Raw genomic sequence first — 57,671 nt, 5'->3', positions numbered from 1 at the left:
CAGTGGGCGTGGGCATCGGGGTATGCGGCGGCGCAGTTCGTCTGACCCGCCCCCTGCATTAAAAATATTTTTGGTTCGATGTGACAGCCCCATTGCGCTGTCGTCTTATCTGGCTCAAGTTAGCGAATCACGAGCCAGGCACCGCCACTTCATGTCATCGAAAAGCTTTCAGCATTCCTTGCGTCGCCTGTGGGCACTGGACAAGTTCAGTTACAGCGTACGGGTATTTGTCGCCCTGACCGGCAGCATGGCTTTTTGCTGGTATCAGGATGAGATGTCGCTGCTGATCCCGCTGTTTCTGGGGATTATCGCCAGCGCCCTGTCTGAAACCGATGACAGCTGGCAAGGCCGCCTCAATGCCCTGCTGGTGACACTGGTGTGTTTCACCGCCTCGGCCCTGAGTGTCGAGCTGCTTTTCCCCTACCCCTGGCTGATGGTCTGCGCGCTTGCCCTGGCCAGCTTTGGCCTGACCATGCTCGGGGCATTGGGCGAACGCTACGGGGCAATTGCCTCGGCCACACTGATCCTGGCTGTATACACCATGATCGGCGTGGACCAGCGCGGCGGTGAAGTCACCAATTTCTGGCATGAACCCTTGCTGCTGGTGGCCGGTGCGGCCTGGTACGGGATACTGTCGGTGCTGTGGCAGGCGCTGTTCTCCAATCAGCCGGTGCAACAGAGCCTGGCGCGGCTGTTCTGGGAGTTGGGGCTGTACCTGAAGATCAAGTCGGCGCTGTTCGAGCCGATCCGCAAGCTGGACGTGGAAGCGGGCCGGTTGGAACTGGCCCGGCAAAACGGCCGGGTGGTGGCGGCACTGAACACCGCCAAGGAAATCATCCTGCATCGGGTCGGCAACACCCGGCCAGGCTCCAAACTCAGTCGCTACCTCAAGCTGTATTTCCTCGCACAAGATATCCACGAGCGTGCCAGTTCTTCGCACTACCCGTACAACGCCCTGGCCGACGCCTTCTTCCACAGTGACGTGATGTTCCGCTGCCAACGCCTGCTGCGCCAGCAGGGTGTGGCCTGTCAGCGCCTGTCGGAGTCGATCAAGCTGCGCCAGCCATTCGTCTATGACGACAGTTTTGCCGAGGCCCTGGGCGACCTGCACGCCTCCCTCGAACACTTGCGCATCCAGAGCAACCCGGCCTGGCGCGGGCTGTTGCGTTCACTGCGCGCACTGGCCGCCAACCTCGGTACCCTCGATCGCCTGCTGAGCGATGCAAGCAACCCCGACACCCTGGCCGATGCCACCGACAGCAGCCTGCTGGACCGTTCGCCGCGTAACCTCAAGGATGTCTGGTCACGCCTGCGCCAGCATCTGACACCCACCTCGCTGATCTTCCGCCACGCCTTGCGCCTGCCTCTGGCACTGAGCATCGGTTTCGCGATGGTGCACTGGATTCACCCAAGCCAGGGCTACTGGATCATCCTCACCACGCTGTTCGTGTGCCAGCCAAGCTACGGCGCCACGCGGCGCAAGTTCAGCCAGCGGATTATCGGTACCGCCATCGGTCTGGCCGTGGGCTGGGCCCTGTTCGATCTATTTCCCAACCCGCTGGTGCAGTCGATGTTTGCCGTGGTGGCCGGGGTGGTGTTCTTTATCAACCGCACCACGCGCTACACCCTGAGCACGGCGGCCATCACGCTGATGATTCTGTTTTGCTTCAACCAGGTGGGCGACGGCTATGGGCTGTTCCTGCCGCGCCTGTTCGACACTCTGGTGGGTAGCGTGATCGCGGCGGCGGCAGTATTCCTGTTCCTGCCGGACTGGCAGGGCCGTCGCCTCAATCAGGTACTGGCCAATACCCTGAGCTGCAACAGCCAGTATCTGCGCCAGATCATGCAGCAATACGCGCAGGGTAAAAGCGACAGCCTGGCCTACCGACTGGCACGGCGTAACGCCCACAACGCTGATGCCGCGCTGTCGACCACCCTGGCCAATATGCTGATGGAGCCCGGGCACTTCCGTAAGGATGCCGATATGGGCTTCCGTTTCCTGGTCATGTCCCACACCTTGCTCAGCTACTTGTCTGGTCTGGGCGCTCACCGCGACACCCAACTGCCCGCCGAAGTGCGCGAACAGTTGATTGAAGGTGCCGGGAGCAAGATTGCCGAGAGCATCGAGCAGATTGCCCAGGGCCTGGCCACCAAGCAGGCCGTTGCAGTGCAAAGTGACGAGGAAGAGGCCCTGGCCGGCGAGCTTGAACAAATGCCGGACGAAATCGATGAAAACCAGAGGCTGGTACAAACCCAACTGGCACTGATTTGCCGCCAGCTCGGGCCGCTGCGCACCCTGGCCGCACATTTGGTCAAGACACCTTAGGCCTTGGCGCCAGTCGGCATCGCGCCTACTATCGGGGGCATGAACTCGCCAACAAGGACAAGAACGTGACCACCGACTGGCTCTGCAAACACCACAACGACCTGGGCAAAGAACAGCTCTACGCCATTCTCGAATTACGCTCCAAAGTATTTGTCGCCGAGCAGAAATGCGCCTATCAGGACGTCGACGGGCAAGACCTGACGGGCGATACGCTGCATGTGATGGGCTGGCAAGACGACCAGCTAGTGGCTTATGCCCGCATCCTCGACCCCGAGTCCCAGGGCGGTGACGTAGTCATTGGTCGCGTAATCGTTGCCGTCGAGGGGCGCGGGCAAAAGCTCGGGCATGCCCTGCTTGAACAGGCCCTGGAAAACATCGAAGACTACTGGCCGGGACAACCCGTGTTCCTGTCTGCCCAGGCACACCTGCAGCCCTTCTATGAGCAACACGGGTTCAGCACCCAGGGCGAGGTCTACCTTGAAGACAACATACCGCACATCGGCATGCGCCTGATTTCTCAGGGGTAACCCAGCACCTGTTTGATCTGCACCAGATGCCCGCCGACCCAGGCTTTATCCACCGGACCCCAGCTGCGGATCAAATAGCGTCCGGCATGGTTACGGGCGCCGTCCTGCTGTTCAAACTCGCAGATGATGTCCAGATCCGCCAGGGCCGCAATGGTGTCCTGCGCGGTACGGCGCGGCATGCCGGTCACCTCGGTGAGTGCCGGTACGCTGCTGGCGGTCTGGCTGTCGATCAACCAAGCCACATACAGGCGCCGATAAAAACTGCTTTTGGTTTTACTGACTTCCATACAAAACTCCACTCAGGTGCCACGAGAAACCTGTAGTCGCTGCCGCAGGCTGCGATAAGGGCCGCAGGACCTTCGATTGTTATTCCAAAATATGGGAGGCTCTGCGCACCCCATCGCAGCCTCGTACCTCGACAGCGACTACAAGTCACGCCACGTCAGGTAAACGCGCAGATCAAACTCCAGCTGGTGATAACCCGGCAACATGTGCTCGCACAATTTGTAAAACGCCTTGTTGTGGTCTGACTCTTTCAAATGAGCCAGCTCGTGGACCACGATCATCTTCAGAAACTCGGGCGCCGCGTCCTTGAACAACGACGCTACGCGCAACTCTTTCTTGGCCTTGAGCTTGCCACCCTGGACCCGCGAAATAGCCGTGTGCAAACCCAGCGCGCGGTGGGTCAGGTCTAGCCGGTTATCAAACAGCACCTTGTCAAAGGACGGTGCATTACGCAGGTACTCCTGTTTGAGTTCCTGCGCGTAGGCATACAGGGCCTTGTCACTCTGCACCGCGTGACGCTGTGGATAACGTTCGTTCAGGTAATTGCCCAACTGGTCGCGCTCAATCAATTGGCGCACCTGCTCTTGCAAGGTCTGGGGGTAAGCCTGGAGATATTTCAGAACGGTCATGGGCGCCAACGCACAGCGTAAAAGTTCGCCAGTGTAGCGAATTCGATCCCCAGGCGCCCATGTCAGACTTTTACGCCGCCAAAAGGCAGACGTTTCCGAGAAAACACGAGACTCATAAGCGCTGCTTGCGACCCTTAAAGTCACAGGGCTATCTTCACCAGTCGCCGATGATCCCCGTGGAAGAGACATGAAAAAGACGACGCCCGATGATCCCAAAGCCCGTCACACCCCCCGTGATGATCATCAGCATGATGAGGCCACCCGGCGTATTCTCGATACCCTGCTTCAGGCACCGCCTGTTTGCCTGGACAACCTCAAGCCCACCTGTGCACAAAGGGCAGGCAAGAGCTCAGCTTTTGCCGTGCTACCTGATATCCGGGCAATCGAGGCGCTGTGCCATGTGTCGCTGATGCTCAAAAGTGCAGAAGAGGTCTCGGATGAAATCACTGCATATGCCAGCGGCATAGAACGTGGGCTTGTGTGGTCACTGGTGCATTCGGTGGAGATGTCCCGCTCGCTGGTCGATGCCCTGCTCAGGGCAAATGGCGTGGACCCTGAGCAGCTTAAAGCACAACCGTCCCGCTAACCCTGCACAGTGCAGGCTGGCCAGGGGCGCTCGAACAGCACAAACAAAAACGCCCCGATCAGATCGGGGCGTTTGTTTGTCGGGCCGGATTAAGCGGCAATCGACAGTTTGAGCTTGTTCATCGCGCTTTTTTCTAGCTGACGAATCCGCTCTGCAGACACGTTGTACTTCTGTGCCAAGTCGTGCAGCGTGGCTTTTTCTTCAGCCAACCAGCGCTGATACAGAATGTCACGGCTGCGGTCGTCCAGCACTTCCAGCGCTTCGTGCAGGTTGCTGGTGGAGTTATCGGTCCAGTCAGCATCTTCCAGTTGGCGCGCCGGGTCGTACCGGTGGTCTTCCAGGTAGTTGGCTGGCGACTGGAACGCACTGTCGTCGTCAGCTTCGGCTGCCGGGTCGAACGCCATGTCATGACCGGTCAGGCGGCTTTCCATCTCGCGCACTTCGCGAGGCTCTACACCGAGGCTTTCAGCCACACGATGAACTTCGTCGTTGTTCAGCCAGGCCAGACGTTTTTTCTGGCTGCGCAGGTTGAAGAACAGTTTGCGCTGAGCCTTGGTGGTCGCAACTTTCACGATCCGCCAGTTACGCAGGATGAACTCGTGGATCTCTGCCTTGATCCAGTGCACCGCGAAAGACACCAGACGTACACCCATTTCAGGGTTGAAGCGTTTGACCGCCTTCATCAGGCCGACGTTGCCTTCCTGGATCAGGTCAGCCTGAGCCAGGCCATAACCCGAATAACTACGGGCAATGTGTACAACAAAACGCAGGTGGGCGAGCACCATCTGCCGAGCCGCCCCCAAATCCTGCTCATAGTAGAGACTCTCGGCCAGTTCACGCTCCTGCTCCGGTGTCAGCAATGGGATGCTGTTCACCGTATTGACATAGGCCTCTAGGTTCGCACCAGGGACCAACGCATACGCAGGTTGCAAAGAAGTGGTCATACGAAAAAACCTCCGTCTCACATAACTCGTGCAGTTCAGCACTGCGAAAGTTGACCGGAAACCTGGAAAAAAGTTCCCAAAAAAAGCTGAAAAGGTCAACAGGTGTAAAGACACTACTTGGGCGAAAGCTCACGTAAGTGACGCGCTACTGCAATCCATGCACCGATATACCCTAACAGCACCGCGCCAAGCAAGAGAGACAGACCATCGGCTACCGGCACACCCGCCAGGGCAAAATTGCTGCCGTACAAGCCAGCCAATCCCACCACTGCGTCGTTGAGCCAGTTCAGGCCGAACGCCAACACGCCCCAGGACAATACTCCCGCACCAAAACCATAAAGCGCACCCATATAAAGAAAGGGCCTGCGCACATAGCTGTCAGTACCACCGACCAGCTTGATGACTTCGATTTCGATACGACGGTTTTCGATATGCAAACGAATCGTATTACCGATAACCAACAGCAAAGCCGATACCAGCAACACAGTCAAGCCAAACACAAAACGGTCACCCAATTTCAGGATGGCCGCCAAGCGCTCGACCCAGACTAGATCAAGTTGCGCCTGTTGCACTTTTGGCAACTGCGCAAGGCGCTCGCGAAGGGCCTCCAGGGTGGCTTTATCGACCTCGGCCGGGGTGACCAGCACCACGCCAGGCAACGGGTTGTCGGGTAGCTCTTTAAGCGCTTCGCCCAGCCCTGACTGCTGCTGGAACTCTTCAAGGGCTTTTTCACGGCTGATAAATTCAGCGTCAGCGACCCCTGCCATACCTTTTATCTGATCGCTGAGATTTTCACCCTGCTCGCTGCTGGCATCCATCTGCAGATACAGCGAAATCTGTGCCGCACGCTGCCAGGAACCTCCCAGGCGCTCGACGTTGTTAAGCAACAACGACAGGCCCATAGGCAGGCTCAAGGCAACCGCCATCACCAGGCAGGTGAAAAAACTGCCAATCGGCTGTTTGCCAAGGCGCTTGAGGCTGTCGAGCAAACTCGCACGGTGGGCCTCAACCCAGGCGTGAAACAACATGGCAAAGGTCGGGCCATCGTCATCATCGTGTTTTTTCTTCGGTGGCTGCGGGTCGGCAGCCTTGGGCGCTACGCGTTCGGACACTTTGGGGCTGCGGGTGGCACTCATTGCGCGGCCTCCCCGTCACCGATCAGGCGCCCGCGCTGCAAGGTCAGCATGCGATGGCGCATACGTGCGATCAGTGCCAGGTCATGGCTGGCAATCAGTACGCTGGTGCCCAAACGGTTGATGTCTTCAAATACGCCCATGATTTCCGCCGCCAGACGCGGGTCGAGGTTACCGGTGGGTTCATCGGCCAGCAGCAATGCCGGGCGATGCACGATAGCGCGGGCAATGCCGACGCGCTGTTGCTGACCTGTGGACAAGTCACCCGGGTACAGATCGGTCTTGTCCGACAGCGCTACGCGCTCCAGCGCCGAATCGACACGCTTGGCGACTTCAGCCTTGGACAGCCCGAGGATTTGCAACGGCAAGGCGACGTTGTTGAACACCGTGCGATCAAACAGCAACTGGTGATTCTGGAAAACCACACCGATCTGACGACGCAAAAAAGGGATCTGCGCGTTGCTGATCTGGCCCAGGTCCTGCCCTGCCAACAGCAATTTGCCGCTGGTCGGGCGTTCCATCGCCAGCAACAGGCGCAACAGCGTGCTTTTGCCTGCGCCGGAGTGGCCGGTCACAAAGAGGAATTCGCCTCGACGGACCCGAAAGCTCAGCTCGTGCAGGCCCACGTGTCCATTTGGATAGCGCTTACCGACCTGCTCGAAACGAATCATGGACGCTCCCGCTCCGCAAACAGAGCCTGGACAAAGGGTTCGGACTCAAAATCACGCAAATCATCGATGCCTTCACCCACACCGATATAGCGGATCGGGATGTTGAATTGCTTGGCCAGGGCGAAAATCACTCCGCCTTTGGCCGTACCATCCAGCTTGGTCAGCGCCAGGCCTGTGAGGGCAACGGTCTGATCAAATTGCTTGGTCTGGCTGATGGCGTTCTGCCCGGTACCGGCATCCAGCACCAGCAGCACTTCGTGAGGAGCGTCTTCGTCGAGTTTGCCCATGACCCGGCGAACTTTCTTGAGCTCTTCCATCAGGTTGTCTTTGGTGTGCAGGCGACCGGCGGTATCCGCGATCAGAACATCGATACCTCGGGCCTTGGCAGCTTGCACGGCATCAAAAATCACCGACGCAGAATCTGCACCCGTGTGCTGGGCAATCACCGGGATATGGTTGCGTTCGCCCCACACCTGCAACTGCTCAACGGCAGCGGCGCGGAAGGTATCACCGGCCGCCAGCATGACTTTCTTGCCTTCAAGCTGCAGTTTTTTCGCGAGCTTGCCAATGGTGGTGGTTTTACCCGCACCGTTGACGCCCACCACCAAAATCACGAATGGCTTGTTTTTCGACTCGATTTTCAGCGGCTGTTCAACCGGCTTGAGCATGGCCGCCAGCTCTTCCTGCAGCGACTTGTACAGTGCGTCGGCATCGGTCAGTTGCTTGCGGGCGACTTTCTGCGTCAGGTTCTTGATGATCACCGAGGTCGCTTCAACACCTACGTCCGCAGTCAGCAGACGGGTTTCGATCTCTTCGAGCAGATCGTCATCAATGGCTTTTTTGCCCAGGAACAGGCTGGCCATACCTTCGCCGATGCTGGCACTGGTCTTGGACAGGCCTTGCTTGAGACGGGCGAAAAAGCCGGTTTTAGCCTCGGGAGCCGCAACCGGGGCGGGAGCCGGGGCCTCGACCACCGGGGCAGGCGCAGCCACCACAGGCTCAGGGGCGGGTACGACCACAGGTGCGACGACGGCAACTGGCTCTGGCTCTGGCTCTGGCTCTGGCTCTGGCTCTGGCTCAACAACAGTTTCGATCGTTTCCGGCACTGCAACCACGGGCTCAGGCTCAGGCTCAGGGATCGGCGGCACGATATGCGGTGCTTGCACATCCTCGACCAGCGCTACCGGCTCTTCGGCAACGGGCAACGGCGGCCAGGGGGCAGGCTCGGCGGCAATATGCGGTTCAGGGGCCGGCTCAACAACGGGCTCGACGCTCACTACAACCACTTCAGGCACAGCCTCGACGACCACCGGGGTGGCCTCAATCAGCGGCTCGGGGGCGACTTCGGGCGCAGGCGCGGGCTGTTCCACGACGGTTTCCTGCGGCTTTCTGCGCAGCCATCCGAACAGGCCTTTTTTCTCGCCAGCCGCAGCTGGGTTCTTCTTGTCGTCGTTGGAACCAAACATGGAGGACGGCTATCTCATCGTAGCGGCGCGCCACTGTGGCGCCCCGGCAAATAATATTCGGTGTGAAACAGACTGTAATTTTTTCAGCTTGTTCGCACGCAACTGTGTTCAGAGGGTAAAACACACCTCGTAAACTTCGTCTTAACTCGGGTCTGTCACGGGAAAGTCGGCAAAAATGCGAAATTTACCGGTATACATCCACACTTCCAAGCGGGCTTCTATACTGCCAGATCAAACGTCGTCTGATCGTCAAAGGCCTGATAGGCGTGGCCGCCAGTAAAACGGATCAGTATCCTAGCACCTCCTCACCTGCAGACGCTAAGGCCGAGCAGGTAGCCCAACAGGTTAAAAAATCAATGAATCTAGCCCGCCGCGCTGCTGGCCTGTTGCTCAGCACAGTTTTACTTCCGCTTTCGGCCCTGGCGGCCGAACCGCAGCCTACCCACGAGTTCCGCCTGGACAATGGCCTGAAAGTCATTGTGCGCGAAGATCATCGCGCCCCCGTGGTGGTCTCCCAGGTCTGGTACAAAGTAGGTTCCAGCTACGAAACACCCGGCAAGACCGGCCTGTCCCACGCCCTTGAGCATATGATGTTCAAGGGCAGCAACAAGGTTGGCCCCGGCGAAGCCTCGTTGATCCTGCGCGACCTTGGCGCCCAGGAAAACGCCTTCACCAGCGACGACTACACCGCCTATTATCAGGTACTGGCCCGCGACCGTCTGGGCGTGGCTTTTGAACTTGAGGCCGATCGCATGGCCAGCCTTCGCTTGCCGCCTGAAGAGTTCAAGCGCGAGATCGAAGTCATCAAGGAAGAGCGCCGCCTGCGTACCGACGACCAGCCCATGAGCAAAGCCTATGAGCTGTTCAGCGCAATGGCCTTCCCCTCCAGTGGCTACCACACCCCGACTATCGGCTGGATGGTGGACCTGGAGCGCATGAGCGTTGGCGAACTGCGCGCATGGTACGAAGAGTGGTACGCCCCCAACAACGCCACTTTGGTGGTGGTGGGTGATGTCACCCCGGACGAAGTCAAAGCCTTGGCCCAGCGCTATTTTGGCCCGGTTGCCAAGCGCGATATCCCTGTCGCCAAAATCCCGCTGGAACTGCCTGCCCCTGGCGAGCGTCTGCTCAAGATCCATGTGCAAACCCAACTGCCGAGCCTGATGCTGGGCTTCAACGTGCCAAGCATTGCCACGGCCAAAGACCCTGTCACCGCCAATGCCCTGCGCCTGATTTCCGCGCTGCTGGATGGCGGTTACAGCGCACGCATGCCAACGCAACTGGAACGTGGTGAAGAACTGGTCTCCGGCGCATCGTCCAGCTACAACGCGTTCACCCGTGGCGACAGCCTGTTCATGCTTTCGGCTATGCCCAACAGCCAGAAGAAAATCACCATGGCCCAGGCCGATGCCGGCTTGTGGCGCTTGCTCGACGATTTGAAAAAGACCCCGCCTACCCCTGAGGAGCTGGAACGCGTGCGCGCCCAAGTGATCGCCGGCCTGGTTTACGAGCGCGACTCGATCACCAGTCAGGCCACTTCGATCGGCCAACTGGAAACCGTCGGCCTGTCCTGGAAACTGATGGACTCGGAGCTGGCTGATCTGCAAAAGGTCACCCCGGCCGATATCCAGCAAGCCGCCCGCACCTATTTCACTCGCGACCGTCTGAGCGTTGCGCACGTACTGCCCGAGGAGAAAACCCATGAGTGAGCGTAAAGCCCCCCGCTTCGCCCTGCTCGGTCTGAGCGCCGCCATCCTGGTCGGTGCACTCGGCTACTTTTTAACCAACCCTGAGCAATCTGTTGCCAGCCAGGCGCTGGACCAGGCCAAGAGCGAGCACAAGCTCCAGTCCCTGGCCGAACTGGACGGCAAGGCTCCAAGCCACCGTGCATTGAACGTGCAAACCTGGAAAACCGCCGAAGGCTCGAAAGTACTGTTCGTCGAAGCCCGACAACTGCCGATGTTCGACTTGCGCCTGACCTTCGCCGCCGGCAGCAGCCAGGACGAAAACACCCCCGGCCTGGCCCTGCTGACCAACGCCATGCTCAACGAAGGTGTCGCGGGTAAGGATGTAGGTGCCATCGCCCAGGGCTTTGAAGGCCTGGGCGCGGACTTCGGCAATGGCGCTTATCGCGACATGGCCGTGGCCTCGCTGCGCAGCCTGAGCGATGTGGATAAACGCACACCGGCGCTCAACCTGTTTGCCGAGGTGGTAGGCAAGCCGACCTTCCCGGCCGACTCGCTGGCACGGATCAAAAACCAGTTGCTGGCCAGCTTCGAGTTCCAGAAACAGAACCCCGGCAAACTGGCCAGCGACGAACTGTTCAAGCGCCTGTACGGCAACCACCCGTATGCACACGCCAGTGATGGCAATGCTCAAAGCATCGCCTCGATCACCATTGACCAGCTCAAGGCCTTCCACAACAAGGCCTACACCGCAGGCAACGCCGTGATCGCGATCGTTGGCGACCTGTCCCGTGCTGAAGCCGAGGCCATTGCAGCCCAGGTGTCCGCCGCGCTGCCCAAAGGCCCGGCAGTGGCCAAGACCGTGCAGCCGAGCGAGCCCAAGTCGGGTGAAACCCACATCGAGTTCCCGTCAAAGCAGACCCACCTGCTGCTGTCGCAACTGGGCATCGACCGTGACGACCCCGACTATGCCGCATTGGCGCTGGGCAACAGCATCCTTGGCGGTGGCGGTTTCGGTACCCGCTTGATGACTGAAGTCCGTGAAAAACGCGGCCTGACCTACGGTGTGTACTCCGGCTTCAGCCCGATGCAGGCTCGCGGCCCGTTCATGATCAACCTGCAAACCCGTGCCGAACTGAGCGAAGGGACGCTCAAACTGGTGCAAGACATTTTGGCCGACTACCTGAAAAATGGTCCGACGCAAAAAGAACTCGACGATGCCAAGCGTGAACTGGCTGGCAGCTTCCCGCTGTCCACTGCCAGCAACGCCGCCATCGTCGGCCAACTTGGCGCAATGGGCTTTTATGATTTGCCCCTGGATTACCTGGAAACCTTCATGCAGAAGTCCCAGGACCTGACCACCGAACAGGTCAAGGACGCCATGAACAAGCACCTGAGCGCCGACAAAATGGTCGTAGTGACCGCCGGCCCAACCGTGCCGCAAAAACCACTGCCACCTCCTACCGACAAACCTTCAGAGCAACCTCTTGGGGTTCCGGAGCATTAATGGCAAAGCCAAAAAACACATCGCACTCGGGTGCGGGACAGTTACGCATCATTGGCGGGGAATGGCGCAGCCGCAAGCTGGACTTCCCCCATGTAGAGGGCCTGCGCCCTACGCCCGATCGCGTGCGTGAAACCCTGTTCAACTGGTTGGCTCCGCACATCGGCGGCGCCAGGGTACTGGACGTCTTCGCCGGCAGCGGCGCGCTGTTCCTTGAGGCCATGTCCCGTGGCGCAGCCAAGGGCGTGGCACTGGACAGCAACCGCGATGCGATTTCCAACATCCGCGAGAACATGGGCATCCTGCGCTGCACCGTCGGCGAAGTGCAGCAAACTGACGCCTTGCGTTATCTGGACGCCACGCCGAACGAAACCTTTGACGTGGTCTTCCTCGACCCGCCGTTCAACAAGGACCTGCTCAAGCCTGCCTGTGATTTGCTCGAACAGCGCGGCTGGCTGACCGAAGACGCCTGGGTCTACACCGAAAGCGAGTTGCGTCCGTCCGAACTGGGTTTACCTGCCAACTGGCGCCTGCACCGCGAGCAAAAAGCGGGGGGCGTGAACTACGCCCTGTGGCAACGCGAAGCAACACAAGCCTGACGAACATGTAGTCGCTGCCGCAGGCTGCGATCGAGACCGAGGGGGTCGCTTTTTCAAAAGCGAAGGTCTTTCGGTCCTTATCGCAGCCTGCGGCAGCGACTACAGATTTGTATGGCGCAACATATCTATGTACCGCCCGCCTCCCCCCTCCCAAGCCCAATCTGTTCTGACGATCAATAGTCAGGACACCCACCATGAAACGCCCACTTGCCGGGCTGGCTCTCGGCTTTATGTTGCAACCGCTGATGGCCCTGGCCAGCAGCGAAGCCACGACCCAGCAGTTCACCCTGGATAACGGCCTCAAGGTCATCATTCACGAAGACCACCGCGCCGCCGTAGTCCATTCGCAGCTCTGGTACCGGGTCGGCTCGAACTATGAGCCACCAGGCCAGTCCGGGTTGTCCCACGCCCTTGAACATATGATTTTCAAAGGCAGCAGCAAACTCTGCGCGATGGAATCCGATCATATATTTCAGAGCCTTGGCATCACGGACAATGCAGCCACACAAAGTGACGCCACCATTTTCTTTCAGACTGTGCCCCCCCACGCGCTGGCGGTTGCACTTGAAGTGATGGCAGACCAGATGAGTACTGCACTTCTGCCTGCCGCTCATTGGGAGGGAGAGCGCGAAATCATCAAAAACGAACGCATCGAAAACATCGACAACAACCCGCAACAACGCGCACTTGAGCTATCTCGCAGCATGGCATTCCCTGCCAGTGCCTCAGGCAGCCCGGTCATCGGCTGGATGCACGACCTTGAACGCATGCACATTGATGAGCTCAAGCACTGGTATCAAAGCTGGTATGCGCCCAATAACGCCACGCTGATCATCGTCGGAGATGTCGATGCAGAGCAGGTCAAGGCGCTGGCAACACGTTACTTCGGCCCGATTGACCGCCGCGACTTGCCTGCGATCAAACCCCCGCTCGAACTGCCGGCTGCGGGTGAGCGCACCATCATCCAGTACATCGAGCATCAAACACCCGGTTTGACCATGATGTTCAATGTGCCCAGTTTAAGTACCCAAACCGATTTGCGTACGGCCCCGGCACTGGAACTGCTCAGCGAGTTGCTCGGTGGCGGTGACAGCTCCGCACTCAAGAGCAGATTGTTGCGCACAGAAGAGCTTCTGGTTGCTGTTGACTCGCACTACAGCGGTATTAGCCGTGGTGATGAAGTGCTCAGTATTTCCGCCATCCTCAACCTTGAAAAACTCAGGCCGCTAACTGAGGTTCAAGAGCGGATCCTGGCCGTGATCGACTCGTTGAAACACACGCCCCCTTCAACCGTCGACCTTGAGCGCGCACGTACGCGGATCATTGCCCGTCATGTTTTCAGCCGTGATGACCTGCAAAATCTGGCCCTGTATTTCGGCGAACTGGACATCGCCGGGCTGTCGTCGGAGCAGGACGACCATCGCATGCAGATCCTCAAAGCAATCACTCCCGAAGATATCCAGTACACGGCTAAAACCTTCCTGACCCGTGACCGCCTGACCGTCAGTCATGTACTGCCCAAGGAGACTCGCCATGAATAAGCCACATTATTTCGCCGCCGGGCGCTCCTTGTACGTCACCCTGCTACTGCTCATCCTTGTTGCCGGCAGCGGACAAACCCGTGCAACAGAACCGCCAGCACGGCTGCAATCGCTGCTGGAGTTGAGTCCTCCCGCGCCAGGCACACGTTTGCCGACAATCAAGGCATGGAAGCTGGCTCAAAACACCAAGGTACTGTTTGTCCAGAACCACACCTTGCCCATAATCGATGTGCAGATCAGCTTTGCCGCAGGCAGCAATCAGGATGGAGACGCCCCGGGGCTGGCGGCGATGGTACTGAGCCTGTTCAACGAAGGCTCGGCACTCAGAGATGCCAATGCACTGGCCAAGGGCTTTGATCATTTAGGCGTGTCGCTGGGTAACGGCATCAACAGAGAACAAAGCTTCTTCACTTTGCGCAGCTTAAGCGCCCCGCACATTCGTGAAGCCGCCATGCAATTGTTCACCGAAATGCTCGCCCAACCGGGCTTCACCGTCGAAGGCCAGCGGCGGGTCAAAAATGAATTGCTCACCAAGCTCAAAAAAAATCGTGAAGCCCCGTACATACTCGCTCGAGAGCTGATTTACAGCGAACTTTACCCAGGACAACCCCATGCCCGCCCGGAGTACGGCACGGCCAAGAGTCTTGAGCACATTGATGATGCACAACTCAAGGCCTACTACCGTCGCGCCTACACGGCTGCCAACGCGAAGATCGAGATTGTCGGCGACCTGACCCTGCAACAGGCGCAGATTCTCAGCCGAACACTGGCCAATGCCTTGCCCGTCGGCCCTGCACTGCCTGGCACTCAAGCAGAACCTGCCCCGTCAACCAGCGGCAAAACGCTGCATATCGAACATGAAGCGACCCATACCCTGCTGATGCTGGCTCAAGATGCCCTGCCCAATCAGCACCCTGACGGGCTCGCCATTCGTGCCGGGCATTATGTTTTCAGTCAGATCCTCAATGCACAGTTAAGAGAAGCTCACAGCGTCACCTATGGTGTGCTGTCGGAAATACCCCATGCGCAGGGCTCAACGCCCTGGATCATCAACCTCAACACGCCGTCGCGTTACAGCCAAAGTGCCCTGGCCCACATCAAAGCGCTGTTTACCCGGTTTTTGGAAGACGGGCCCAGCGAAGCAGAACTGGACGACATTAAACAGTACCTGCTGCGGGCTCTGCCACAGCTCACGGCCAGCAATCTGGAAATGCGCAGCGAACTGTCCATCATCAACCGTTTTAGCCAACCGCTGACCTTCGGCTACAAAAACCAGCAGATTCAGGCCATGACCCGTGAACAGATAAAAACGGCGATGAACCGTCACTTCACGGCTGACGGCTGGGTCAGCGTGACTGTCGGGCCCAGTGTCGGCCAACAGCCCCTGCCGGACGTCATGGTGCCAGAAACGACGGTGGCTCAAAGTTGTCTGCCCGCGATCAGATAACCCTGTCACCCACACGCAACACTTGGGTACCGGGCCCTGATGTGGCAATTTAGAAACCCGCCGTACCTGTCTCCCGATGAGAACCACCGTGCCTTTTTCAGCCAGTCATGCTTTACCCCTCAAGCCGTTTACCCCGGCCAAGGGTCTGGGCAACCCCCATGTCCAGACCCTATGGGGGCCGTTGTGGCGCACCAAGCCTGCCATTGAACATCGACGTGAACGTATCTGGCTCAAGGATGGCGATTTTCTTGACCTGGACTGGCACGGCACGCCTTCGGCCCACGCCCCGGTTGTGCTGGTGCTGCACGGTCTGACCGGGTCATCGGGCTCGCACTATGTGCTGGGGCTGCAGACCGCCCTCGCCGCACGCGGCTGGACCAGCGCCGCACTGAACTGGCGAGGCTGCTCGGGCGAGCCCAATTTGCTGGCACGCAGCTACCACTCGGGGGCCAGCGAAGATCTGGCCGAGGCCGTGGCCCATATACGCGCCGCACATCCCCTGGCCCCGCTGTATGCCGTTGGCTATTCGTTGGGGGGCAATGTGCTACTCAAGTACCTGGGCGAAAGTGGAAGCGACAGCGGGCTGCACGGCGCCGTCGCGGTGTCGGTGCCGTTCCGCCTTGACCAGTGTGCCGACCGGATCGGCCTGGGCTTTTCCAGGGTCTACCAAGCCCACTTCATGCGCGAGATGCTGGCCTACGTCAAAGACAAGAAACAACGGTTCCAGCTCGATGCCCAGCACGAAGGTCTGGCCAGCCTGACCAAGCTGGGCTCGGTCAAAGCCCTCAGCAAAATGCGCACTTTCTGGGAGTTCGATGATCGCGTAACGGCCCCCCTCAACGGCTATCTGAATGTCGATGACTACTACCGGCGCGCCTCCAGTCGCTACTTTCTGGGAGCCATCGATACGCCGACACTGATTATCCAGTCCACGGACGATCCGTTTGTGTTCAAGCACAGCATTCCCGAAACCAGCGAGCTATCGCCCTGCACTCAACTGGAGTTGCACGCCAGGGGCGGGCATGTCGGCTTTCTGGAAGGCTCGCCAACGAAGCCGGGCTACTACCTTGAGCGACGTATCCCGCAATGGCTGGCCGCACTGCGGCTTGAGTCTGCGTAATGGACGCCCAGCAGGGTGAGTCGATCCGCTTCTGGCAAACACCGCCCCTGACGGGTGTGGAGTTGCTGACAGCACGCTATATCGAACACCGCTTCGTGCCTCATGTGCATGATGGCTTTGTAATCGGCATGATTATCGAAGGCGCCCAGCGTTATCGGTATCGCGGCGCCGAGCATCTGGCCGCTACCGGCACGCTGGTGCTGATCAACCCGGACGAAGTCCACAACGGTCACAAGGGCCATGATGCAGGTTGGCGCTACCGTGCTTTCTACCCGGATAACACGCAAATTCAGCAGTTGCTGGAAGAACTGGAACTGCCCGCCAGTCACTTGCCGACCTTCAATGACACATTGCTGTACGACTGCGATCTGTTTCGCGGGTTGTTCCAGTTACATCAATTGCTCGAAGGGCCGGAGACTGCACTGCAGCAGCAAACCGCATGGCGCCAGATGATGCTTGCCCTGCTCAATCGCCATGCCCGTCTTCCGCTGCCAGCCAAGCCCGGAGTCGAACACCGCGCCGTGAGCCGGGCCAAGGAAGTACTGCAAGCCCGGCTGGCAGAGCCCCCTTCACTGGAAGAGCTTGCCGCAACGGTCAATTTGTCGCCATTCCACTTTGCCCGCGTATTTCAACGAGCGACAGGCATGCCGCCGCACACCTGGCTGATGCAGCAGCGCATCGCCCATGCCCGGGCCTTACTGCAACAGGGCTGCTTGCCATTAGAGGTGGCGACGCAATTGGGCTTTGCCGACCAGAGCCACCTGAACCGACAATTCAAGAAAGTCTATGGTGTTGGCCCCGGTGCATACCGGTTGGCCAGTGCCGGTATCCCTTAGTGTCAACTGGCTCAATCGCCAGTAGCAATGCCTCGCGCCGGATCATTGATCCACTCGCTCCACGAGCCCGCATAAAGCTTGCCCAGCGGATAACCCGCCAAACCCAGTGCAAACAGGTTGTGGCACGCCGTCACGCCGGAGCCGCAATAGGCCACCAATTCTTCGGGGGAGCGGCCGGCCAGTTTTTCGGCAAAGCGCTGTTTGAGCTGCGCCGCAGGCAAAAAGCGCCCGGTAGGATCCAGGTTTTCACTGAAGGCGGCACATTGCGCGCCGGGAATATGCCCGGCGATCGGGTCAATCGGCTCGACCTCACCTCGAAAACGCGGCTGGGCACGGGCATCGATCAGGGTCAGCCCCGGCCTGGCCAGGCGCTTTTGCAATTGCTCGGCACTCAGCAGCATATGGCTGTCGGGTTTGCCTACGAAAGTGCCACGCAAGGTCGGGGACGCATCCAGGCTCAGAGGGAAGCCCGCGCCATGCCAGGCCTTTAGGCCGCCGTCCAGGATAAACACGCCGTCGCGCTTGCCCAGCCAGGTCAGCAACCACCAGGCCCGTGCCGCAAAAGCACCCGGGCCATCGTCATACAGCACCACATCACTGTCGGCATTGATGCCCCAGGCCTGCAGACGCTCAACCAGAATACCCGGGTCGGGCAATGGATGACGGCCAGTAACACCCTTGATCACTGGCCCGCTCAGGTCGCGTTCCAGATCGGCAAACTGCGCGCCGGCAATATGCCCTTCGGCATAGCTGCATCGGCCGTAGTCCGGATCTTCAAGGGCAAAGCGGCAATCCAGAATAACCAGGCCGGGCTGCCCCTGACGTTCATTCAGGGCTTGGGGGCTGATCAGTTGCGCAACGGGCATAGTGAACTCCTGTGAGGGGGTGAAATGCAGTTATTGAGCGTACAGCGCATGTTCCAGAGGGACGTAGTATTCCTTGATCAATTCATCGACGGCTTCGCGAGCCTGCTCGGTGACAAAGCCTGACTCAAGCACCAGCAACTGATAAACCCCGCGCTTGATTGCCTGTTCGCTGAGTTGCTCGCTGTTCTCACGCGTGGTGCACAAAAATCCGACCCACGAGGTAAGAATGATCCACGCATTCAGGCTCAGGGATTCAATTTGCCGTGGGGTCATGCACAAGATTTCAGCGTCGACAAAACCGGCATAGATGGCCTGCGCCTGCGTCAGGCAATGCTGGGAAAAGCGTCGATAGCGGATAGCCAACTCGGTGTCACTGTGCAAAAGATGTTCGATATCACGATACAAAAAACGGTAACGCCACATGGCATCCAGCAATTGCTGCAAGTAATGGCGCTTGTCGGCAACGGTGGGCAAACGACCCGCTGGCGGGTGTAAAAACCCCGCTACCAGTGCTTCATACTCACTGAACAAGACCGAGATAATCGCCTGCTTGTTAGGGAAGTGGTAATACAAATTGCCCGGCGAAATTTCCATGTGGGCCGCAATGTGGTTGGTGCTGACACTGCGTTCACCCAGCTGGTTAAAAAGCTCCAGGCTGCTATTGGCGATGCGCTGGCTGGTTTTTAGTCGTATGGCCATGGGCTTGCGCTTAAATTAAAAACGAAAGGCATCTTACGGCCTAACCTTGAATCGATAAACAACACGGGGGCAAGCCTGCAATTGACAAGTTAGAGCATAGGCTCTAAAAACAATATTGCTCTCCTACGATAAAAATCGATAAAAACCCGCCTGGAGCGACCATGTCTGTCGACAGTACGCACGTTCACGACGCCTCGCCCCAACCGGGTGAGCTCCATTCCCTGCTCGACACGCAGCGTCAGGCGTACGCTTCTCATCCATGTCCGCCCCTTGCACAGCGCCAGCAATGGCTAAAAAGCCTGCGCCAGTTGCTGAGCCGCGAGCGCGAAGTTCTGATCGACGCCATCAGCCAGGATTTCAGCCACCGCAGCCCCGATGAAACCCTTTTTGCCGAACTGATGCCGTGCCTGCACAGCATCGATTACACCCTCAAGCACCTTAAGCGCTGGATGAAACCTTCGCCACGCAACGTAGGCATGATGTTCGCGCCCGCCAGTGCCAAAGTGGTTTACCAGCCGTTGGGGGTCATCGGGATTATCGTGCCGTGGAACTACCCGCTGTATCTGGCTATCGGTCCATTGATAGGCGCGCTGGCTGCCGGTAACAGGGTCATGCTCAAGCTCAGCGAGTACACCCCCGCCACCGGCCGTTTGCTCAAGGACCTGCTGGGGCGCATTTTCCCCGAAGACATGGTCGCCGTGGTGCTGGGCGAAGCCGATGTGGCAGTGGCGTTTTCCGCCCTGGCGTTTGATCACCTGCTATTCACCGGCTCCACCCAAGTGGGCAAACAGGTCATGCGTGCGGCGTCAGAAAACCTGACCCCCGTCACCTTGGAACTGGGCGGTAAATCTCCCGTAATAGTGTCAGCCGATGTACCGCTTAAAGATGCGGCCCAGCGCATTGCCTGGGGCAAAACACTGAATGCGGGGCAAACCTGTATCGCCCCGGACTACGTACTGGTGCCCCGTGACCGGGTAGACGGCTTTGTCGAAGCTTACCGCCAGGCGGTCCACAGTTTTTATCCCACCTTGATTGATAACCCGGATTACACCGCGATCATCAACGACCGTCAGCTAGCGCGCCTTGAGCGGCTGCAGGCCGACGCAACGCTAAAGGGCGCACGCCTGATCCCTCTGTATGAGCAAGGCCAGGGTCGGCGCATGCCCCACGCCCTGGTGCTGGATGTAAACGACGACATGCAGGTCATGCAGGACGAAATCTTCGGCCCGCTGCTACCCGTTGTGGCCTATACCCAACTTGAGCAAGCATTGGCTTACATCAACGCCAGACCTCGCCCCTTGGCGCTTTACTACTTTGGCTACAACAAGGCTGAACAACAGCACGTCATCCAGCACACTCACTCCGGCGGTGTAAGCATCAACGAAACACTGCTGCACGTGGCCATCGACGACCTGCCTTTCGGTGGCGTCGGGCTCTCAGGCATGGGCCATTATCATGGCCACGAAGGCTTTTTGACCTTTAGCAAAGCCAAGGGCGTACTTAGCAAACAACGCCTGAACAGCTCGCTGATGATCTACCCGCCATACAGCCGACAACTGGTACGCCTGATCCAGAAGCTGTTTATCCGCTAGCGGAGCCTTGGCCATGCCTGCAAACACTGTCGAAAACGCCCTGCTTTCGCGTCGCGGGGTCTTGAAGGTCGGCGCAGTTGCCAGTGCGTTTCTGGCCACTGCTGGTGTGGGTGCCAGTCTTGGTGGCTGTTCAGCCAGCAGCAGCGCCCGCGGGTTCTCGGTTCTGCGCAGCAGTGACCTGCCGTTTTTACGGGCGTTGATCCCGGTCATGCTCGCTGGCAGTGTGGCCGATGGCTCAATGCCCGTTGCAACGAAGGCCACGCTGAGCAAAGTGGACGACAACCTCAATCACCTGTCGCCCGCACTGCTGACCCTGACCCGACAACTGTTCGACGTACTGGCCATGCCGGTAACACGCGGGCCGTTGACCGGTGTATGGGGGCGCTGGGAAAACGCCAGCCCCGAGCAGACTCAGGCATTCCTGCAGCGCTGGAAAAATAGCAGCCTGAGCCTGCTGAAAATGGGCCACGGCTCGCTGGTGCAGTTGGTGATGATGAGCTGGTACGAATGCCCGCAATCGTGGGCTGCGTGCGGGTATCCCGGCCCGCCGAACCTATAAAAAACCAAATCCCACACTCATTTTGAGTACTGCGTATGCCCGTACCCGATCCGTTCCGAGAAGGCCTGGCCCGAGGCTGGAAAACCCATGACGGCTCCCGGCTCGACAGCGACCTGACCCTGGAGGCTGACGTTGCCATTGTCGGCAGCGGGGCAGGCGGCGGCACTACAGCAGAAATCCTCAGCGCTGCGGGTTACAAGGTATTGCTGATCGAAGAGGGGCCGCTCAAGACCAGCAGCGATTTCAAACTTCTCGAAAACGAAGCCTATGCCAGCCTGTATCAGGAAGGCGTAGGGCGCATGAGCAAAGACGGCGCCATCAGCATTCTGCAGGGCCGGGCAGTGGGCGGCACCACCCTGGTCAATTGGACCTCAAGCTTTCGCACGCCTGCGCCAACCCTGGAGCACTGGGCCCGCGAACACAACGTGGTGGGGCACAGCGAAGCGCAAATGGCACCGTGGTTCGAGCAAATGGAGCAGCGCCTCGGCGTAGCGCCCTGGCAGATCCCGCCCAACGCCAACAACGAAGTGATCCGTAACGGCTGCGAAAAGCTCGGTTACAGCTGGCACGTGATCCCGCGCAATGTTCGCGGCTGCTGGAACCTGGGCTATTGCGGCATGGGCTGCCCCACCAACGCCAAGCAATCGATGCTGGTCACGACCATTCCCGCCACGCTCGAAAAAGGCGGCGAGCTGCTGTACCTGGCGCGCGCCTGGCGGCTGAAGATTAGTGGCGACCAGGTCACCGGGCTGGAATGCCAGGCCATGGACAGCAACTGCGTAGCACCCAATGGCCACACGATAACGGTCAAGGCCCGGCACTACGTACTGGCAGGCGGCGGTATCAATACACCCGCCCTGCTGATGCGCTCCGACGCACCCGACCCGCACAAACGACTGGGCAAACGGACGTTTCTACATCTGGTCAACTTCTCGGCGGCGCAATTTCCGACCGCCATCAATCCTTTTTATGGTGCGCCACAATCGATTTACTCCGATCACTTTCAATGGAAAGACGGCGTCACCGGCCCCTTGGGCTACAAATTGGAAGTACCACCGCTGCACCCGGCACTGGCTGCGACCTTGTTTGCAGGGTTTGGCCATGGCAGTGCCGAAATAATGGCTCGGCTGCCCGACACCCATATGATGCTGGCGCTGATGCGCGACGGTTTTCACCCCGATAGCCCCGGCGGAACGGTCGAGTTACGCAGCGACGACAGCCCGGTACTCGATTACAACCTCACTCCCTACGGGTGGGAGGGGCTCAAGCGGGCTTTCCACAGCATGGCCGAGATCCAGTTTGCAGCAGGCGCCAGTGCGGTCATGCCGTTGCACAGCGATGCCCGCTACATGACCGGGCTGCGTGAAACCCGTGACCGGATCGACAATTTGAGCCTTGAGTTGTACAGAACACGCCTGGCCAGTGCCCACGTAATGGGTGGATGTGCAATGGGGGAAAATTCGCAAATGGCTGTCACCGATAGCCTAGGCCGTCATCATCAATTACGTAACGTATCCCTGCATGACGGCTCTTTATTCCCCACCAGCATTGGCGCCAACCCACAGTTGTCGGTATATGGACTGACGGCAAAACTCGCCACATGCTTGGCCGAACGCCTTAAAAATTCATGAAAAAGCAGTTATTTCGTCGCGTCTATAGTGCTTTCTTCTGCGAATGGCGACTTGGCCGACCGGGAATGCTGCGATACCATCCGACTCCCCAACGGATTCCCGCCAGGACGACGCGATGAACCGAGTGTTGTACCCAGGTACATTCGACCCTATTACCAAGGGCCATGGCGATCTGGTCGAACGCGCTTCGCGCCTGTTCGATCATGTGATCATTGCTGTCGCTGCCAGCACCAAGAAAAACCCGCTATTCCCTTTGGAACAGCGTGTGGAGCTGGCTCGTGAAGTCACCAAACACCTGCCCAATGTTGAGGTGGTCGGTTTCTCGACGCTGCTCGCGCACTTTGCCAAAGAACAGAATGCCAATGTGTTCCTGCGCGGCCTGCGTGCCGTGTCGGATTTCGAATACGAGTTTCAACTGGCGAACATGAATCGCCAATTGGCCCCCGATGTCGAGAGCCTGTTCCTCACGCCGTCAGAGCGTTATTCGTTTATATCGTCGACATTGGTGCGAGAAATCGCGGCGTTAGGCGGCGATATCACCAAGTTTGTGCACCCGGTTGTGGCCGACGCCCTGACCGAGCGTTTTCGCAAGAAATAACCACTGAAGCGGCGTCCGCGTGCACTGCGGGCGCCAATGCGGCACAATTGGCGCATTCGATTTCAGTTGCCCGGGCCGAGCGCCCCGGCCGGAGTACCCATGTCCCTGATCATCACCGACGATTGCATTAACTGCGACGTCTGCGAACCCGAGTGTCCGAACGCCGCCATTTCCCAGGGTGAAGAGATCTACGTGATCGACCCCAACCTGTGCACCCAATGCGTTGGCCATTACGATGAGCCGCAATGCCAGCAGGTGTGCCCGGTTGACTGCATCCCGCTGGATGAAGCCCACCCGGAAACCGAAGAACAGCTGATGGAAAAGTACCGGGCGATTACTGGCAAGGCCTGACAGCTAGGTCTGGCAGCGCGGGCAAAACACGCTCGCACGCTGGCCCAGCTTGACGTCACGCAGTTCAGTGCCGCAAATCTTGCACGGTTCATACCCGCGACCGTACACAAACAGCTCCTGCTGAAAGTAACCGGGCTGGCCGTCGCCGCCAATAAAGTCGCGCAACGTGGTACCGCCGCGTTCGATGGCGGCCGCCAGAATCCGCTTGATCTCAATCGCCAGCTTTAAATACCGTGCCCGGGAAATACTCCCGGCAGCGCGACGCGGATCAATGCCGGCGGCAAACAGCGCTTCGGTTGCATAAATATTACCCACGCCCACCACCACGGCGTTGTCCATGATGAACGGCTTGACCGCCATCGAACGTTTGCGCGACAGCTGGAACAAACGCTCGCCATCAAACAGGTCGGTCAACGGCTCCGGGCCCAGACGCACCAGCAATTCGTGGTTCAGCGGGTCAAGGCTCCAGAGCATCGCCCCGAACCGGCGCGGGTCGGTGTAACGCAGGGCCAGCCCGGATTCCAGCTCGATATCCACATGCTCGTGCTTGGCCGCAGGCAATCCGGCTTCCACCAACCGCAGATTGCCCGACATGCCCAAGTGGCTGATCAGCGTCCCGACTTCAGCATTGATCAGCAGGTACTTGGCCCTGCGCTCCACCAACACGATACGCTGCCCCGACAACCGCACGTCGAGGTCCTCAGGGATCGGCCAACGCAAACGGCGCTCGCGCACAATCACCCGACTGACCCGCTGCCCTTCAAGGTGCGGGGCGATGCCACGGCGGGTGGTTTCGACTTCAGGTAATTCAGGCATGGGGGCTCCGTACTCTGGAATAGCTGGCAATTCTAACGGAAATTTCTGCGCCACTGGCTCCGTGATCCGACGCAATGCGGTGAATCAGCTAAGCCTCATGGTTGCGTCTAAGGCTATAATCGCGCCCTTTTCAATACCCGGAGCGACGTCATGTCCCTGCCAAGCCTGCGCCTTAAAGCCAATGCCGATCGACGCCTGCGCGCCGGCCACTTGTGGGTCTACAGCAACGAAATCGATGTAGCCGCCACACCGCTGAACGGTTTTAAGGCCGGCGACCAAGCGGTACTCGAAACCGCCGGCGGCAAGCCGCTGGGCATCGTTGCCATGAGCCCCAACAACCTGATCTGTGCACGCTTGCTGTCGCGCGACATCAAGCTGCCACTGGACAAGTCGCTGCTGGTACATCGCCTCAACGTGGCCCTGTCCCTGCGCGAGCGCCTGTTCGACAAGCCTTACTACCGCCTGGTCTACGGCGATTCCGACCTGATGCCGGGCCTGGTGGTTGATCGTTTCGGCGACATTCTGGTGGTTCAACTGGCCTCGGCCACCATGGAGCATCACAAAGACGACGTGATCGCAGCCCTGGTGCAAGTGATCAAGCCAAGCGGCATCCTGTTCAAGAACGACTCGGCTGCCCGTGATGCCGAAGGCCTTGAGCGCTACGTTGAAACCGTATTCGGCCTGGTGCCGGAGTGGGTTTCGCTGGAAGAGAACGGCGTCAAATTCGAAGCACCTGTGATCGCCGGGCAAAAAACCGGTTGGTTCTACGACCACCGCATGAACCGTGCCCGCCTGGCTCCGTACGTCAAGGGCAAGCGCGTACTGGATCTGTACAGCTACATCGGCGGTTGGGGCATTCAGGCCGGTGCTTTCGGCGCCAGCGAAGTGTTCTGTGTGGACGCCTCGTCCTTCGCCCTTGACGGCGTTGAACGTAACGCAGCACTGAACGGCTTTGCCGAGAAAGTCACCTGCATGGAAGGCGACGTGTTTGAAGCTCTCAAGGAGCTCAAGGCCAACGAAGAGCGTTTCGACGTGATCGTGGCCGACCCGCCGGCATTCATCAAACGCAAAAAAGACCTGAAAAACGGTGAAGGTGCGTACCGCCGCCTGAACGAGCAAGCCATGCGCCTGCTCAACAAGGACGGCATTCTGGTTAGCGCATCGTGCTCGATGCACCTGCCCGAAGACGACCTGCAAAACATCCTGCTGACCAGCGCCCGCCATCTGGACCGCAACATGCAGTTGCTGGAACGCGGCGGCCAGGGCCCGGACCACCCGGTGCACCCGGCCATCCCGGAAACACGCTACATCAAGAGCATCACCTGCCGCTTGCTGCCTAACAGCTAAGTAAGGCGGGTATCGCCCCGTAACAGCTGCCGAGGAACGAAGGTAGCTGTTACGGGGGGCTCAAGGCTTGCGAGGCTTCTCCAGCCTCGGCGTCAGCTCAACCTCGCCTATCTGCAATGACTGATAACTCGGTTTCACCACCTTCACATTGCCTTGGCGGATTTTCTCGATCAGTTCCAGCGCGCTCTCATCACCCGCATAAGTCCCGGCTCGCCGCCATTGGCCCTGAGCATCACGCTTGAAGAAGTGCAACGGCTCGGACCACTTGTTCTTGGGTAATTGCAGCACCTCCGGCTGCCCGTCCTGATCCAGATCCACGGCCCACAGGGCGCAACCTGGCGCCAGGCACAGCTGCCCGTCAAACGCCTTGTCCTCAAACTGCTCACTGCCCTCGACCTTGGGCCCGATCCATTCCAGCAGCCGCTCGGACCCTCTGGGGCCATTGCCCGTACCTGCTTCCTTGAGACGTTTCAACAAGTCTTGCCGTTCCGGCCCCGTCAATACCACTCCTTGCTCGACTTGCGCCAACAGCTCGTCATACGCCTGCTTGCCCTGTGGCCCCAGACGATTGCGCAGGGTGTCCGCATCAAAGGTATCCACCGCAGTCTTGCCACTCAGCAGACGCTGCACCTGATTGTTCGCACTCAACTTGAGGGGGCTGAACCACGGCGTATGCAACCCCAGCAACACCACCACGCACAGCAGCGCAATCAACGGATTACTGGTACGCAAGCTACCCAGCCAGACAGCCCTGGTGGCGAACACCGCCCAAACCGCCGCCAGGCTGTGAACAAAAATCACCAGCACCAGCACCATGGCCAGGATCCGCGACGGAGTCAGGCCGTACTGCTCGATACGCAGCCAGGTCGAATAACCCGCCAAGACCACCAGTACCGGCAAACACAACAGGCACAAGTCAATTACCCGCACCAGCCAGGCCGGATAACCGCTGCCCTGGCTGCCATCCTGAAATACGCCATTGAGCAAAAACAGACTGACCGCCACCAGCCACAACATGATCGGCGTCGAATAACCGGTATCCCAGGTCGGCTCCAGCCCGGTAAAGGGCAAGGCGAAAGTGAACACAATGACAATCAGCGCACTCAACGGCAGCAGAAAGCGGCACAGCGCCAGCAACACCCCGCGCAGTTGGCCGACAACCCGCTCTTTTTCGCGGCCCATATGCACGCCCAGAGCAAACACCATCGCCGAGCTGACGCAGATAAACCCATCGGTTGCGAACAGCTTGTTGAGCGCAACGATGCCGAGCATCTTGAACAGCCCGCCCCACAACAACAGCAATGCCCAGAACACCCCGTTCAACAGCAGGCCCAGCATGACGATAAACACCGTGTCCCAGGCATGGCGGAACAGGTCTTCGTAGCGTGGGTAGCGCCCCTCACGCGTCGGCCAGCTCAGCATAAAAACCGTGCACACATAAGTAACGACTACGGCAAAGAAGGTCCAACTGCCCACCAACCAACTGCCTGAGCGCCAATACTCATCGCCATCCCAAAAGACCCAGGCACTGATTGCCGTCATGACGGCCGTAAGCCCGAACACCAGCCATACAGTGCCGCGCTGACGTATACTCTCACCCAGCAGCAGCAGGTTGATGCCGCCCACCAGTACTGCAGTTATCAGCCCATAATGGACTCCCGGCTCGTCTATGGCTGTGCCCAGCCATAGCAACAGCCCTTGCACCAGACCGATGACCAGATACGTTTTGACGGATCGCTCTAGCGTCAGCATTTGCACCCCTCACCAAAAAACCAATCACACACTATTGCTTGATTCCCATTAAATGTTCTTGCCACTTCTCAAAAATAGTTCTTTCCCACACTAAAGCAGATCCTGCCTTACTAGAACTTATTGCCCAATGCCCCTTCAAGAGTCGTTCATTTGTACCTTGGCGTAACAGTCAGGCCCATTCCCTCCCGCCGCCAGCCGTGTAGAATCGACCTATTCATCGCCAATCATCCCCGGCGGGTTTATGAGCTCAGGCCCAGACGCGCGGCGATCCCGCAGCGTTCAAGGCAGCTTTCGGACACGTGGTCATTTTCTGTGTAGTCCCTCAGTCATTAGAAGCTCACTTCCCTGTTTGTTACCTGATTAGCCGCCCGGAGTTGTTCCATGCCTGACTATCGTTCGAAAACCTCCACCCACGGCCGCAACATGGCCGGCGCCCGCGCTTTGTGGCGCGCCACGGGGATGAAAGATGCCGACTTTAAAAAGCCGATCATCGCCATTGCCAACTCCTTTACCCAGTTCGTACCGGGCCACGTCCACCTCAAGGACATGGGCCAGCTGGTTGCCCGCGAGATTGAGCGCGCTGGCGGCGTTGCCAAAGAATTCAACACCATTGCCGTAGACGACGGCATCGCCATGGGCCATGACGGCATGCTGTATTCGCTGCCAAGCCGCGAGATCATCGCCGACTCCGTCGAGTACATGGTCAACGCCCACTGTGCCGACGCCATTGTGTGCATTTCCAACTGCGACAAGATCACCCCGGGCATGCTGATGGCCTCCCTGCGCCTCAACATTCCGGTGATTTTCGTTTCGGGCGGGCCGATGGAAGCGGGCAAAACCAAACTCGCCAGCCACGGTCTGGATCTGGTTGACGCCATGGTCATCGCCGCCGACTCCAGCGCTTCTGACGAGAAGGTTGCCGAGTACGAGCGCAGCGCTTGCCCGACGTGCGGTTCGTGCTCCGGCATGTTCACCGCCAACTCGATGAACTGCCTGACCGAAGCCCTGGGCCTGGCCCTGCCGGGCAATGGCTCGGCTCTGGCCACCCACAGCGACCGCGAGCAACTGTTCCTGCAAGCCGGTCGCACCATCGTCGACCTGTGCCGCCAGTACTACGTCGAGAATGACGAGTCGGTTCTGCCGCGCAACATTGCCAACTTCAAGGCATTTGAAAACGCCATGACGCTGGACATCGCCATGGGCGGCTCGACCAACACCATCCTGCACTTGCTGGCCGCCGCCCAGGAAGCCGAGATCGATTTCGACCTGAAAGACATCGACCGCCTGTCGCGCCACGTGCCACAGCTGTGCAAAGTGGCGCCGAACATTCAGAAGTACCATATGGAAGACGTGCACCGCGCCGGCGGCATTTTCTCCATTCTCGGTTCCCTGGCCCGCGGCGGCCTGCTGCACACCGACCTGCCGACCGTTCACAGCAAGACCCTGGCCGAAGGCATCGCCAAATGGGACATCACCCAGACTGACGACGAAGCCGTGCACACGTTCTTCCGTGCAGGCCCGGCCGGTATTCCGACGCAGACAGCATTCAGCCAGTCGACCCGCTGGGACACCCTCGACGACGACCGTGAAAACGGCTGTATCCGTAGCGTCGAACACGCCTATTCGCAGGAAGGCGGCCTGGCCGTGCTTTACGGCAACATCGCGCTGGATGGCTGCGTGGTTAAAACTGCGGGCGTCGACGAGTCGATCCACGTGTTCGAAGGCAACGCCAAGATCTTTGAAAGCCAGGACAGTGCCGTGCGCGGCATTCTGGCGGACGAAGTACAAGCCGGCGACATCGTGATCATCCGTTACGAAGGCCCGAAAGGCGGCCCGGGCATGCAGGAAATGCTCTACCCGACCTCATACCTGAAATCCAAAGGCCTGGGCAAAGCCTGTGCGCTGCTCACCGACGGTCGTTTCTCGGGCGGTACTTCGGGCCTGTCCATCGGTCATGCTTCACCGGAAGCAGCCGCTGGTGGCGCGATTGGCCTGGTGCAGGACGGCGACAAAGTGCTGATCGACATTCCGAACCGTTCGATCAACCTGCTGGTCAGCGACGAAGAGCTGGCGACACGCCGCGCCGCGCAAGACAAGAAAGGCTGGAAGCCGGTAGAAGTGCGTCCGCGTAAAGTCACCACGGCCCTCAAGGCCTACGCCTTGCTGGCCACCAGCGCCGACAAGGGTGCGGTGCGTGACAAAGCATTGCTGGACAAGCTGGTGCCGTAAGCCACCCTGCAACAACAAAAATCCCGGCCAGGTGCCGGGATTTTTTATGGGCAACATAACCACCCCTGTGGGAGCGAGCTTGCCCGCTCCCACAGGAATTACTGGATCTGGTCAGGCTTGACGATCACCCAGTTCTTGTCCGCCGTTACCGGCAACCCTTCCCTGGCCTGCGCCGCCGCGTTTTTGGCCATCATGCCTTCCAGTTGCGCCATGTATTTATCTTTGCGGTTGATCCACAAGTGCACCCCGCCCTTGGCCACGTCCACACCGTGAAACAGCATGTAGCCATCACTTGACGGCGTATCACCGCCCACCAGCACCGGTTTCTTCCATTGGTCGATATAGGTCAGGATGGCGGCCTGCTTGCCCGCCATCCAGGTGGCCGGGGTCCACAGGTAAGGGGTCAGCTCCAGCCCAAGGTTGGCTTTTTCGTTGTAGGTACCGGCGCTGATCTGTTTGCGGGCTGTCGTCAGCTCACCGGTTTTACGATCTTTGAGCAATGTGCTCACGCCAATCACGTTCTGCGGTTTGACGTTGTAACCGTACTTGGGATCGGCCGCGACCATGCGCACCAGCTCTTCCGAAGCCGCGGTCATGACATAAACCTCGATGCCGTTCTCCATCAACTTGTTGAACAGCTCGACCTGCCCGGTAAACACCTTGGGTGGCTGGACCTCGGAGGCCTTGACCAGATCCCCCTCGAAGTAAGTCACCGGCACCGGCTTGCCAGATGCCATCAGTTCATCCACGTAGCCCTTGAGCTGTTGCAGGGTGAAACCGGAAAACACCTGAGCCACCCACGGGTAGCACACCATGTCGTCCACTTCGCACAGGCGGTAGTAGTAGCTGAACAGGCTTTCTTTATGCTCGGCAGTGTCCTTGAACGGGATCAGCTTGAGTGACGGGTCGAGGCTGTCACGGGTGATCAGGCCGCGGTTTTCCATAAACGGCAGCAGCGCTTCTTCAAGATCGTTGCGATAGCTGGTGTTGTCCATGTCAAAGACCGCGAAGTTACCCTTGTTCGCGTTAGCGGCGATCATGGTTTCCAGTTGTTTGGCCTGATCGGCAGGCCAATGCTTGAGTTCCGTGGCCATCGCCTGGCCCGCAAGGCCCATGCACAGGGTTAACGCGGTCAATTTGGCGGTCAGTTTCATCAGCTATGCTCCTGATTAAAGGCATCGACGCTAACAAACCTGCATGACAGTTTTTAACTTGGACACGACTGCTATCGTCTTGTCTGCGTCACAGCCTTATTCCAAAAACCAAGGTTGTCATTCCACATCGGTATATTTGTAGATATATCAACCTGTTACGATTTCCGGTTCGCAATAGTTACATCCAAGACTGGTACAAGTCGTCCCCTCGGAGCTTTCATGAATTTCCCGCTGATCCTCAATCTGCTGGTGTTCCTCGCGTTGCTGTTCGGCTTGTCGCTGACCCGCCACACCGCGTGGAGCCTGGCGAAAAAAGTCTTGCTGGCGCTGGTTATAGGCGTGGTGTTCGGCCTGTGCCTGCACCTGACCTACGGTACAGACAGCCCGACCCTGAAAGCCTCCATCGGCTGGTTCGATCTGGTTGGCAGCGGTTACGTACAACTGCTGCAAATGATCGTGATCCCGCTGGTGTTCGCGTCGATCCTGAGCGCCGTAGCCCGTCTGCATAACGCCTCGTCCCTGGGCAAGATCAGCTTCCTGACCATCGGCACGCTGCTGTTCACCACCATGATCGCAGCACTTGTCGGTATCGGTCTGACCAACCTGTTCGGCCTCACCGCCGATGGCCTGGTGGCCGGCGCTGCAGAAATGAGCCGCCTGCAAGTGATCCAGAGCGACTACGCGGGCAAGGTTTCAGACCTGAACGTGCCACAACTGCTGCTGTCGTTTATCCCGCAAAATCCGTTTGCCGACCTGGCGCGGGCCAAGCCGACCTCGATCATCAGCGTGGTGATCTTCGCTGCATTCCTGGGCATCGCCGCGTTGCAGCTGTTCAAGGACGAGCCGGAAAAAGGCGGCAAGATCCTCAGCGCCATCGACACCCTGCAAGCCTGGGTGATGCGCCTGGTGCGCCTGGTGATGAAACTGACCCCGTACGGCGTACTGGCCCTGATGACCAAAGTGGTTGCCATGTCCAACGTCCAGGACATCATCAAGCTGGGCAGCTTTGTGGTGGTGTCTTACATCGCGCTGGCGTTGATGTTTGTGATTCACGGCGTGATCGTGTCGTTTTCCGGGGTTAACCCGCTTCGTTTCTTCCGCAAGGTATGGCCGGTTCTGACATTTGCTTTCACCAGTCGTTCGAGCGCGGCCAGCATCCCGCTGAGCATCGAAGCGCAAACCCGTCGTCTGGGGATTCCGTCTTCGATCGCCAGCTTTGCTGCCTCGTTTGGTGCAACCATTGGCCAGAACGGCTGTGCCGGTCTGTACCCGGCCATGCTGGCCGTGATGGTTGCCCCGACCGTGGGTATCAACCCGCTCGACCCGGTGTGGATTGCTTCGCTGGTGGCCATTGTGACCTTGAGTTCGGTAGGCGTGGCCGGTGTGGGCGGTGGTGCAACCTTCGCTGCACTGATCGTGTTGCCGGCCATGGGCTTGCCGGTATCTCTGGTGGCGCTGCTGATTTCGGTCGAGCCCCTGATCGACATGGGCCGTACTGCGCTGAACGTCAGCGGTTCGATGGTGGCAGGTACCGTGACCAGCCAGATCCTGAACCAGACCGACAAGGCCATCCTGGCTGAAGACGATCATGGTGATCTGGCGCACGCTTAAAAAGCCGACCCTCACCCCAGCCCTCTCCCAAAGGGAGAGGGAGCCGATCTGTGGTGTTGCGAAGATCTGCTTTTGCTTTTAGTCCCCTCTCCCTCCGGGAGAGGTTTAGGGTGAGGGGCTTTTGACCTTAAGCCCTTTCCCACACCTCAAAACTGAACGCCGGCTTGCCATCCGCAGCCTCGTGCTTCTCTTGCGACACCAGTTTCCACTGCGCCTGATCAAACTCAGGAAACCACGCATCCCCTTCGGGGCTCAGGCCCACTCGCGTCAGGTACAACCGGTCGGCATCCGCCAAACCCTGGGTGTACAGCTGCGCGCCGCCAATCAGCATCACTTCACTGACGCCCTGCTCGATTGCCCACGCTTGGGCACGCTCCACGGCCGCCTCAAGAGATGCAAACACCTCGGCACCTTCTAACTGCAAATCAGTCTGACGACTGACCACCAGATTCAAGCGACCCGGTAACGGCCGACCCAACGAATCCCAGGTCTTGCGGCCCATGATGATCGGCTTGCCCAGGGTGGTGGCCTTGAAATATTTGAAATCCGCAGGCAAATGCCACGGCATGCTGTTGTCGACGCCGATCACACGGTTTTCAGCGAGTGCCGCGATCAGGCTAAGGGGGAGTGTTTTTTTCATGGCGCCGAGGATACCAGAGCCGCCCGCGCCGACAGTACCCTGCCTGACTAACAGCGGTTATGCTCTTGGTTCACTTGAATGGAATGTCGCGTGACTCAACTTACCCCGCTACAGCGCCTCTGGCTGACCGAAACCGTGCGCCTGCGCGAAGAGCACGCGGGCCCGCTGGACGACCTTGAAGCCAATCGCCGCGCCCGAACCACGGCAGGCGACTTGCCCACACGCCTGCAAAACCGCGCCCTGTGGCTGGCCGAGCGCGACGGCCTGCTCGCCGCCATGCAGCACTGGCTGCAAGGTGCGCGGTTGGCGCTGCTGGTACTGGCCGTGCTGGCCGTGATCAGCGGCGCCGGGCTGGCATTCGCGGCCCTGGGCGACGGGCAAACCCCGGTCAATGTGTTCTGGGCCCTGGGCAGCCTGCTGGGGCTCAACCTGATACTGCTTCTGAGCTGGGCAACCGGCCTGCTTTTTGCCGGTGAACACAGCGCCAGCCTCGGCCGCCTGTGGCTGTGGCTCAGTGAAAAACTCGCCCGTGACGCCAAGGCCGCACAATTGGCCCCGGCCCTGGTGCTGTTGTTGCAACGGCGCAAACTCAATCGCTGGGCACTGGGTACGCTGGTCAATGGCTTGTGGCTGCTGGCGATGCTCAGCGCGCTGGTGATGATGCTGCTGCTTATGGCCACGCGCCGCTATGGCTTTATCTGGGAGACCACAATTCTGGGGGCCGATGTGTTTGTCGCCGCCACCCGCGCCCTCGGCGCCCTGCCCAACTGGCTGGGCATGAGCGTGCCCACCGTGGAGATGATCCGCATCAGCAACGACACCAGCCTCTACAACAACGAACTGGTGCGTCAGGCGTGGGCGGTCTGGCTGGTAGGTGTAGTGCTGATTTACGGCGTGATCCCGCGCCTGCTGCTGGCAGCCTTGTGCCTGTGGCGCTGGAAAATCGGGCGCAACGCGCTGCAGCTGGACCTCAACCTGCCCGGCTACAGCCAGTTGCGCGAGCGTCTGATGCCCAGCAGCGAGCGCCTGGGCGTAAATGACATGGCCCCCGAGCAATTGCACAACGTGCAGGCCGGGCACAGCGACCTGCAAACCGATGGGGCCTTGATCGTGGCCATCGAGCTGGACGACCAGCACCCCTGGCCGCCCCAATTGCCGGCAATGGTCAAGGACGCAGGCATCCTCGACAGCCGCGAGTCCCGGCAAAAACTGCTGGAACAAATGACTCGTTTCCCCCCCGCGCGCCTGGCCATTGCCTGCGACCCGCGGCGCTCGCCGGATCGCGGCAGCCTGGCGCTGATCGGCGAACTGGCGCGCAGTGCCCGCGAAACCCGCATCTGGCTGCTGCAAGCGCCACCCGGTCAGGCACTGGACGCCGATCGCCTGGGCGATTGGCACACCGCGCTGCAAAAGCTGGGCTTGCCGTTCGCCGCCAGCGCGCCACTCAACTGGCTGGAGACAGGCCATGACTAAGCCACTGACGCTGGCCGTGGTCGGCCATACCAATGTCGGCAAAACCTCATTGCTGCGCACCCTCACCCGGGATGTCGGCTTTGGCGAAGTGTCCCATCGCCCCAGCACCACGCGCCATGTCGAGGGCGCCCGGCTGTCGGTAGACGGCGAGCCGTTGCTGGAGCTGTACGACACGCCGGGGCTTGAAGATGCCATCGCCCTGCTCGACTACCTTGAACGCCTCGACCACCCCGGTGAACGCCTGGATGGCCCGGCGCGGGTCACGCGCTTTCTCGAAGGCAGCGAGGCGCGCCAGCGCTTTGAGCAGGAAGCCAAAGTACTGCGCCAATTGCTCGCCTCGGACGCCGGGCTGTATGTAATCGACGCCCGCGAACCAGTACTGGCCAAATACCGCGACGAACTCAGCGTACTGGCCAGTTGCGGCAAGCCGCTGCTGCCGGTGCTCAACTTTGTCAGCAGCCCGCAACACCGCGAGCCCGAGTGGCGCGAGGCCTTGGCCCGCCTGGGCCTGCATGCGCTGGTGCGGTTCGACAGCGTGGCCCCGCCCGAAGATGGCGAGCGCCGCTTGTATGAAAGCCTGGCGCTGTTGCTGGAGCATTCACGCGGGGCGCTGCAACGTTTGATCACTGACCAGGAGGCCCAGCGCGAAGCCCGCAAGCACAGCGCCATGCGCCTGATTGCCGAACTGCTGATCGACTGCGCCGCCTGCCGTCGTAGCGTGGCCAGCGAAAAAGCCGCCGAGCAACAAGCCATCCAGCAACTGCGCGAAGCGATCCGCCAGCGTGAGCAACGCTGCGTTGAAGCCATGCTCAAACTGTATGGCTTTCGTACCAGCGATGCGGCGGCCAGCGATTTGCCGTTGCTCGACGGGCGTTGGGGCGATGACTTGTTCAACCCCGAGACCCTCAAGCAACTGGGTGTACGGGTCGGTAGCGGGATTGCTGCAGGCGCGGCAGCCGGGGCCGGTGTGGACTTGATGGTCGGTGGCCTGACCCTGGGCGCGGCAGCGCTGGCCGGGGCCATTGCCGGTGGTGCACTGCAAACCGCACGCAGCTACGGCAGCCGCTTGCTGGGCAAACTCAAGGGCCAGCGCGAATTGACCGTGGACGACAGCGTGTTGCGCCTGCTGGCCCTGCGTCAACGGCAATTGCTGCATGCGCTGAATGCTCGCGGGCATGCGGCCGTAGACAGCATCAAGGTCGCCACCCCGCAGGACAAGACCTGGCGCGAGGGCAAACTGCCCGAAGCCCTGAACAAAGCCCGCGCGCACCCGCAATGGTCGTCGCTCAACCCGCATGCGAAGTTGAGCCAGGCTGAGCGTCAGGAGCAGATCGAGGCGTTGGCAGAGCAGATCTAAGTACCGGCTCCCACAAGAATGGGTACTTAACCCTCTAACAGGCGCACGGCTTTGGCCTTGAGGATGTGCAGGTCGATCACCGGCACATGCATCGCCTTGGCCTGCTCATCCCACACCCGCATGCGCAGGCTCAGTTGGCACAACGGGTCCTGCTCGAATGCATCCGCCTCGGCCTCGCTCATCACACCGCCCTGATAACCCAGCGTGCGAATGCTCGCCTCACTCAACAGCGCGTAGTACCCCGGTTGGCGCAAGGTCAGGTAACGCTTAGCCTGTACATGGTATTCCACCAGCTTGGCCAGCCGCTCGCTGAACCCGGCACGGCGCAGGTAATCGGCGCCAATCCGCTCATGGCTGAGCACCCCGTAGCCGCCCATGTTCTGCGCATCCTTGCCGCAAAAGTGCCCGATATCGTGAAAGAAAGCGGCCAACACCACTTCATCGTCATAACCTTCATCCAGCGCAAGCTGCGCGGCCTGAGACATATGCTCGATCTGTGACACCGGCTCACCGATGTAATCGTCGGTGCCGTATTGCTGATACAAACCAAAAACGTCTTCAACCACTTGCTGCGCATGTGTCATCACATCTTCTCCAGCATCCGGGCAATATTGCCCTCGGCCATCGCCGGCCCCACGCTCATGCCCACACCCGTGTGCATCAGCGCCGCATTCAGGCCGGGCTCGACCTCCAGCCAGGTGAATGGCCTGGCCCCCCTGGCACCATAGACGCCCTGCCAACGCTCCACCACCTGCACTTCACAGCCCAGGGTTTCTTGGCACAGTTGCAGCATCCAGTTATCCACCTGCTCGCCGTTGAAAGGTGAAGGATCCCGACTGTAATCGTGAGAATCGCCGACGATCAAATCACCATAAGGCGTAGGACTGATCAGCAGATGGATGCCGTGCTCATCCAGGTACGGGCTGTCGCGCAGGATTTCGGCCTGCACGGGCGCTGCTTCGGGCAAGTCGGCGAATGCGCCGTAGTGCACGCAACTCAGGCCGGTCAGCAGAGCATGTTGTAGCTTCAAATCGATCTTGGGCCGCACGCGCAGCATTTGCAGACGGCAAACCTGCGGGTTGAGTCTGGCCAGCGGCTCGGCCAGTAAGGTCAGGTAGTCGTGACCCGAACACACAATCACCTGCGCCCCCTTGAAACTGCCCGCCGTGGTGTGGACCTGACCGGGTTCGACCTCGCGCACCAGGGTCGAAAAATGAAATTCGACGCCCAGCTCACCGTGCAAAAAATTGATAAGGGCCGGGATGGCTTCGCGTGAATACACCTGCTGGTCGTCAAGGCCATGCAAAGCGGCGCGGTGATGGCTGAATTGACCACCATAAAGAGCGTCCATTTCTGCACCGCGCACTAATTCGACGCGATAACCGAACTCCCGTGCTCGACCTTGGCAGAAAGCTTCGAGCAAGTGCTCTTCGGCTTCGGTGCGGGCGAAAAGGTATGAGCCATTACGCTTGAGATCAAAGCCTGCGCGTTGTGCCCAATCAGCCCAGATGCTGCGGCTGGCACGGGCCAGATCGAGCATCACGCCCGGTGGTTGGCCGGTGACCAGCGCCTGGCCGAAATTGCGCACCGAGGCGCCCAGTGGCGTGGCGGTGCGTTCGAAGACGTGCACCTTGAGCCCGCGTTTTGCCGCAGCATAGGCGTGGGACAAGCCCAGAATACCGGCGCCGACGATAAGGATTGAATCGGATTGGGACATGCTCGAGCCCTTGGTAAGCCGCAACCCTCACCCCAGCCCTCTCCCAAAGGGAGAGGGAGCAGATTTGAGTCGTACACATTAGTCGGGAACACCCCGATCAAGCTCCCTCTCCCTTTGGGAGAGGGTTGGGGTGAGGGGCTTTACTGCGCCACTTTCTCGGACTTGCCGTCATAGCGCTTACGCCACTCGGCCAGGATGCTGTCGCGATTCTGCGAGGCCCAGGCGAAGTCGTTCTTGATCAGGCGCTGCTCGTAGTCGGCTGGCAGCTCGGTCTGTGGCTTGGCGATGCCAGGCTGGGCGAGTACCGCGAAGTTCTCTTTATAAAGCTCCATCGCCGCCGGGCTTGCGGAGAAATCAGCCAGCTTTTTGGCTGCCTCTTCGTGCGGGGTGCCTTTGATTACAGCCGTAGCCTCGATTTCCCAGCCCAGGCCTTCTTTGGGCAACACGATATCCAGCGGCGCCCCCTGACGCTTGAGCTGCACGGCCGGGTATTCAAACGAGATACCAATCGGGAACTCACCTGCAGCCGCCAGTTTGCAAGGCTTGGAACCCGAATGGACGTACTGGCCGATGTTCTGGTGCAAGTCATCCATAAACTGCCAGCCCTGCTTCTCACCGAACGTTTGCAACCAGGCACTCACGTCCAGAAAACCGGTACCGGACGAGGCCGGGTTGGGCATCACGATCTTGCCCTTGTATTCAGGCTTGGTCAGGTCTTGCCAGCTCACCGGCTTGCTCAGGCCCTGTTTTTCGGCCTCGATGGTGTTGAAGCAAATGGTCGCAGCCCACACGTCCATGCCTACCCAGGCCGGCGGGTTGGCCGCATCACGGTAGTTGCCGCCAATCTTGGCCAGGTCTTTGGGCGCGTAGCTTTGCAGCATGCCCTGCTGGTCCAGAATCGCCAGGCTGGAGGCGGCCAGGCCCCACACCGCATCGGCTTGCGGGCGAGCTTTTTCAGCCAGCAACTTGGCGGTAATGATGCCCGTGGAATCGCGCACCCACTTGATCTCGACGTCCGGGTTGGCCTTTTCAAAGGCCTGCTTGTAGGTCTTGAGCTGTTCGGCTTCGAGGGCCGTGTACACGGTCAGTTCGGTTTTGGCAGCGAACGCGTTAAAGCTAAAAGCGCTGAGGACTGCAGCGGCAAGAGCAAGAGGCTTGAACATGGTGCGGTTCCTTTTGGGTGTAGGGGCAGGGTTATTGTTATGGCGCGGGCGCACCCTGGCGCCAGGCCTGGGAACGGCGCAGCAAGCCGCGCGAAGCCCGGGCCAGGAGCAGGGATACACCCGCCGAAGTGAACAGAATCAAGGTCGACATGGCCGCCGCGCCGCCCACGTTGCCGGCATCGTCCATGTTCAGCACCGCCACCGCCGCCAGGATGGTGTCGGGGCTGTAGAGAAAGATCGCCGCTGACACGGTGGTCATCGCCGAGACAAACAGGTAGCGCATGATGTCCAGCAGCGCCGGCAGGCAAATCGGCACGGTGACGCGCCAGTAGTGGCGATACAACGGTGCCTTGAGCGACAGTGCAGCGGCTTCAAATTCGCTGTCGAGCTGGCGCAGGGCCGTGGTGGCCGTCATTTGTGCGGTGGTCAAATAATGCGCAATGGTGCAGGCCACCAGCAGGGTCATGGTGCCGTAGAGCACATGCAGCGGATTGCCCGGCAGGTTGAAAAAGAACACGTAGCCCAGCCCCAGCACCAGGCCCGGCACAGCCATCGGCACAAAGCTGAGCATGCGCAAGGCCAGATTCAGCCCCTTCTGGCTTCTGGTTTTTTCCATCAGATAGGCGCCGGTAAAGATCACCGCACTACCGATCACCGCCGTACATAACGCCATCGTCACGCTGTTGCGGTAGGCCAACCAGCCTCCTCCAGCGGTGTCGTTGAACTGGTAGTGGTTGAGCGACAGTGACAGGTTGTATGGCCAGAACTTGACCAGCGACGAATACACCGCCATCCCGAACACCAGCAGCAAGGTGGCGCAAATCAGCAGCACAATGGCCAGATAGCAGCGGTCACGGACTTTCGACGGCACCGGCTTGAACACCTGGGCGCGGCCGCTCATCGAGTCACCCTGCTGACGGCGCAACCAGGCATCGACGCCAAAACTGAACAGGGCCGGCAACAGCAAAACCATGCCGATCAAGGCACCGCGACCGAATTGCTGCTGGCCGACTACGGCCTTGTAGGCTTCCAGCGCCAGCACCTGATAGTCACCCCCCACCACAACCGGCACGCCGAAGTCGGTGATGGTCAGGGTGAAAACCAGACAAAATGCTGCGAACACGGCCTGTTTGGTGCCTGGCCAGGTAATGCTGCGAAAGGCTTTGAAGGGACCGGCGCCCATGCTTGAGGCGGCGTCAAACAGGCGCGCATCGGCCAGCGACAAAGCCGATAGCAAAATCATCAAGGCGTGCGGGAAGGTGTAGATCGCTTCCCCGAGAACAATCCCCCAGAAGCCGTAGATATTGTCCGAAATCAGTCCACGCAACATGCCCTGGTTACCGAACAGATAGACCAGCGCGATGCCCGGCAACATCGAAGGCGCCATCAATGGCAGCAGTGACAACCCGCGCCAGATACGCTTGCCGGGGATCATGGTGCGTTGCAAGGCGTAGGCGAACAGATACGCCAGCGGTACGACAATGGCCGCCACGCTCAGTGAAACCTTAAGGCTATTGCCAAGCAACCAGTGAAAGTTGGCGCTGGTAACCAGCTCCCGCGCTGCAACCCAACCGCCGCCCTGACCGTCTTCGGCACTGAAACCGCGCCAGAAGATCGCCAGTAACGGCATCAGCACCGCGACACTCAGCAATAGCAGTAACAGGAGTTTGCCGCCCACCACGAAAATGCGGTCACCGAGTTCCGCACGGCTGGTTTGGCGGGGGATTTTGCCGGTCAGTGGCAGGGCCATTTCAGCGGCCATCTCAGGCAAACACCTGCAGGCTAGCAGGCGGCAGGGCGACAACAATGTCCGGCGTGCCGAGGCGCGGCAAGTCCTGGCTGCCCACTTCGGCCGTCAGGGCATGGCCCGGCAGGTGGTTGAGTTCAAAGCTCATGCGACAGCGATTGCCCAAAAAGGTGATTTCACGCACCCGTGCCGGAAACAGGTTTTCCTGATGCAGCAGCGGATTGACGCTGATGGCTTCGGGGCGGCAGAACAAACGCCCCGAGGCGGCGCGGCCAGCGTCATCCGCCAGACGCATGTTCATACCGCCAACCTGGGCGTGAGTGGCGCTGTTGCGCAAAAACGGCAGCCAGTTACCCTGCCCGACAAACTCGGCGACAAAGGGCGTGGCCGGCTTGTCGTAGATTTCTTGCGGAGTGGCGTATTGCTCGACTTTGCCGTTGTTCATCACCGCAATGCGGTCGGCCATGAGCATGGCCTCGTCCTGGTTGTGGGTGACCATCAGCGTGGTGATGCCCAGGCTGCGTTGAAGCTGGCGCAACTCGGTACACAAGTGCTCACGTACGCGGGCATCCAGCGCCGACATCGGCTCATCGAGCAGCAGCAGCGAAGGCGATGGCGCCAGGGCTCGGGCCAGGGCAACTCGCTGCTGCTGGCCACCGGAAAGCTGGCCCGGAAACTTCTTTTCACTGCCGGTCAGGCCCACCAGCTCCAGCATGTCGCCGACGCGCTTGCGCACCACATCGCGATTGCTGCCCGCCAGACCGTAGGCGATATTTGCTTCAACGGTCAGATTGGGAAAAAGGGCGTAGGACTGAAACAGAATCCCGTAGTCACGGGCTTGCGGCGCCAGCTCGGATACATCGCGATCCCCCAGATACAAAGCACCGTTGTCCTGGCGCTCAAGCCCCGCGATACAGCGCAACAGCGTGGTTTTGCCGCAACCGGAGGGCCCGAGCAGACACACCAGCTCGCCTGCGGCCACATCCAGCGAGACATTGTCCAGTGCGGTAAAGGCGCCAAAGCGCTTGCTCACATTGCGCACCTTCATCGGTACGCCAGGTTGGGTCATAGCGGTTGCGTTCGAGCTGTTCATGGATGCACCTCATCAAGCAGATGGGGTCATCCTAGAGACGCAATGCGTACAAGATGTGGCAGCAAGGCTAAAGCTACCGATAGTGGTATTGGTGGATTTGGGTGTGGGCAAGTATCAAGAGCCCCTCACCCTAACCCTCTCCCGGAGGGAGAGGGGACTAAAAGCAAAAGCAGGTCAGTGCAGTGCAGTGACACAGGGGCTTTAACAACCCGCCATTTCTTGCGCCAGCCCCAGAAACGCCGCTGGCAAGCGCGCAGATTTTCGCTCTTTGAGGCAGTACAGGTACTCATGGATCACCGGCGCATTCTCCAGCGTCAGCACCCGAAGCTGCGGATCGTGGGGTACTTCTTGCCGGGCAATGATGCTGATGCCGATGTTGCGCAGCACAGCTTCGCGGATCGACTCCCGGCTACCGATTTCCAGCAGCGGGCCAAAGCTGACACCGGCACTTGCAAGCAGATCTTCCGTCAACTTGCGCGTGGTCGAACCCTGTTCGCGCATCAACAGACAATGCCCGGCAAGCGCACTCAATGGCACATGCTCAAGCTTGGCCAGCGGGTGACTGCGATGCACCGCCAGCACCAGCGGATCGGCACCCAGGATGCGGCGGATCAGGCGTGGGTCTTCTACCAGTTGGGAGGAAGCTGCGATATCGACCCGGTACTCGTCCAGCGCCTCCAGCACTTGCTGGGAATTACCGATATCCACCGACACTTCAATGTGCGGCAAGCGCTCGCGAAAGGCTTTGACCAGATCCAGGATGTAATACGGCGCGGTCGCGGCAATGCGCAACGTGCCGGTGCCCTGGCCGCTGTTGCGTAAAAAGAACTCAATGTCGGCTTCTTGTTGCAACAACGCCTTGACCATCGGTAGCAGGCGCACGCCTTCATCGCTAAGGGTGAGGCGCCGTCCCCCGCGGTAGAACAGCTCCACGGCATAGTGGCTTTCGAGGTTGCGGATCTGCGTGGTCACGGTCGGCTGGCTGAGCCCGAGCTTTTTTGCGGCCTGCGTAATACTGCCCAGTTGGGCCACCCGGTAAAACGCTTTCAGCTCGGCACTCAGCACAGCGACCTCTCTTGTTCTATTTGCGCAACAGGCGCAAACCGTTGAAGACCACCAACAGGCTGACGCCCATGTCGGCAAATACGGCCATCCACATGGTGGCCAAACCGAGGAAGGTTACCGCAAGAAAGATCGCTTTAATGACCAATGCCAAAGCAATGTTCTGCTTGAGGATGCTCGAAGTCTGGCGTGACAGGCGAATAAATGCCGGGATTTTGCGCAGATCATCGTCCATCAGGGCGACATCGGCGGTCTCGATCGCGGTATCCGTGCCCGCCGCGGCCATGGCAAAACCAATCTCGGCGCGTGCCAGCGCCGGGGCGTCGTTGATCCCGTCGCCCACCATGCCGACATGATGGCCCTTGGCATACAGCGCTTCGATCGCCTTGAGCTTGTCCTCTGGCAGCAGGTTGCCTTGGGCTTCGTCGATACCGACCTGGGCGGCAATGGCGTTGGCGGTGTGCGGGTTGTCGCCGGTGAGCATCAAGGTTTTGATGCCCAACTCATGCAACTCGCGGATCGCTTCGCGACTGGTTTCCTTGACCGTATCCGCCACCGCGAACAACGCCATGGGACCCGCGCTGTCGCACAGTAAAATCACGGTTTTGCCCTGCTCTTCCAGCGCAAACAGTTTTTCTTCCAGCGCCGGTGAGCACAGGCCCAGTTCTTCTACCAGACAGTGATTGCCCAGGTGGTACAGCTTGCCGTCGATTTCGCCGCGCACACCGCGTCCTGCCAGCGCCGTGAAGTTATCCACAGTGAGCAGTTGCAGGTTTTTATCCACAGCCGCATTGGCCACCGCCAGTGATACCGGGTGGTCGGAACGCGAAGCCAGGCTCGCGGCCAGCAGCACAGCACTGTCCGTGACCAGCGGATCAAGCGGCAGGTAATCGGTTTGCACCGGTTTGCCGTGGGTAATGGTGCCGGTCTTGTCCAGGGCCAGAAAGTCGAGCTTGTGGCCACTTTCCAGGTACACCCCGCCCTTGACCAGAATCCCTTTGCGGGCCGCAGCCGCCAGACCGCTAACGATGGTGACCGGCGTCGAAATCACCAACGCACAAGGGCACGCCACTACCAGCAACACCAGCGCGCGGTAGATCCAGTCAAACCACACGCCACCCATGAACAAAGGCGGGATCACGGCCACCGCCAGGGCGAAGACGAACACCAGCGGGGTATAGATTTTTGCGAAGCTGTCGACAAATCGCTGGGTCGGCGCCCGTGCGCCCTGGGCTTGCTCCACGGCATGAATGATCCGCGCCAGGGTCGAGTTGTTGGCCGCTGCCGTCACCCGGTACTCCAGGGCACCGGACTGGTTGATGGTGCCCGCGAAGACTTTGTCGCCCAGCGCTTTCTCGATGGGCAGGCTTTCACCGGTGATCGGCGCCTGATCGACTGTGGAGTTGCCCGCTACCACTTCACCGTCCAGGCCGATACGCTCGCCCGGCCGTACCCTGACCAGGCTGCCCAGGGCAATGTCTTTGACCTCAAGCTCAACCCAGCTGCCATCCGCCTGCTGCACGGTGGCCTTGTCCGGCGCCATTTGCATCAGGCCGCTGATGGCATTGCGTGCACGATCGAGGGATTTGGCTTCGATCAGCTCAGCCACAGTAAACAGGAACATCACCATGGCCGCTTCCGGCCATTGGCCGATCAGCACGGCGCCGGTCACGGCAATGCTCATCAGTGCATTGATGTTCAGGTTGAGGTTTTTCAGGGCAATCCAGCCCTTTTTATAGGTAGTCAGGCCACCACTGAGAATCGACACCAACGCCACCAGCGCGATCACCCATGTAGGCGCCGCATCGGTGAAATGCAGCACTTCCGCTGCCAGTGCGCCAATACCGGCCACGGCCAGCGGCCACCAGTGCTTTTTGGCCGGCGGTGCAGGCGGGGTCGCGTCGGCACCGGAATCAATGGGGTCGGCCTGCATGCCAAGGGATTTGATCGCGTCAATAATCGGCTCGACGGACGGCAGGTCATGGGTCACGCCCAACACCCGGTTGATCAGGTTGAATTCCAGCTGCTGCACACCCGCCAGCTTGCCCAACTTGTTCTGGATCAGGGTCTGCTCGGTGGGGCAGTCCATCGCTTCGATGCGAAAACTGCTCAGGCGAGCCCCCGCCGTCAGGGCAGTGTCGAGCTTGATCACGCTGGGGCCGGCAGGGGCCGAGCAGCAGCTATGGGCATGGCTGGCATGGTCATGCTTGTCGCCATGATCGTGGTCGTGCTTGTGCGGGGTGTGAATGGAATCGCTCATCAGGTTGCGTCCGGAAAAGGTGCCTGTTGCCAAGTAAAGACCCTGTAGCCACTATAGGGTCAAGCATCCTTTTGGAGATCGGCGTGATGAAAATTGGTGAGCTGGCGAAATTGACCGACTGTCAGGTCGAAACCATCCGTTATTACGAACGCGAAGGGCTGCTGCCGGAGCCTGCGCGCAGTGAAGGCAATTACCGTTTGTACACCCAGGCCCATGTCGAACGGCTGACGTTTATCCGCAATTGCCGCAGCCTGGACATGACCCTGGAAGAAATCCGCAGCCTGCTCAACCTGCGCGACAGCCCCCAGGACCAATGCGAAAGCGTGAATGCGCTGATCGACGAGCATATCCACCACGTCAAGGCGCGGGTCGACAGCTTGCTGGCCTTGCAGGCGCAACTGCTCGACCTGCGCCAACGCTGTGGCGAAGGGCCGAACGGCGAGCATTGCGGGATATTGCAGCAACTGGAAGTCAGCGGCTCGGTCAGCGCACCGGAAGGCGAGCCCAGCCATGTGGGCAGAAGTCACGGGCATTGATTGCACGGCGCCGAAGGATACCGCGACCCTTCAATCGCCCCGGACGCGGAGCGCCTAAAACGCTATTCTGTCGAGGATTTTCCTTTTACAGAATGTGAACCGCCGAATGCCAAACTGGAACCACTACGTACAGCGCATCCTTGAATTGATGAAGCGCTATCCAGGGCTGATTGCGGCGTTTGGTTTTTGCTCGGGCGTGGGCAGTTTTATTCTGGTCGACCGCCAGCAAGGCATGGCCCGCTGGATCGCCGTGATCCTGCTGGTGAGCTGGGTCTGGCTGATGCTGGAAAACACCTTTACCCAGCTGTTCAGCCGGGTGTTCAAGCGCGAAATACCTGAACCGTTGCTGCGCTATGCAACCCAGATGATCCATCAGGAAAGTTTTTTCTTTGTCCTGCCGTTTTTCTTTATCACCACTACCTGGAACAGCGGACAGCTGGTGTTTACCGGGCTTCTAGGGGTGTGCGCACTGATCGCCATCATTGACCCGCTGTATTACAAATGGCTGGCGCCCCGGCGCTGGCTGTTTCTGGCCCTGCATACACTGGCCCTGTTCGCGGCCATGCTGACGGCCTTGCCGATCATCCTCAACCTCACCACCTCCGAGAGCTACAAGCTGGCGCTGGGCACCGCCGTGCTGCTGTCCATCCCCAGCCTGGCCGTGAGCCTGCCGCTCAAAACCTGGCGTGGCTGGCTGGTGTTGCCCCTGATTGTCCTGGCTTTGGGCGGTACCGGCTGGCTGCTGCGCTCCTGGGTGCCACCGGCTACGCTGTGGATGACCGAAGTGGCCGTAACCACCCAGTTGCAGGACCGCACACCGGGCGAGAGCATCAAGCACATCAGCGTCAGCGAGCTGCGCAGCCGTGGCCTGTACGCCTATACCTCGATCAATGCGCCCCGGGGTTTGAATGAGCGGATTTACCATGTGTGGCAACTCAACGGCCAGGAAGTCGACCGTATCGCCCTGGATATTCATGGCGGGCGCAAAGAGGGTTATCGCGCCTGGACCCACAAGCAGAACTTCCCGCCGGACCCGGTGGGCCGCTGGCAAGTCCGGGTGTTGACCGAGGATGGGCAGTTGATCGGGGTTTTGCGCTTCAGGGTTAACCTGGATCAATCTGCGCCTGCGGTTGTTAAGGCAAACTGAAACACTTTTGCAGGATTGTGCTATTACATAAGGTCTGCGTTTAAACGTACTGAGCTGGGAGCTTAAGACTATTACGGCCATGGCGGGCAATGCCCAACTAGACACTTCCGGTAATCCGGCGCGGCTGTTGATCAGCGGCGATTGGACGCTTGCCCATTACACCCGCCTCAAGCAGCAGACCGAGCAACTGGTCGGCCAATACGATGAACAGACCGCCATCAATCTGGACGATGTGTCCAGCATTGATACAGCCGGGGCTTCGTTGCTGGTGGAGCTGCTGGGTGCCGAGCGCGTCAGTCAGTTGACCGAAACCGCACAAAAGCTCCCCGCCGCCGATCGTGCCTTGCTTCAAACGGTCTATTCCTCGATGCGCGATTTTTGTGTGCCGGTCTCAGCCAAGGAACAGAACGTCGGCATCCTGTTGCTCAGCCGTATCGGCAGCGCTGTCTATAAACTGTGGCAAGACACCCTGCAACTGCTGGGTTTTATCGGCCTGATCCTGCAAACCCTGGCGCGCAACCTGTTTCGCCCCAAGCAATGGCGCATCACCCCAGTGGTGGCACATATCGAGCAGATCGGTCTTAACGCCGCACCGATCGTGGTGTTGCTGACCTTTATGGTGGGCGCCGTAGTGGCGTTTCTCGGTGCCACGGTACTGGCCAACTTTGGTGCGGGGATTTTTACCGTTGACCTGGTGGCGTTTTCCTTCCTGCGTGAATTCGGCGTGTTGCTCACCGCCATCCTCCTGGCAGGCCGCACGGCCAGTGCCTTTACCGCACAAATCGGCTCGATGAAAGCCAACGAAGAAATAGACGCCATCCGCACCCTGGGCCTCGACCCGATGGACTTGCTGGTGCTGCCACGGGTGCTGGCCTTGTTGATTTCCCTGCCGCTGCTGACGTTCATGGCCATGATGGCGGGCATCCTCGGCGGTGCCGTGGTGTGCGTGGTGTCTTTGGGCATCTCGCCGGACATGTTTATTTCGCTGCTGCACTCGGATATCGGCGTGCAGCACTTTTTGGTAGGCATGGTCAAAGCGCCGTTTTTTGCCTTTCTGATTGCTGCAGTGGGCTGCCTTGAGGGCTTTAAAGTCAGCGGCAGCGCCGAGTCGGTGGGCGCCCACACTACGTCCAGCGTGGTGCAATCTATCTTTATCGTGATCGTCCTCGACGCCGTGGCCGCGTTGTTCTTTATGGAGATGGGCTGGTGAGTACGTCCCTGCGCAAGCCCGGCGAGGCAGTGATCGAGGTGCGTGACCTGTGCAACCGCTTTGGTAGCCAGACCGTGCATGAACACCTCGACCTTGATGTGTACAAAGGTGAGATTCTCGGTGTGGTTGGCGGTTCCGGTACCGGTAAGTCCGTGCTGTTGCGCAGTATTGTCGGCCTGCGTCGCCCTACTGAGGGGCAAGTCCGGGTATTTGGCCAGGACTTGATGAGCCTTGATGAACAGGCCCGCTCAATGATCGAGCGGCGCTTTGGTGTGCTGTTTCAGATGGGCGCGCTGTTTTCTTCGCTGACGGTAAAAGAGAACATCGCCCTGCCCCTGATCGAACACGCCGGCCTGAGCCGACCTGATGCCGAGCACCTGGCGTGCGTCAAGCTGGCACTGTCGGGGTTACCCCTGTCGGCGGCAGACAAATACCCGTCCTCGCTGTCCGGCGGCATGGTCAAGCGCGCTGCGCTGGCCCGGGCGCTGGCGCTGGACCCGGACATCCTGTTTCTCGACGAACCCACTGCCGGGCTCGACCCGATCGGTGCGGCGGCCTTCGACCAACTGATTCTGACCCTGCGCGATGCGCTGGGTTTGAGCGTGTTCCTCGTTACCCACGACCTCGACACGTTGTACACCATCACCGACCGGGTGGCGGTGTTGTCGCAAAAACGGGTGCTGGTGGCGGCGCCCATCAGTGAGGTCGAAGACTACGACGACCCGTGGATTCATGACTATTTCCATGGCCCCCGTGGCCGCGCCGCATACGAAGCGGCAACCCACCTCAAGGAGCAATGACATGGAAACCCGTGCCCATCATGTATTGATCGGCCTGTTCAGCGTCCTGGTTGTCGTCGGGGCCATGCTGTTCGGCCTGTGGCTGGCCAAGGCGAGCATGGACAGCACGTTCAAGGATTACGAAGTGGTGTTCAACGAAGCGGTCAGCGGCCTGTCCAAAGGCAGCTCGGTGCAATACAACGGCATCAAGGTGGGCGACGTGATTGAGCTGCGCCTGGACGACAAGGACCCGCGCCGGGTACTGGCGCGCATTCGTCTGGCCGCCAGTACGCCGGTGAAGGTAGACACCAAGGCCAAGCTGGCGCTGACCGGGGTAACCGGAACTTCGATCATCCAGCTCAGTGGCGGCGACCCCAACAGCCCGCCCCTCAAGGGCAAGGACGGCAAGCTGCCGGAAATCGTGGCCTCGCCTTCACCCATTGCCCGCCTGCTCACCGATGGCAGCGACGTGATGGCTAACGTCAATATGCTGCTGCATAACGCCAACCGGCTGTTTTCCGAAGACAACGTCGATCGCGTGAGCAAGACCCTGGATAACCTTGAGCAAACCACCACGGCCATTGCCGGCCAGCGCGGCGACATCAGCCAGACGTTGAAACAGCTGGCCCAGGTTGGCAAGCAGGCCAGTGTCACGCTTGAGCAAACCAACGTGCTGATGCGCAACGCCAACGGCCTGTTGAGCACCGAAGGCAAGCAGATGTTCAACAGTGCCGAACAGGCCATGAATTCGCTGCAGCAGAGCACGGCGACGATCAACAAACTGATCAATAACAATGAGGACTCGCTCAACAGCGGCCTGCAGGGGCTGAATCAGCTTGGCCCTGCAGTCAACGAACTGCGCGAAACCCTTGGCACACTGCGCTCGATCTCGCGGCGCCTGGAATCCAACCCAAGCGGTTACTTGCTGGGCCGCGAGCAGAACAAGGAATTCACCCCATGAAGCGCACTTATCGCCTGGCCGGTACCATCGTCCTTGCGGCCGGCCTGAGCCTGCTCAGCGCCTGCTCGATTCTGCCCAAACCCGAGATAGTCGACGTGTATCGACTGCCGGCTACGCAAGCGCCCATGACTGCAAGCCAGGGTGCGCCCGTGAAGTGGTCGTTGCGTCTGGAAAAGCCGATGACCACTGGCGCGCTTAACAGCCAGAACATCGTGGTGGTGCCAGAAGGCAACCTGATCAGCAACTACAAGGGCGCACGCTGGAGCGATACGGCGCCGGTGCTGCTGCGCAACCGTCTGCTTGAGGCGTTCTTGCAGGACGGGCGGATTCAGGGCTTGAGTACCGATGACAGCAACTTGCAGTCCGATTACGAGCTGGGTGGGGAGTTGCTGGCGTTTCAGACGCACTACAACGGCAAAAGCCCGGAAGTGCTGATCCAGTACAACGCCCGTCTGGTTCGCAGCAGCGATCAGCGGGTGATTGCCTCCAAACGCTTTGAGGCGCGCCAGCCGCTGAGTAACCCGATGGTGCCGGGCGTGGTCGCAGGTTTTGGCCAGGCCAGTGATGGGCTGATGCCACAAGTGGTGCAGTGGGTGATGCAGCAGGGGCAGGCGCAGGCGCAGCGCTAAAAGGCCAAGGCAAGAGCCAGGAGCCCCTCACCCTGACCCTCTCCCGGAGGGAGAGGGGACTGACCGAGTTGATACTGGATTCAACTTAAACTGTCAGATTGCCGAAACTCTCAAATATCCCCCAATCAGCTCCCTCTCCCTCCGGGAGAGGGTTGGGGTGAGGGCGCTTTTGCAATTGCTTACACCAACCCGCCATTGGCCCGCAAAACCTGCCCGTTGACCCAGTCCGCCGCCGGGCTCACCAGAAACGAGATAATGTTGGCGATGTCTTGTGGCTGGCCCAGACGCTCCAGTGGCGGCATCTTGGAAAAGGTCTGGATCTGTTCCTCGGTCTTGCCGTGCAAAAACAACTCCGTCGCCACCGGCCCCGGCGCCACGGCATTGACCGTGATCTGCCGCCCGCGCAGTTCCTTGGCAAATACCTGGGTCAACGACTCCACCGCTGCCTTGCTGGCGATGTACACCGCGTAACCTGGCAGGTTCATGCCCACCGTACTACTCGAAAAATTGACGATGCGTCCGCCGCCGTTCAACCGCGTGGCCGCTTCGCGCAGGGTGTTGAATGTGCCTTTGGTGTTGATGTTGAAGGTCTGTTCGTACAGCTCGTCGCTGTGCTGGGCCAGCGGCAGTACCTTGAGCACCCCCGCGTTGTTGATCAGCACATCGACCTTGCCCAGTTGCGCCTCGGTTTCATCGAACAGACGCTTTACGTCGCCAGCGCTGCTCACGTCTGCCTGCACGGCAATCGCTTCATGGCCGTCCTCACGCAGTTGGGCGACCAGTTGGGTAGCTTCGCCAGCACTGCTGGCGTAGTTGATGACTACGGCAAAACCTTCCCCGGCCAACTGTTTGGCAATAACGGCACCAATGCCGCGCGAGGCGCCGGTGATGATGGCAACTCTGGGTTGTGAAGAACTCATGACAACACTCCGTATTGGTTCAGGCGTGGGGCTAGGTTCACATCTGCCTTCAGACAGATAAAGACCGCTGTCTTGATACCGGCATTCGTAAATTCACAACAATCACCCCGCTCCCACAGGTTTACGTATGTTCTGGCGGCGGGTTCTTGTTTTCCTTGATCTTGTACGAAGCCACATACAGCGCTGGCAGGAACAACAGCGTAAGCAAGGTCGCCGATAGAATGCCGCCGATCATGGCGTAGGCCATTGGCCCCCAGAACACGTCACGGGCAATCGGGATCATGCCCAGGCTGGCCGCTGCCGCAGTCAGCAGAATCGGCCGACGACGATGCTGGGTGGCTTGCATCACGGCGTGCCACGGATCAAAGCCGTCGCGTTCGTACTGGTCGATCTGGGTCACCAGGATCACCGAGTTACGCACAATGATCCCCACCAGCGCCAGAATCCCCAGGATCGCCACAAAGCCCATCGGCGTGCCGGTGGGCACCAGCGCCAGCACCACGCCAATCAGCCCCAATGGCGCGACACTGACCACCAGGAACATCTTGTGCACGCTTTGCAGCTGGATCATCAGGAAGGTGGCCATCAGGAACAGCATCAACGGCACCACCTTGGCGATCGGGCCCTGAGCCTTGGCGCTTTGCTCTACCGTACCGCCGGTTTGCACGTTGTAGCCTTCAGGCAGGTTGGCAGCGAACTTGTCGACGTCGGGCTTGAGCACCTTGACCAGATCAGTCGGTTGCATCGAACCGCGTACCGAGGCCTTGAGGGTCAGGGTGGGGATCCGGTCGCGGCTCCAGATCAGCGGCTGCTCAAGCTCGTAGCGCACCGTGGCAAAAGCCAATAGCGGGATCGATGTACCGCTGGGGGTGGTGATCTGCAGGTTGAGCAGGGTTTCGGGGGTACCGCGCTCGCTGCTGTTGGCCCGCCCGACGATGTTGATCAGGTAGATGTTGTCCTTGACCTGGCTGACGGCGGCACCGCTGACGATGCTGTTCATCACATGGGCCACGTCCTCTGACGACAAGCCGAACTGGCGGGCCTTGTCCTGGGCGATGTCGATGCGCAACACCTTGCCGGGTTCGTTCCAGTTGAAGATGGTTTCGCCGACGTTAGGGTTGGTATCGAGCACGGAGGCCAGGTCGATCGAGTATTTGCGCACCAGGTCAATGTTCGGCCCGCTAACCCGGTATTGCAGCGGTTGGCCCACTGGCGGCCCCAGTTCCAGGGTATGCACGAAACTGCCGACGCCCACAAAGTCCTCGCGCAGGCGTTTGTTCAGCCGTTCGATCAGGGCGTCGCGGCTTTCCAGGCCTTTGCTGACAATCACCAGCTGGGCGTAGAAGGGGTTTTGCAGTTGCTGATCGAGCGGCAGGTAGAAACGGATCGCGCCTTCACCGATGTACGAGCTCCAGCGCACGATATCGTCATCGCCCTTGAGCGATTCTTCAAAACGCTGGGTGACCTTGAGCGTCTCCTGGATCGAGGCATTTTGCGGCAGGTTCAGGTCCACCAGAATCTCGGGGCGGTCGGAGGCCGGGAAAAACTGGTTCTGCACCAGCCCCATGCCGAACACCGCCAGCACAAACATCAGCACCGTGGCGCCAATGGTCGTCCAGCGATAACGCATGCACCACAGCAGGGCCGTGTCGAAGGCCTGGGCCAGACGCCCGGGTTTCTCGGGCTTGGGTTTGACCTTGGCGCTGAGGATATGCACGCCCAGCACCGGCGCGAACAGCACCGCCACCACCCACGACACCAGCATCGCCACGGCGATCACCGCAAACAGGGTGAAGGTGTACTCCCCCGCCGAGCTGTTGTTCAGGCCGATGGGCACAAAGCCGGCCACGGTCACCAGGGTACCGGTGAGCATCGGGAATGCCGTGGAGTGATAGGCAAAGGTGGCCGCCTGCTCCTTGGTTTCCCCCAGCTCGAGCCGTGTGATCATCATCTCCACCGTGATCATCGCGTCGTCCACCAGCAGGCCCAGGGCGATGATCAGCGCACCCAGCGATACACGCTGCATGGCGATGCCGGTGAACTCCATAAACACGAACACCAGCGCCAGTACCAGCGGGATCGAAATAGCTACCACCAGCCCCGCACGCAGGCCCAGGCTGATAAAGCTCACCGCCAGTACGATAACCACGGCCTCAAACAGCGCACTGGTAAAGCCGCTGACGGCCACCTCCACCACCTGTGCCTGATTGGACACCATGTGCACGCCAACCCCTACCGGCAACTGCGCGGTCAGGTCGTCGATACGTTGCTGCAGCTCTTTGCCAAACTCCTGAATATTGCCGCCATCGATCATGGCCACGGCCAGGCCAATGGCCGGCTTGCCGTTGTAATGGAACATGGGCGCTGCCGGGTCCACATAACCGCGGGTGATTTCGGCAATGTCGGCCAGGCGGTAAAAGCGATCGTTGACCCGCAGATTCACTGCGGCCAGGTCTTCAACGCTGTGGAACTGCCCCGAGGTACGCACCGACATGCGCTCCGGCCCCGCCTCGATCACCCCGGCGGGGGTCACGGCGTTCTGCTCTTGCAGGCTTTCGAGGATGTGCTGCTGGTCAAGGCCAAGGGCCGCCAGTTTGCGGGTCGAGAAATCCAGGTAGAACGTTTCGTCCTGCTCGCCGATGGTCATCACTTTGCCGCGATTGGGGACATCGCGGATGCCGGTGCGCACTTGCTCTACATAGTCGCGCAGCTGGCGCATGGTGAAGCCGTCGCCGGTGAAGGCGAAGATGGTGCCGTAGACATCGCCGAACTCATCGTCAAACCCCGGGCCTTGAATACCCTGGGGGAAGTCGCCGCGAATATCGCCGATTTTTTTGCGCACCTCATACCAGATATGCGGGATGGCATCGGCTTTGGTGGTGTCCTTGAGGAACACAAACACCGTGGACTCGCCGGGGCGGGTGTAGCTCTGCACGTAGTCGAGGGAATCCAGCTCCTCCAGTTTTTTCTCGATGCGGTCGGTGATTTGCAGCCGGGTCTCGTCGACCGTAGCACCGGGCCATTTGGACTGAATCACCATGGTCTTGATGGCGAAGGACGGGTCTTCAGCGCGGCCCAGATTGATGTACGAAAAAATCCCGGCGACCACCGCCACAAACATCAAATACCAGACAAATGACTGGTGCTTCAGGGCCCACTCGGACAGGTTGAACTTCCCATTCATTGCGAGCTTTCCTTATCGAGTCTGACTTTCTGCCCGGGGGCGAGGCTGTGTACGCCTGCACTGACGACCCTGTCGCCGGTTTTGATGCCACCCGACAACAGCACGTTGTGTGCGTCGCGGCGCAGTACGCTGACGTCGCGCGGGCTGACGGTTTGAGTGGCGCTGTCAATGATCCATACACGGCTGTGGCCGTCGACTTCCTGCAGAGCGGTGAGCGGCAACTGGAAGTGTTCAGCCGTCGGGCTGCTGACGGTCACGCTCACCGAACTGCCAAGGCGAAATGCTGCCGGGGTCTGGTCCAGCGTCAGGCGGGTGCGCCGGGTACGCGTAGCACTGTCGGCTTGCGGGGCGATTTCGCGCACATGGGCGTGGGTGTTGATATTCGGGTCGAGCTGGCCGGCGACGAGGAACTCGATGCCCTTGGGCAGAGCCTCGGCCAGCGGGCCAGGCAGGTCGATGACGGCCTCTTTGATCTCGGGACGGGCCAGGGTGACGACTTCCTGGCCAATGCTCACTACTTGCCCGGCTTCGGCTTGCCACTGGGTGATCACGGCGTCATGGTCGGCGCGCAGGTTGCAGTAGCTGAGCTGGTCCTGAGCCTGATTGACCGCAGCCTGCGCCTGTTGCATCGAGGCCAGTGTGGTCTTGAGGTCAGCTTGCGCGGTGTCGAGCTGGGCCTGAGCACCCACGCCACGGTCGAACAGCTCTTGCTGACGGCGGGCGTTGGCTCTGGCGTTGATCAATTGCGCCTGCACCTTGGCCAGGTCGCCCTGGGCCGCACGTAGCTGGTTTTGCTGATCGGTGGGGTCGAGGTTGGCCAGAATGTCACCCTGTTTCACCACCGCGCCCACATCGTAATAACGCCGCACAATGCGCCCCGGCACCCGAAAGCCCAGGGTGCTTTCGTAGCGTGCTTCGATGTTGCCGGCAAAACGGCCCAGATCTTGTGCCAGATCGGGTTTGGCCACTACATAAAGAACCGGGCGCACCGGTTCGGGCGGCTGGGGTTCAGAGCAGGCCATCAGCATGGCGGCAGCCAGCGGTATCATCCATAAGCGCCTCATAGCTGCACCCCCTCGGCCGGTGCGGTGGCGATTTCAACCTTCATGCCGGGATGTAACAACTGCCCGCCTGCGACCACGACTTTTTCTCCATCCTTGAGACCGTCGCTGACGATCACGCTGCCGGTCAGATAGCGCCCGACCTTGACCCGCTGCAGGCGCACATTGCTTTGCTCGTCGGCGATCCACACGGCCGGTTCGCTGATGTCCTTGGTCAAGGCCGACCACGGCAGCTCGATGCTGCGGCTTGGTGGCGGGGTCAGGTTGACGCTGACAATCGAGCCCAGGTCCATGCCCTTGGGCAAGGCGTCGAGCTGCACCTTGATCTGCAGCGTGCCGCTTTGTGCTGCAACCGTGGGAGTGATTTCACGGATCTGGCCGTTGACCTTGATCGTCGGATCGCTCAGCAGCGTGACCTGTACGGTGGGGTCTTTGGGTGGCTCGATAAACAACGATTCATACACGTTAAACACGGCATCGCGGGCACCATCGCGGGCCAGGGTAAAAATCGGCATGGTGGCCTGCACCACTTGGCCCACTTCGGCCTGGCGCGCGGTAATCACCCCGGGTGCCTCTGCTTTCAGGTTGCTGTAGCTCAGTTGGTCACGGGCATTGGCCAACTGCGCCTGTGCCGCTGCCAGGGCGCTTTGGGCGCTCAACTGGGCAGCGTTGGCGGCGTCATATTCGCTTTGGCTGGTGTAGCCTTTGGGCAGCAGCTTTTGCTGACGCACAAACGCAGCGCGGGTTTGCACCACTTGCGCCTGTTGCGCGTTGACGCTGGCCTGGGCGGTCTCGACCTGGATCTTCAGGTCTTTGGGGTCGAGGCGCGCGAGAACCTGGTTGGCCTGGATGTGGTCACCCACATCGACCGTTCGCTCGATAATCTTGCCGCCCACCCGGAATGACAGCTGGGTTTCGACCCGGGCCTGGATATCACCGCTGAGCTGGATTGGCGGGGCGAATTCGCGGGTGCTCACCTGCTGTACATACACCCGGGGGGACAGAGGCTCTTTGGGGCCCTCTTTGCCGCACGCGGTAAGCAGCGCCAACAGGCTCAAGCCCAAAATGCCTTTGTTCAGTGGACCAGCCATGCAAGCTCCTTTGCGTGATGCCGATTAACATGCGAATACGGTTGATAGCGTAGAACAGTGTTCACCGTCTGTGGGACTCTATTGCCGCCGATCAGTTTCAAGAAATGAGGTCAGCCTATGCTCACTACCTTGGCCGTGGCCAACTACCGCTCTATCAACCACTTGGTAGTGCCTTTGGCCAGGCTGAACCTGATCACCGGCCCCAATGGTAGTGGTAAATCCAACCTTTACCGTGCGCTACGGTTACTGGCCGAAACCGCCCAGGGCGGCGTGGTGAACGGATTGGCTCGTGAAGGCGGGCTGAGTTCGACGTTCTGGGCCGGGCCTGAGGTGATCTCCCGGCGCATGAAGTCGGGCGAAGTCGATGTACATGCCAGCGTGCGTCAGGAAACCAAGCGCCTGCGTCTTGGTTTTGCCGGGGAGGATTTCAGCTACGCCATCGCCCTGGGCTTGCCGATACCCGGACGCACGCAGTTCAACCTCGACCCGCAGATCAAGCACGAAAGCATCTGGGCGGGGCCTTTTTATCGGCCGGCCAGTGAGCTGGTCGAGCGCAACGGCCCCATGATCCGCGCGCGTGACGGGCGCAACTGGCAGGTGCTGGCTCAGCACACGCCGCTGTACGACAGCCTGTTCGATCAGGTTGGCAGCTTGCAGGCCTCGCCGGAAGTGTTGCAGTTGCGCGAATCTATCCGTGGCTGGCGCTTTTACGATCACTTTCGCACCGACCCCCAAGCGCCTGCGCGCCAACCGCAACTGGGCACACGCACGCCGGTGCTGCATCACGACGGCAGTGACCTGGCCGCAGCCTTGCAAACCATCATCGAGGTCGGTAACCCCGAAGCCTTGCATGCCGCGGTCAGCGATGCATTCCCTGGCGCACGGCTGGAAATCGAGTGTGTACCCGGCGGGCATTTTTATATCGAGTTTTATCAAGAGGGCCTGTTGCGCCCGTTGTCCGCCGCCGAGCTGTCGGACGGCACTTTGCGCTACCTGCTGCTGGTCGCGGCTTTGCTGACCCCGCGCCCGCCGAGCATGATGGTGCTCAACGAACCTGAAACCAGCCTGCACCCCGACTTGCTGCCCGCGCTGGCACGACTGATCATCAGTGCTTCGCAGCACTCACAAGTATGGGTG

At 59.8% G+C, this 57,671-nt stretch carries 51 protein-coding genes (2 of these 51 only partly in view); 28 read left to right on the top strand and 23 right to left on the bottom strand.

Annotation, left to right across the window (positions count from 1 at the left end):
- From CJU81_RS07690 to CJU81_RS07680, 3 genes are all read left to right on the top strand, one after another.
- Positions 1-45: the 3' end of an NAD(P)/FAD-dependent oxidoreductase gene (locus CJU81_RS07690; RefSeq protein WP_095036198.1), read on the top strand. Its footprint begins 1,134 nt before the window's first position; only the last 45 of its 1,179 coding nucleotides appear in the window; the start codon falls outside the window, past its left edge; it ends in the stop codon at positions 43-45.
- Between the two features lie 106 nt (positions 46-151).
- Entirely contained in the window at positions 152-2,326 is a 2,175-nt protein-coding gene (gene yccS / locus CJU81_RS07685) for a YccS family putative transporter (protein WP_095036134.1), read from the top strand.
- Positions 2,327-2,391: 65 nt separating this feature from the next.
- Positions 2,392-2,853, top strand: coding sequence for a GNAT family N-acetyltransferase (locus tag CJU81_RS07680; protein ID WP_095036133.1), 462 nt, complete (start codon positions 2,392-2,394; stop codon positions 2,851-2,853).
- On the opposite strand, the gene CJU81_RS07675 is transcribed toward CJU81_RS07680, so the two are convergent.
- Both CJU81_RS07675 and CJU81_RS07670 read right to left on the bottom strand, forming a co-directional pair.
- Positions 2,844-3,140, bottom strand: a complete 297-nt coding sequence (locus CJU81_RS07675) for a winged helix-turn-helix domain-containing protein (RefSeq protein ID WP_016782595.1) — start codon at positions 3,138-3,140, stop codon at positions 2,844-2,846. The two genes, CJU81_RS07680 and CJU81_RS07675, sit on opposite strands and share 10 nt — an antisense overlap.
- A gap of 138 nt (positions 3,141-3,278) precedes the next feature.
- Positions 3,279-3,767, bottom strand: coding sequence for a YgjP-like metallopeptidase domain-containing protein (locus CJU81_RS07670; protein WP_095036132.1), 489 nt, complete (start codon positions 3,765-3,767; stop codon positions 3,279-3,281).
- Positions 3,768-3,954: 187 nt separating this feature from the next.
- Between CJU81_RS07670 and CJU81_RS07665 the strand changes: the two genes are divergently transcribed.
- A complete protein-coding gene (locus CJU81_RS07665; RefSeq protein WP_095036131.1) occupies positions 3,955-4,353 on the top strand; it encodes a hypothetical protein in 399 nt (132 codons plus the stop codon).
- An 89-nt stretch (positions 4,354-4,442) separates the two neighbouring features.
- Here CJU81_RS07665 and rpoH read toward each other — a convergent pair whose 3' ends face one another.
- The 4 genes from rpoH to ftsY form a co-directional block, all read right to left on the bottom strand.
- On the bottom strand, positions 4,443-5,297 hold the full coding sequence (rpoH, locus tag CJU81_RS07660; RefSeq protein ID WP_004419731.1) for an RNA polymerase sigma factor RpoH: 855 nt from the start codon (positions 5,295-5,297) through the stop codon (positions 4,443-4,445).
- A 113-nt stretch (positions 5,298-5,410) separates the two neighbouring features.
- A complete protein-coding gene (gene ftsX / locus CJU81_RS07655) occupies positions 5,411-6,433 on the bottom strand; it encodes a permease-like cell division protein FtsX (protein ID WP_083369726.1) in 1,023 nt (340 codons plus the stop codon).
- Positions 6,430-7,101 carry a cell division ATP-binding protein FtsE gene (gene ftsE, locus CJU81_RS07650; protein ID WP_016782600.1) on the bottom strand — a complete coding sequence of 224 codons (672 nt, stop codon included), beginning with the start codon at positions 7,099-7,101 and terminating at the stop codon, positions 6,430-6,432. The genes ftsX and ftsE overlap by 4 nt, the downstream gene beginning before the upstream one ends.
- Positions 7,098-8,567 (bottom strand): signal recognition particle-docking protein FtsY, encoded by a 1,470-nt coding sequence (gene ftsY, locus CJU81_RS07645; RefSeq protein ID WP_095036130.1) that lies wholly within the window; start codon positions 8,565-8,567, stop codon positions 7,098-7,100. The genes ftsE and ftsY overlap by 4 nt, the downstream gene beginning before the upstream one ends.
- A gap of 356 nt (positions 8,568-8,923) precedes the next feature.
- On the opposite strand from ftsY, the gene CJU81_RS07640 reads away from it, so the two are divergent.
- From CJU81_RS07640 to CJU81_RS07610, 7 genes are all read left to right on the top strand, one after another.
- A complete protein-coding gene (locus tag CJU81_RS07640; protein WP_095036129.1) occupies positions 8,924-10,276 on the top strand; it encodes a M16 family metallopeptidase in 1,353 nt (450 codons plus the stop codon).
- Positions 10,269-11,759: a M16 family metallopeptidase gene (locus CJU81_RS07635; RefSeq protein ID WP_095036128.1), complete on the top strand. Its 1,491-nt coding sequence runs from the start codon at positions 10,269-10,271 to the stop codon at positions 11,757-11,759. The genes CJU81_RS07640 and CJU81_RS07635 overlap by 8 nt, the downstream gene beginning before the upstream one ends.
- Positions 11,759-12,355, top strand: coding sequence for a 16S rRNA (guanine(966)-N(2))-methyltransferase RsmD (rsmD, locus tag CJU81_RS07630; protein ID WP_095036127.1), 597 nt, complete (start codon positions 11,759-11,761; stop codon positions 12,353-12,355). Before CJU81_RS07635 ends, rsmD begins: the two co-directional genes overlap by 1 nt.
- A 194-nt stretch (positions 12,356-12,549) precedes the next feature.
- Positions 12,550-13,896, top strand: a complete 1,347-nt coding sequence (locus tag CJU81_RS07625; RefSeq protein WP_095036126.1) for a M16 family metallopeptidase — start codon at positions 12,550-12,552, stop codon at positions 13,894-13,896.
- A complete protein-coding gene (locus CJU81_RS07620; RefSeq protein WP_176464812.1) occupies positions 13,889-15,343 on the top strand; it encodes a M16 family metallopeptidase in 1,455 nt (484 codons plus the stop codon). Before CJU81_RS07625 ends, CJU81_RS07620 begins: the two co-directional genes overlap by 8 nt.
- Before the next feature lie 76 nt (positions 15,344-15,419).
- The gene (locus CJU81_RS07615; RefSeq protein ID WP_095036124.1) at positions 15,420-16,463 is read left to right on the top strand and encodes a hydrolase; all 1,044 of its coding nucleotides are present in this window, start codon (positions 15,420-15,422) and stop codon (positions 16,461-16,463) included.
- Positions 16,463-17,299, top strand: coding sequence for an AraC family transcriptional regulator (locus tag CJU81_RS07610; protein WP_095036123.1), 837 nt, complete (start codon positions 16,463-16,465; stop codon positions 17,297-17,299). Before CJU81_RS07615 ends, CJU81_RS07610 begins: the two co-directional genes overlap by 1 nt.
- Positions 17,300-17,310: 11 nt before the next feature.
- Here the strand turns inward: CJU81_RS07610 and CJU81_RS07605 are convergent, their stop codons facing one another.
- Both CJU81_RS07605 and CJU81_RS07600 read right to left on the bottom strand, forming a co-directional pair.
- Positions 17,311-18,165 carry a sulfurtransferase gene (locus tag CJU81_RS07605; protein ID WP_095036122.1) on the bottom strand — a complete coding sequence of 285 codons (855 nt, stop codon included), beginning with the start codon at positions 18,163-18,165 and terminating at the stop codon, positions 17,311-17,313.
- Between the two features lie 30 nt (positions 18,166-18,195).
- Positions 18,196-18,864, bottom strand: coding sequence for a TetR/AcrR family transcriptional regulator (locus tag CJU81_RS07600; RefSeq protein ID WP_095036121.1), 669 nt, complete (start codon positions 18,862-18,864; stop codon positions 18,196-18,198).
- A 161-nt stretch (positions 18,865-19,025) separates the two neighbouring features.
- Between CJU81_RS07600 and CJU81_RS07595 the strand changes: the two genes are divergently transcribed.
- The 5 genes from CJU81_RS07595 (at position 19,026) to CJU81_RS07575 (ending at position 23,595) form a co-directional block, all read left to right on the top strand.
- The gene (locus CJU81_RS07595; protein ID WP_095036120.1) at positions 19,026-20,456 is read left to right on the top strand and encodes a coniferyl aldehyde dehydrogenase; all 1,431 of its coding nucleotides are present in this window, start codon (positions 19,026-19,028) and stop codon (positions 20,454-20,456) included.
- 13 nt (positions 20,457-20,469) lie between these two features.
- Complete coding sequence (locus CJU81_RS07590) at positions 20,470-21,015, top strand: twin-arginine translocation pathway signal protein (RefSeq protein ID WP_095036119.1); 546 nt, start codon at positions 20,470-20,472, stop codon at positions 21,013-21,015.
- A gap of 35 nt (positions 21,016-21,050) precedes the next feature.
- Positions 21,051-22,646 (top strand): GMC family oxidoreductase, encoded by a 1,596-nt coding sequence (locus tag CJU81_RS07585; RefSeq protein WP_095036118.1) that lies wholly within the window; start codon positions 21,051-21,053, stop codon positions 22,644-22,646.
- A 115-nt stretch (positions 22,647-22,761) separates the two neighbouring features.
- Positions 22,762-23,244: a pantetheine-phosphate adenylyltransferase gene (gene coaD, locus CJU81_RS07580; protein WP_016782612.1), complete on the top strand. Its 483-nt coding sequence runs from the start codon at positions 22,762-22,764 to the stop codon at positions 23,242-23,244.
- 99 nt (positions 23,245-23,343) lie between these two features.
- A complete protein-coding gene (locus CJU81_RS07575; RefSeq protein ID WP_016782613.1) occupies positions 23,344-23,595 on the top strand; it encodes a YfhL family 4Fe-4S dicluster ferredoxin in 252 nt (83 codons plus the stop codon).
- Positions 23,596-23,598: 3 nt separating this feature from the next.
- On the opposite strand, the gene mutM is transcribed toward CJU81_RS07575, so the two are convergent.
- Positions 23,599-24,411, bottom strand: coding sequence for a bifunctional DNA-formamidopyrimidine glycosylase/DNA-(apurinic or apyrimidinic site) lyase (mutM, locus tag CJU81_RS07570; protein WP_095017834.1), 813 nt, complete (start codon positions 24,409-24,411; stop codon positions 23,599-23,601).
- Between the two features lie 150 nt (positions 24,412-24,561).
- On the opposite strand from mutM, the gene CJU81_RS07565 reads away from it, so the two are divergent.
- The gene (locus tag CJU81_RS07565; RefSeq protein ID WP_095027571.1) at positions 24,562-25,758 is read left to right on the top strand and encodes a class I SAM-dependent rRNA methyltransferase; all 1,197 of its coding nucleotides are present in this window, start codon (positions 24,562-24,564) and stop codon (positions 25,756-25,758) included.
- A 60-nt stretch (positions 25,759-25,818) separates the two neighbouring features.
- Here the strand turns inward: CJU81_RS07565 and CJU81_RS07560 are convergent, their stop codons facing one another.
- Positions 25,819-27,510 carry a DUF4153 domain-containing protein gene (locus CJU81_RS07560; protein ID WP_095036117.1) on the bottom strand — a complete coding sequence of 564 codons (1,692 nt, stop codon included), beginning with the start codon at positions 27,508-27,510 and terminating at the stop codon, positions 25,819-25,821.
- Positions 27,511-27,891: 381 nt separating this feature from the next.
- Here CJU81_RS07560 and ilvD point away from each other — a divergent pair, with 381 nt between their 5' ends.
- Positions 27,892-29,739 (top strand): dihydroxy-acid dehydratase, encoded by a 1,848-nt coding sequence (ilvD, locus tag CJU81_RS07555; protein ID WP_095036116.1) that lies wholly within the window; start codon positions 27,892-27,894, stop codon positions 29,737-29,739.
- A 98-nt stretch (positions 29,740-29,837) separates the two neighbouring features.
- Here ilvD and CJU81_RS07550 read toward each other — a convergent pair whose 3' ends face one another.
- Positions 29,838-30,893, bottom strand: a complete 1,056-nt coding sequence (locus CJU81_RS07550) for a phosphorylcholine phosphatase (protein WP_095036115.1) — start codon at positions 30,891-30,893, stop codon at positions 29,838-29,840.
- A 219-nt stretch (positions 30,894-31,112) separates the two neighbouring features.
- Between CJU81_RS07550 and CJU81_RS07545 the strand changes: the two genes are divergently transcribed.
- On the top strand, positions 31,113-32,504 hold the full coding sequence (locus CJU81_RS07545) for an L-cystine transporter (protein WP_095036114.1): 1,392 nt from the start codon (positions 31,113-31,115) through the stop codon (positions 32,502-32,504).
- 127 nt (positions 32,505-32,631) lie between these two features.
- Here the strand turns inward: CJU81_RS07545 and CJU81_RS07540 are convergent, their stop codons facing one another.
- Complete coding sequence (locus CJU81_RS07540; RefSeq protein ID WP_095036113.1) at positions 32,632-33,144, bottom strand: dihydrofolate reductase; 513 nt, start codon at positions 33,142-33,144, stop codon at positions 32,632-32,634.
- Between the two features lie 90 nt (positions 33,145-33,234).
- Here CJU81_RS07540 and CJU81_RS07535 point away from each other — a divergent pair, with 90 nt between their 5' ends.
- On the top strand, positions 33,235-34,617 hold the full coding sequence (locus CJU81_RS07535) for a DUF2868 domain-containing protein (protein WP_095036112.1): 1,383 nt from the start codon (positions 33,235-33,237) through the stop codon (positions 34,615-34,617).
- Positions 34,610-35,974 (top strand): GTPase/DUF3482 domain-containing protein, encoded by a 1,365-nt coding sequence (locus CJU81_RS07530; RefSeq protein WP_095036111.1) that lies wholly within the window; start codon positions 34,610-34,612, stop codon positions 35,972-35,974. The genes CJU81_RS07535 and CJU81_RS07530 overlap by 8 nt, the downstream gene beginning before the upstream one ends.
- Positions 35,975-36,000: 26 nt before the next feature.
- Here CJU81_RS07530 and CJU81_RS07525 read toward each other — a convergent pair whose 3' ends face one another.
- From CJU81_RS07525 to CJU81_RS07490, 7 genes are all read right to left on the bottom strand, one after another.
- A complete protein-coding gene (locus CJU81_RS07525) occupies positions 36,001-36,558 on the bottom strand; it encodes a phosphonate degradation HD-domain oxygenase (protein WP_095036110.1) in 558 nt (185 codons plus the stop codon).
- Positions 36,558-37,691 (bottom strand): TIGR03364 family FAD-dependent oxidoreductase, encoded by a 1,134-nt coding sequence (locus CJU81_RS07520; RefSeq protein ID WP_095036109.1) that lies wholly within the window; start codon positions 37,689-37,691, stop codon positions 36,558-36,560. Before CJU81_RS07520 ends, CJU81_RS07525 begins: the two co-directional genes overlap by 1 nt.
- Before the next feature lie 140 nt (positions 37,692-37,831).
- A complete protein-coding gene (locus tag CJU81_RS07515) occupies positions 37,832-38,854 on the bottom strand; it encodes a putative 2-aminoethylphosphonate ABC transporter substrate-binding protein (RefSeq protein WP_095036108.1) in 1,023 nt (340 codons plus the stop codon).
- Between the two features lie 37 nt (positions 38,855-38,891).
- Entirely contained in the window at positions 38,892-40,616 is a 1,725-nt protein-coding gene (locus tag CJU81_RS07510) for a putative 2-aminoethylphosphonate ABC transporter permease subunit (RefSeq protein ID WP_095036107.1), read from the bottom strand.
- A gap of 1 nt (position 40,617) precedes the next feature.
- A complete protein-coding gene (locus CJU81_RS07505; RefSeq protein ID WP_095027582.1) occupies positions 40,618-41,694 on the bottom strand; it encodes a putative 2-aminoethylphosphonate ABC transporter ATP-binding protein in 1,077 nt (358 codons plus the stop codon).
- 201 nt (positions 41,695-41,895) lie between these two features.
- Positions 41,896-42,759 (bottom strand): LysR family transcriptional regulator, encoded by an 864-nt coding sequence (locus CJU81_RS07495; protein ID WP_095036105.1) that lies wholly within the window; start codon positions 42,757-42,759, stop codon positions 41,896-41,898.
- Between the two features lie 16 nt (positions 42,760-42,775).
- A complete protein-coding gene (locus CJU81_RS07490; RefSeq protein ID WP_095036104.1) occupies positions 42,776-45,016 on the bottom strand; it encodes a heavy metal translocating P-type ATPase in 2,241 nt (746 codons plus the stop codon).
- An 86-nt stretch (positions 45,017-45,102) separates the two neighbouring features.
- Here CJU81_RS07490 and cadR point away from each other — a divergent pair, with 86 nt between their 5' ends.
- The 6 genes from cadR (at position 45,103) to CJU81_RS07460 (ending at position 50,278) form a co-directional block, all read left to right on the top strand.
- A complete protein-coding gene (gene cadR, locus CJU81_RS07485; RefSeq protein ID WP_095027586.1) occupies positions 45,103-45,552 on the top strand; it encodes a Cd(II)/Pb(II)-responsive transcriptional regulator in 450 nt (149 codons plus the stop codon).
- Between the two features lie 106 nt (positions 45,553-45,658).
- Positions 45,659-46,699, top strand: coding sequence for a DUF5924 family protein (locus tag CJU81_RS07480; protein WP_095036103.1), 1,041 nt, complete (start codon positions 45,659-45,661; stop codon positions 46,697-46,699).
- 79 nt (positions 46,700-46,778) lie between these two features.
- On the top strand, positions 46,779-47,909 hold the full coding sequence (locus CJU81_RS07475) for an ABC transporter permease (RefSeq protein ID WP_095036102.1): 1,131 nt from the start codon (positions 46,779-46,781) through the stop codon (positions 47,907-47,909).
- 8 nt (positions 47,910-47,917) lie between these two features.
- Entirely contained in the window at positions 47,918-48,709 is a 792-nt protein-coding gene (locus CJU81_RS07470) for an ATP-binding cassette domain-containing protein (protein WP_176464813.1), read from the top strand.
- A 1-nt stretch (position 48,710) separates the two neighbouring features.
- Positions 48,711-49,649: an MlaD family protein gene (locus CJU81_RS07465; RefSeq protein ID WP_095036100.1), complete on the top strand. Its 939-nt coding sequence runs from the start codon at positions 48,711-48,713 to the stop codon at positions 49,647-49,649.
- Positions 49,646-50,278, top strand: a complete 633-nt coding sequence (locus tag CJU81_RS07460) for an ABC-type transport auxiliary lipoprotein family protein (protein ID WP_095036099.1) — start codon at positions 49,646-49,648, stop codon at positions 50,276-50,278. The genes CJU81_RS07465 and CJU81_RS07460 overlap by 4 nt, the downstream gene beginning before the upstream one ends.
- Positions 50,279-50,457: 179 nt before the next feature.
- On the opposite strand, the gene CJU81_RS07455 is transcribed toward CJU81_RS07460, so the two are convergent.
- From CJU81_RS07455 to CJU81_RS07440, 4 genes are all read right to left on the bottom strand, one after another.
- Entirely contained in the window at positions 50,458-51,198 is a 741-nt protein-coding gene (locus tag CJU81_RS07455; RefSeq protein WP_095036098.1) for an SDR family oxidoreductase, read from the bottom strand.
- A gap of 121 nt (positions 51,199-51,319) precedes the next feature.
- On the bottom strand, positions 51,320-54,382 hold the full coding sequence (locus CJU81_RS07450; RefSeq protein WP_095036097.1) for an efflux RND transporter permease subunit: 3,063 nt from the start codon (positions 54,380-54,382) through the stop codon (positions 51,320-51,322).
- Positions 54,379-55,446: an efflux RND transporter periplasmic adaptor subunit gene (locus tag CJU81_RS07445; RefSeq protein WP_095036096.1), complete on the bottom strand. Its 1,068-nt coding sequence runs from the start codon at positions 55,444-55,446 to the stop codon at positions 54,379-54,381. The genes CJU81_RS07450 and CJU81_RS07445 overlap by 4 nt, the downstream gene beginning before the upstream one ends.
- Positions 55,443-56,534 (bottom strand): efflux RND transporter periplasmic adaptor subunit, encoded by a 1,092-nt coding sequence (locus tag CJU81_RS07440; protein ID WP_095036095.1) that lies wholly within the window; start codon positions 56,532-56,534, stop codon positions 55,443-55,445. Before CJU81_RS07440 ends, CJU81_RS07445 begins: the two co-directional genes overlap by 4 nt.
- Positions 56,535-56,651: 117 nt before the next feature.
- On the opposite strand from CJU81_RS07440, the gene CJU81_RS07435 reads away from it, so the two are divergent.
- Positions 56,652-57,671 carry the 5' portion of an AAA family ATPase gene (locus tag CJU81_RS07435; RefSeq protein WP_095036094.1) on the top strand. It continues 144 nt past the right edge of the window, so only the first 1,020 of its 1,164 coding nucleotides appear in the window; it begins with the start codon at positions 56,652-56,654; its stop codon lies off the right edge, out of view.

Origin of the sequence: Pseudomonas fragi (assembly GCF_002269505.1) — a bacterium.
Lineage (GTDB): Bacteria > Pseudomonadota > Gammaproteobacteria > Pseudomonadales > Pseudomonadaceae > Aquipseudomonas > Aquipseudomonas fragi_D.
The sequence above is the reverse complement of the archived record's forward strand: the minus strand, read 5'-3'. Positions and strand labels throughout refer to the sequence as shown.

Excerpts from the sequence above, each read along its gene's own strand:
- cadR (WP_095027586.1), top strand. The coding sequence starts at position 45,103 with ATGAAAATTGGTGAGCTGGCGAAATTGACCGACTGTCAGGTCGAAACC.
- CJU81_RS07505 (WP_095027582.1), bottom strand. The coding sequence starts at position 41,694 with ATGAACAGCTCGAACGCAACCGCTATGACCCAACCTGGCGTACCGATG.
- CJU81_RS07675 (WP_016782595.1), bottom strand. The coding sequence starts at position 3,140 with ATGGAAGTCAGTAAAACCAAAAGCAGTTTTTATCGGCGCCTGTATGTG.
- CJU81_RS07565 (WP_095027571.1), top strand. The coding sequence starts at position 24,562 with ATGTCCCTGCCAAGCCTGCGCCTTAAAGCCAATGCCGATCGACGCCTG.
- CJU81_RS07610 (WP_095036123.1), top strand. The coding sequence starts at position 16,463 with ATGGACGCCCAGCAGGGTGAGTCGATCCGCTTCTGGCAAACACCGCCC.
- CJU81_RS07590 (WP_095036119.1), top strand. The coding sequence starts at position 20,470 with ATGCCTGCAAACACTGTCGAAAACGCCCTGCTTTCGCGTCGCGGGGTC.
- CJU81_RS07540 (WP_095036113.1), bottom strand. The coding sequence starts at position 33,144 with ATGAAAAAAACACTCCCCCTTAGCCTGATCGCGGCACTCGCTGAAAAC.
- CJU81_RS07560 (WP_095036117.1), bottom strand. The coding sequence starts at position 27,510 with ATGCTGACGCTAGAGCGATCCGTCAAAACGTATCTGGTCATCGGTCTG.
- rpoH (WP_004419731.1), bottom strand. The coding sequence starts at position 5,297 with ATGACCACTTCTTTGCAACCTGCGTATGCGTTGGTCCCTGGTGCGAAC.
- CJU81_RS07670 (WP_095036132.1), bottom strand. The coding sequence starts at position 3,767 with ATGACCGTTCTGAAATATCTCCAGGCTTACCCCCAGACCTTGCAAGAG.
- CJU81_RS07515 (WP_095036108.1), bottom strand. The coding sequence starts at position 38,854 with ATGTTCAAGCCTCTTGCTCTTGCCGCTGCAGTCCTCAGCGCTTTTAGC.
- ftsX (WP_083369726.1), bottom strand. The coding sequence starts at position 6,433 with ATGAGTGCCACCCGCAGCCCCAAAGTGTCCGAACGCGTAGCGCCCAAG.
- CJU81_RS07625 (WP_095036126.1), top strand. The coding sequence starts at position 12,550 with ATGAAACGCCCACTTGCCGGGCTGGCTCTCGGCTTTATGTTGCAACCG.
- CJU81_RS07635 (WP_095036128.1), top strand. The coding sequence starts at position 10,269 with ATGAGTGAGCGTAAAGCCCCCCGCTTCGCCCTGCTCGGTCTGAGCGCC.
- CJU81_RS07595 (WP_095036120.1), top strand. The coding sequence starts at position 19,026 with ATGTCTGTCGACAGTACGCACGTTCACGACGCCTCGCCCCAACCGGGT.
- rsmD (WP_095036127.1), top strand. The coding sequence starts at position 11,759 with ATGGCAAAGCCAAAAAACACATCGCACTCGGGTGCGGGACAGTTACGC.
- CJU81_RS07455 (WP_095036098.1), bottom strand. The coding sequence starts at position 51,198 with ATGAGTTCTTCACAACCCAGAGTTGCCATCATCACCGGCGCCTCGCGC.
- CJU81_RS07440 (WP_095036095.1), bottom strand. The coding sequence starts at position 56,534 with ATGGCTGGTCCACTGAACAAAGGCATTTTGGGCTTGAGCCTGTTGGCG.
- CJU81_RS07490 (WP_095036104.1), bottom strand. The coding sequence starts at position 45,016 with ATGAGCGATTCCATTCACACCCCGCACAAGCACGACCACGATCATGGC.
- CJU81_RS07550 (WP_095036115.1), bottom strand. The coding sequence starts at position 30,893 with ATGAAACTGACCGCCAAATTGACCGCGTTAACCCTGTGCATGGGCCTT.
- CJU81_RS07465 (WP_095036100.1), top strand. The coding sequence starts at position 48,711 with ATGGAAACCCGTGCCCATCATGTATTGATCGGCCTGTTCAGCGTCCTG.
- CJU81_RS07450 (WP_095036097.1), bottom strand. The coding sequence starts at position 54,382 with ATGAATGGGAAGTTCAACCTGTCCGAGTGGGCCCTGAAGCACCAGTCA.
- mutM (WP_095017834.1), bottom strand. The coding sequence starts at position 24,411 with ATGCCTGAATTACCTGAAGTCGAAACCACCCGCCGTGGCATCGCCCCG.
- CJU81_RS07640 (WP_095036129.1), top strand. The coding sequence starts at position 8,924 with ATGAATCTAGCCCGCCGCGCTGCTGGCCTGTTGCTCAGCACAGTTTTA.
- CJU81_RS07475 (WP_095036102.1), top strand. The coding sequence starts at position 46,779 with ATGGCGGGCAATGCCCAACTAGACACTTCCGGTAATCCGGCGCGGCTG.
- coaD (WP_016782612.1), top strand. The coding sequence starts at position 22,762 with ATGAACCGAGTGTTGTACCCAGGTACATTCGACCCTATTACCAAGGGC.
- CJU81_RS07525 (WP_095036110.1), bottom strand. The coding sequence starts at position 36,558 with ATGACACATGCGCAGCAAGTGGTTGAAGACGTTTTTGGTTTGTATCAG.
- CJU81_RS07545 (WP_095036114.1), top strand. The coding sequence starts at position 31,113 with ATGAATTTCCCGCTGATCCTCAATCTGCTGGTGTTCCTCGCGTTGCTG.
- ftsE (WP_016782600.1), bottom strand. The coding sequence starts at position 7,101 with ATGATTCGTTTCGAGCAGGTCGGTAAGCGCTATCCAAATGGACACGTG.
- ftsY (WP_095036130.1), bottom strand. The coding sequence starts at position 8,567 with ATGTTTGGTTCCAACGACGACAAGAAGAACCCAGCTGCGGCTGGCGAG.
- CJU81_RS07520 (WP_095036109.1), bottom strand. The coding sequence starts at position 37,691 with ATGTCCCAATCCGATTCAATCCTTATCGTCGGCGCCGGTATTCTGGGC.
- CJU81_RS07605 (WP_095036122.1), bottom strand. The coding sequence starts at position 18,165 with ATGCCCGTTGCGCAACTGATCAGCCCCCAAGCCCTGAATGAACGTCAG.
- CJU81_RS07620 (WP_176464812.1), top strand. The coding sequence starts at position 13,889 with ATGAATAAGCCACATTATTTCGCCGCCGGGCGCTCCTTGTACGTCACC.
- CJU81_RS07600 (WP_095036121.1), bottom strand. The coding sequence starts at position 18,864 with ATGGCCATACGACTAAAAACCAGCCAGCGCATCGCCAATAGCAGCCTG.
- CJU81_RS07575 (WP_016782613.1), top strand. The coding sequence starts at position 23,344 with ATGTCCCTGATCATCACCGACGATTGCATTAACTGCGACGTCTGCGAA.
- CJU81_RS07510 (WP_095036107.1), bottom strand. The coding sequence starts at position 40,616 with ATGGCCGCTGAAATGGCCCTGCCACTGACCGGCAAAATCCCCCGCCAA.
- CJU81_RS07585 (WP_095036118.1), top strand. The coding sequence starts at position 21,051 with ATGCCCGTACCCGATCCGTTCCGAGAAGGCCTGGCCCGAGGCTGGAAA.
- yccS (WP_095036134.1), top strand. The coding sequence starts at position 152 with ATGTCATCGAAAAGCTTTCAGCATTCCTTGCGTCGCCTGTGGGCACTG.
- CJU81_RS07460 (WP_095036099.1), top strand. The coding sequence starts at position 49,646 with ATGAAGCGCACTTATCGCCTGGCCGGTACCATCGTCCTTGCGGCCGGC.
- CJU81_RS07615 (WP_095036124.1), top strand. The coding sequence starts at position 15,420 with ATGAGAACCACCGTGCCTTTTTCAGCCAGTCATGCTTTACCCCTCAAG.
- ilvD (WP_095036116.1), top strand. The coding sequence starts at position 27,892 with ATGCCTGACTATCGTTCGAAAACCTCCACCCACGGCCGCAACATGGCC.
- CJU81_RS07480 (WP_095036103.1), top strand. The coding sequence starts at position 45,659 with ATGCCAAACTGGAACCACTACGTACAGCGCATCCTTGAATTGATGAAG.
- CJU81_RS07530 (WP_095036111.1), top strand. The coding sequence starts at position 34,610 with ATGACTAAGCCACTGACGCTGGCCGTGGTCGGCCATACCAATGTCGGC.
- CJU81_RS07445 (WP_095036096.1), bottom strand. The coding sequence starts at position 55,446 with ATGAGGCGCTTATGGATGATACCGCTGGCTGCCGCCATGCTGATGGCC.
- CJU81_RS07665 (WP_095036131.1), top strand. The coding sequence starts at position 3,955 with ATGAAAAAGACGACGCCCGATGATCCCAAAGCCCGTCACACCCCCCGT.